Annotated in this window: 54 protein-coding genes and 2 pseudogenes (1 of these 56 running past the window's edge); 24 read left to right on the forward strand and 32 right to left on the reverse strand. The window is 71.6% G+C overall.

Annotated features, from left to right (window positions below; all coding sequences use genetic code 11):
• Window positions 1-138 precede the first annotated feature (138 nt).
• The 8 genes and pseudogenes from ABZ215_RS03650 to purD all read right to left on the reverse strand — a co-directional run.
• Window positions 139-354 (reverse strand): annotated as a pseudogene (locus tag ABZ215_RS03650) (transglycosylase SLT domain-containing protein); the annotation flags it as partial.
• 1680 nt (window positions 355-2034) lie between these two features.
• Window positions 2035-2334, reverse strand: a pseudogene (locus ABZ215_RS03655) (WXG100 family type VII secretion target); the annotation flags it as partial.
• A gap of 1 nt (window position 2335) precedes the next feature.
• Entirely contained in the window at window positions 2336-2680 is a 345-nt protein-coding gene (locus ABZ215_RS03660; protein ID WP_235716251.1) for a hypothetical protein, read from the reverse strand.
• A gap of 67 nt (window positions 2681-2747) precedes the next feature.
• Window positions 2748-3479, reverse strand: coding sequence for an ESX secretion-associated protein EspG (locus tag ABZ215_RS03665; RefSeq protein ID WP_354947541.1), 732 nt, complete (start codon window positions 3477-3479; stop codon window positions 2748-2750).
• A complete protein-coding gene (locus ABZ215_RS03670; RefSeq protein WP_354947543.1) occupies window positions 3476-5095 on the reverse strand; it encodes a PPE domain-containing protein in 1620 nt (539 codons plus the stop codon). Before ABZ215_RS03670 ends, ABZ215_RS03665 begins: the two co-directional genes overlap by 4 nt.
• A gap of 8 nt (window positions 5096-5103) precedes the next feature.
• Window positions 5104-5685: a DUF3558 domain-containing protein gene (locus ABZ215_RS03675; protein WP_354947545.1), complete on the reverse strand. Its 582-nt coding sequence runs from the start codon at window positions 5683-5685 to the stop codon at window positions 5104-5106.
• Window positions 5669-6079, reverse strand: a complete 411-nt coding sequence (locus ABZ215_RS03680; RefSeq protein WP_017985721.1) for a type VII secretion target — start codon at window positions 6077-6079, stop codon at window positions 5669-5671. Before ABZ215_RS03680 ends, ABZ215_RS03675 begins: the two co-directional genes overlap by 17 nt.
• Window positions 6080-6143: 64 nt before the next feature.
• Window positions 6144-7427 (reverse strand): phosphoribosylamine--glycine ligase, encoded by a 1284-nt coding sequence (gene purD, locus ABZ215_RS03685; RefSeq protein ID WP_020423318.1) that lies wholly within the window; start codon window positions 7425-7427, stop codon window positions 6144-6146.
• A gap of 140 nt (window positions 7428-7567) precedes the next feature.
• Here purD and ABZ215_RS03690 point away from each other — a divergent pair, with 140 nt between their 5' ends.
• The 3 genes from ABZ215_RS03690 (at window position 7568) to ABZ215_RS03700 (ending at window position 12892) form a co-directional block, all read left to right on the forward strand.
• Complete coding sequence (locus tag ABZ215_RS03690) at window positions 7568-8662, forward strand: glycerophosphodiester phosphodiesterase (RefSeq protein WP_354947548.1); 1095 nt, start codon at window positions 7568-7570, stop codon at window positions 8660-8662.
• 199 nt (window positions 8663-8861) lie between these two features.
• Window positions 8862-10394, forward strand: coding sequence for a DHA2 family efflux MFS transporter permease subunit (locus ABZ215_RS03695; RefSeq protein ID WP_020423316.1), 1533 nt, complete (start codon window positions 8862-8864; stop codon window positions 10392-10394).
• 845 nt (window positions 10395-11239) lie between these two features.
• The gene (locus tag ABZ215_RS03700) at window positions 11240-12892 is read left to right on the forward strand and encodes a Na+/H+ antiporter (RefSeq protein ID WP_237335528.1); all 1653 of its coding nucleotides are present in this window, start codon (window positions 11240-11242) and stop codon (window positions 12890-12892) included.
• Here ABZ215_RS03700 and ABZ215_RS03705 read toward each other — a convergent pair.
• Window positions 12873-13751: an LLM class flavin-dependent oxidoreductase gene (locus ABZ215_RS03705; RefSeq protein WP_354947550.1), complete on the reverse strand. Its 879-nt coding sequence runs from the start codon at window positions 13749-13751 to the stop codon at window positions 12873-12875. The genes ABZ215_RS03700 and ABZ215_RS03705 overlap by 20 nt on opposite strands.
• 73 nt (window positions 13752-13824) lie before the next feature.
• Between ABZ215_RS03705 and ABZ215_RS03710 the strand changes: the two genes are divergently transcribed.
• The gene (locus tag ABZ215_RS03710) at window positions 13825-14268 is read left to right on the forward strand and encodes a MarR family transcriptional regulator (RefSeq protein WP_354947553.1); all 444 of its coding nucleotides are present in this window, start codon (window positions 13825-13827) and stop codon (window positions 14266-14268) included.
• Window positions 14269-14281: 13 nt separating this feature from the next.
• On the opposite strand, the gene ABZ215_RS03715 is transcribed toward ABZ215_RS03710, so the two are convergent.
• Window positions 14282-15193, reverse strand: a complete 912-nt coding sequence (locus tag ABZ215_RS03715; RefSeq protein WP_354947555.1) for a TIGR03564 family F420-dependent LLM class oxidoreductase — start codon at window positions 15191-15193, stop codon at window positions 14282-14284.
• 95 nt (window positions 15194-15288) lie between these two features.
• Here ABZ215_RS03715 and ABZ215_RS03720 point away from each other — a divergent pair, with 95 nt between their 5' ends.
• Window positions 15289-15783 (forward strand): OsmC family protein, encoded by a 495-nt coding sequence (locus ABZ215_RS03720; protein ID WP_354947557.1) that lies wholly within the window; start codon window positions 15289-15291, stop codon window positions 15781-15783.
• A 78-nt stretch (window positions 15784-15861) separates the two neighbouring features.
• Here ABZ215_RS03720 and ABZ215_RS03725 read toward each other — a convergent pair whose 3' ends face one another.
• Window positions 15862-17148, reverse strand: a complete 1287-nt coding sequence (locus ABZ215_RS03725; protein WP_020423309.1) for an adenylosuccinate synthase — start codon at window positions 17146-17148, stop codon at window positions 15862-15864.
• A gap of 138 nt (window positions 17149-17286) precedes the next feature.
• On the opposite strand from ABZ215_RS03725, the gene ABZ215_RS03730 reads away from it, so the two are divergent.
• Window positions 17287-17871, forward strand: coding sequence for a hypothetical protein (locus ABZ215_RS03730; RefSeq protein ID WP_354947559.1), 585 nt, complete (start codon window positions 17287-17289; stop codon window positions 17869-17871).
• Between the two features lie 96 nt (window positions 17872-17967).
• Complete coding sequence (locus tag ABZ215_RS03735) at window positions 17968-18600, forward strand: HNH endonuclease family protein (protein ID WP_027936665.1); 633 nt, start codon at window positions 17968-17970, stop codon at window positions 18598-18600.
• 791 nt (window positions 18601-19391) lie between these two features.
• On the opposite strand, the gene ABZ215_RS03740 is transcribed toward ABZ215_RS03735, so the two are convergent.
• Together ABZ215_RS03740 and ABZ215_RS03745 are read right to left on the reverse strand one after the other, a co-directional pair.
• Entirely contained in the window at window positions 19392-21230 is a 1839-nt protein-coding gene (locus tag ABZ215_RS03740) for an FAD/NAD(P)-binding protein (protein ID WP_354947561.1), read from the reverse strand.
• A 58-nt stretch (window positions 21231-21288) separates the two neighbouring features.
• Window positions 21289-21870 (reverse strand): TetR/AcrR family transcriptional regulator, encoded by a 582-nt coding sequence (locus ABZ215_RS03745; protein ID WP_027935932.1) that lies wholly within the window; start codon window positions 21868-21870, stop codon window positions 21289-21291.
• A gap of 135 nt (window positions 21871-22005) precedes the next feature.
• Here ABZ215_RS03745 and ABZ215_RS03750 point away from each other — a divergent pair, with 135 nt between their 5' ends.
• Window positions 22006-23223 (forward strand): lipase family protein, encoded by a 1218-nt coding sequence (locus ABZ215_RS03750; RefSeq protein WP_354947563.1) that lies wholly within the window; start codon window positions 22006-22008, stop codon window positions 23221-23223.
• Between the two features lie 11 nt (window positions 23224-23234).
• On the opposite strand, the gene ABZ215_RS03755 is transcribed toward ABZ215_RS03750, so the two are convergent.
• Window positions 23235-23642: a DUF3151 domain-containing protein gene (locus ABZ215_RS03755; RefSeq protein WP_020418429.1), complete on the reverse strand. Its 408-nt coding sequence runs from the start codon at window positions 23640-23642 to the stop codon at window positions 23235-23237.
• A 222-nt stretch (window positions 23643-23864) separates the two neighbouring features.
• Between ABZ215_RS03755 and ABZ215_RS03760 the strand changes: the two genes are divergently transcribed.
• Window positions 23865-25043 (forward strand): hypothetical protein, encoded by a 1179-nt coding sequence (locus ABZ215_RS03760; protein WP_020418428.1) that lies wholly within the window; start codon window positions 23865-23867, stop codon window positions 25041-25043.
• On the opposite strand, the gene fbaA is transcribed toward ABZ215_RS03760, so the two are convergent.
• The gene (gene fbaA / locus ABZ215_RS03765; RefSeq protein WP_020418427.1) at window positions 25036-26067 is read right to left on the reverse strand and encodes a class II fructose-bisphosphate aldolase; all 1032 of its coding nucleotides are present in this window, start codon (window positions 26065-26067) and stop codon (window positions 25036-25038) included. The two genes, ABZ215_RS03760 and fbaA, sit on opposite strands and share 8 nt — an antisense overlap.
• Before the next feature lie 164 nt (window positions 26068-26231).
• The gene (locus ABZ215_RS03770) at window positions 26232-27059 is read right to left on the reverse strand and encodes an LLM class F420-dependent oxidoreductase (RefSeq protein WP_354947565.1); all 828 of its coding nucleotides are present in this window, start codon (window positions 27057-27059) and stop codon (window positions 26232-26234) included.
• Between the two features lie 50 nt (window positions 27060-27109).
• Between ABZ215_RS03770 and ABZ215_RS03775 the strand changes: the two genes are divergently transcribed.
• The 3 genes from ABZ215_RS03775 to ABZ215_RS03785 all read left to right on the forward strand — a co-directional run bounded on the left by ABZ215_RS03775 (window position 27110) and on the right by ABZ215_RS03785 (window position 30481).
• Complete coding sequence (locus ABZ215_RS03775; protein WP_354947567.1) at window positions 27110-28033, forward strand: aldo/keto reductase; 924 nt, start codon at window positions 27110-27112, stop codon at window positions 28031-28033.
• Between the two features lie 1106 nt (window positions 28034-29139).
• Window positions 29140-30018: an SDR family oxidoreductase gene (locus ABZ215_RS03780; protein WP_354947569.1), complete on the forward strand. Its 879-nt coding sequence runs from the start codon at window positions 29140-29142 to the stop codon at window positions 30016-30018.
• 10 nt (window positions 30019-30028) lie between these two features.
• Window positions 30029-30481: a TIGR03618 family F420-dependent PPOX class oxidoreductase gene (locus tag ABZ215_RS03785; RefSeq protein ID WP_020418423.1), complete on the forward strand. Its 453-nt coding sequence runs from the start codon at window positions 30029-30031 to the stop codon at window positions 30479-30481.
• On the opposite strand, the gene ABZ215_RS03790 is transcribed toward ABZ215_RS03785, so the two are convergent.
• A complete protein-coding gene (locus tag ABZ215_RS03790) occupies window positions 30475-30750 on the reverse strand; it encodes a YciI family protein (RefSeq protein WP_020418422.1) in 276 nt (91 codons plus the stop codon). The genes ABZ215_RS03785 and ABZ215_RS03790 overlap by 7 nt on opposite strands.
• A gap of 119 nt (window positions 30751-30869) precedes the next feature.
• On the opposite strand from ABZ215_RS03790, the gene ABZ215_RS03795 reads away from it, so the two are divergent.
• Together ABZ215_RS03795 and nagA are read left to right on the forward strand one after the other, a co-directional pair.
• Window positions 30870-31436, forward strand: coding sequence for a SigE family RNA polymerase sigma factor (locus ABZ215_RS03795; RefSeq protein WP_026153625.1), 567 nt, complete (start codon window positions 30870-30872; stop codon window positions 31434-31436).
• 40 nt (window positions 31437-31476) lie between these two features.
• Entirely contained in the window at window positions 31477-32601 is a 1125-nt protein-coding gene (gene nagA / locus ABZ215_RS03800) for an N-acetylglucosamine-6-phosphate deacetylase (protein WP_027935930.1), read from the forward strand.
• Here nagA and ABZ215_RS03805 read toward each other — a convergent pair whose 3' ends face one another.
• Window positions 32602-33279 carry an SAVMC3_10250 family protein gene (locus ABZ215_RS03805; protein WP_354947571.1) on the reverse strand — a complete coding sequence of 226 codons (678 nt, stop codon included), beginning with the start codon at window positions 33277-33279 and terminating at the stop codon, window positions 32602-32604.
• Between the two features lie 38 nt (window positions 33280-33317).
• Here ABZ215_RS03805 and ABZ215_RS03810 point away from each other — a divergent pair, with 38 nt between their 5' ends.
• Window positions 33318-33623, forward strand: coding sequence for a hypothetical protein (locus ABZ215_RS03810; RefSeq protein ID WP_020418418.1), 306 nt, complete (start codon window positions 33318-33320; stop codon window positions 33621-33623).
• Window positions 33624-33666: 43 nt separating this feature from the next.
• The gene (locus ABZ215_RS03815) at window positions 33667-34380 is read left to right on the forward strand and encodes a VTT domain-containing protein (RefSeq protein ID WP_354947573.1); all 714 of its coding nucleotides are present in this window, start codon (window positions 33667-33669) and stop codon (window positions 34378-34380) included.
• A 54-nt stretch (window positions 34381-34434) separates the two neighbouring features.
• Here the strand turns inward: ABZ215_RS03815 and ABZ215_RS03820 are convergent, their stop codons facing one another.
• From ABZ215_RS03820 to ABZ215_RS03830, 3 genes are read right to left on the reverse strand one after another with little or no spacing between them, the layout of a single operon-like run.
• On the reverse strand, window positions 34435-34623 hold the full coding sequence (locus ABZ215_RS03820; protein WP_354947575.1) for a hypothetical protein: 189 nt from the start codon (window positions 34621-34623) through the stop codon (window positions 34435-34437).
• A complete protein-coding gene (locus ABZ215_RS03825) occupies window positions 34623-34895 on the reverse strand; it encodes a type II toxin-antitoxin system prevent-host-death family antitoxin (protein ID WP_272882121.1) in 273 nt (90 codons plus the stop codon). Before ABZ215_RS03825 ends, ABZ215_RS03820 begins: the two co-directional genes overlap by 1 nt.
• A gap of 49 nt (window positions 34896-34944) precedes the next feature.
• Window positions 34945-36336, reverse strand: a complete 1392-nt coding sequence (locus tag ABZ215_RS03830) for an FAD-linked oxidase C-terminal domain-containing protein (RefSeq protein ID WP_354947578.1) — start codon at window positions 36334-36336, stop codon at window positions 34945-34947.
• 213 nt (window positions 36337-36549) lie between these two features.
• Here ABZ215_RS03830 and ABZ215_RS03835 point away from each other — a divergent pair, with 213 nt between their 5' ends.
• The 4 genes from ABZ215_RS03835 to ABZ215_RS03850 all read left to right on the forward strand — a co-directional run bounded on the left by ABZ215_RS03835 (window position 36550) and on the right by ABZ215_RS03850 (window position 41311).
• A complete protein-coding gene (locus tag ABZ215_RS03835) occupies window positions 36550-37074 on the forward strand; it encodes a MarR family transcriptional regulator (protein ID WP_020418414.1) in 525 nt (174 codons plus the stop codon).
• Window positions 37071-39701 carry an MFS transporter gene (locus tag ABZ215_RS03840; RefSeq protein ID WP_354947580.1) on the forward strand — a complete coding sequence of 877 codons (2631 nt, stop codon included), beginning with the start codon at window positions 37071-37073 and terminating at the stop codon, window positions 39699-39701. Before ABZ215_RS03835 ends, ABZ215_RS03840 begins: the two co-directional genes overlap by 4 nt.
• On the forward strand, window positions 39698-40519 hold the full coding sequence (locus ABZ215_RS03845; RefSeq protein WP_020418412.1) for a YceI family protein: 822 nt from the start codon (window positions 39698-39700) through the stop codon (window positions 40517-40519). The genes ABZ215_RS03840 and ABZ215_RS03845 overlap by 4 nt, the downstream gene beginning before the upstream one ends.
• Before the next feature lie 111 nt (window positions 40520-40630).
• Window positions 40631-41311 (forward strand): DedA family protein, encoded by a 681-nt coding sequence (locus tag ABZ215_RS03850; protein ID WP_020418411.1) that lies wholly within the window; start codon window positions 40631-40633, stop codon window positions 41309-41311.
• Between the two features lie 6 nt (window positions 41312-41317).
• On the opposite strand, the gene ABZ215_RS03855 is transcribed toward ABZ215_RS03850, so the two are convergent.
• Window positions 41318-42253: a YafY family protein gene (locus ABZ215_RS03855; RefSeq protein ID WP_354947582.1), complete on the reverse strand. Its 936-nt coding sequence runs from the start codon at window positions 42251-42253 to the stop codon at window positions 41318-41320.
• A gap of 81 nt (window positions 42254-42334) precedes the next feature.
• Between ABZ215_RS03855 and ABZ215_RS03860 the strand changes: the two genes are divergently transcribed.
• Together ABZ215_RS03860 and ABZ215_RS03865 are read left to right on the forward strand one after the other, a co-directional pair.
• Complete coding sequence (locus tag ABZ215_RS03860; RefSeq protein WP_354947584.1) at window positions 42335-42730, forward strand: VOC family protein; 396 nt, start codon at window positions 42335-42337, stop codon at window positions 42728-42730.
• Window positions 42727-43143, forward strand: coding sequence for a hypothetical protein (locus ABZ215_RS03865; RefSeq protein ID WP_237335543.1), 417 nt, complete (start codon window positions 42727-42729; stop codon window positions 43141-43143). Before ABZ215_RS03860 ends, ABZ215_RS03865 begins: the two co-directional genes overlap by 4 nt.
• Here the strand turns inward: ABZ215_RS03865 and ABZ215_RS03870 are convergent.
• The 8 genes from ABZ215_RS03870 to ABZ215_RS03905 all read right to left on the reverse strand — a co-directional run bounded on the left by ABZ215_RS03870 (window position 43100) and on the right by ABZ215_RS03905 (window position 50207).
• Window positions 43100-44581, reverse strand: coding sequence for an AMP-binding protein (locus ABZ215_RS03870; RefSeq protein WP_354947586.1), 1482 nt, complete (start codon window positions 44579-44581; stop codon window positions 43100-43102). The genes ABZ215_RS03865 and ABZ215_RS03870 overlap by 44 nt on opposite strands.
• Window positions 44582-44669: 88 nt before the next feature.
• A complete protein-coding gene (locus ABZ215_RS03875) occupies window positions 44670-45083 on the reverse strand; it encodes a VOC family protein (protein ID WP_020418406.1) in 414 nt (137 codons plus the stop codon).
• A 119-nt stretch (window positions 45084-45202) separates the two neighbouring features.
• Complete coding sequence (locus ABZ215_RS03880) at window positions 45203-45949, reverse strand: SDR family oxidoreductase (protein ID WP_354947588.1); 747 nt, start codon at window positions 45947-45949, stop codon at window positions 45203-45205.
• On the reverse strand, window positions 45946-46587 hold the full coding sequence (locus ABZ215_RS03885) for a nucleoside/nucleotide kinase family protein (RefSeq protein ID WP_020418404.1): 642 nt from the start codon (window positions 46585-46587) through the stop codon (window positions 45946-45948). The genes ABZ215_RS03880 and ABZ215_RS03885 overlap by 4 nt, the downstream gene beginning before the upstream one ends.
• Complete coding sequence (locus tag ABZ215_RS03890) at window positions 46584-47423, reverse strand: PfkB family carbohydrate kinase (protein WP_354947590.1); 840 nt, start codon at window positions 47421-47423, stop codon at window positions 46584-46586. The genes ABZ215_RS03885 and ABZ215_RS03890 overlap by 4 nt, the downstream gene beginning before the upstream one ends.
• Complete coding sequence (locus ABZ215_RS03895) at window positions 47420-48226, reverse strand: ATP-binding cassette domain-containing protein (protein WP_354947592.1); 807 nt, start codon at window positions 48224-48226, stop codon at window positions 47420-47422. The genes ABZ215_RS03890 and ABZ215_RS03895 overlap by 4 nt, the downstream gene beginning before the upstream one ends.
• Window positions 48223-49206: an ABC transporter permease gene (locus tag ABZ215_RS03900; protein WP_020418401.1), complete on the reverse strand. Its 984-nt coding sequence runs from the start codon at window positions 49204-49206 to the stop codon at window positions 48223-48225. The genes ABZ215_RS03895 and ABZ215_RS03900 overlap by 4 nt, the downstream gene beginning before the upstream one ends.
• A complete protein-coding gene (locus tag ABZ215_RS03905) occupies window positions 49203-50207 on the reverse strand; it encodes a substrate-binding domain-containing protein (protein WP_354947594.1) in 1005 nt (334 codons plus the stop codon). Before ABZ215_RS03905 ends, ABZ215_RS03900 begins: the two co-directional genes overlap by 4 nt.
• A gap of 118 nt (window positions 50208-50325) precedes the next feature.
• On the opposite strand from ABZ215_RS03905, the gene ABZ215_RS03910 reads away from it, so the two are divergent.
• Window positions 50326-51336 (forward strand): LacI family DNA-binding transcriptional regulator, encoded by a 1011-nt coding sequence (locus ABZ215_RS03910; RefSeq protein WP_354947596.1) that lies wholly within the window; start codon window positions 50326-50328, stop codon window positions 51334-51336.
• A 174-nt stretch (window positions 51337-51510) separates the two neighbouring features.
• Here the strand turns inward: ABZ215_RS03910 and ABZ215_RS03915 are convergent, their stop codons facing one another.
• On the reverse strand, window positions 51511-52500 hold the full coding sequence (locus ABZ215_RS03915; protein WP_354947598.1) for a glycoside hydrolase family 76 protein: 990 nt from the start codon (window positions 52498-52500) through the stop codon (window positions 51511-51513).
• Between the two features lie 56 nt (window positions 52501-52556).
• Here ABZ215_RS03915 and ABZ215_RS03920 point away from each other — a divergent pair, with 56 nt between their 5' ends.
• Window positions 52557-54737, forward strand: a complete 2181-nt coding sequence (locus ABZ215_RS03920) for a molybdopterin-dependent oxidoreductase (protein ID WP_354947600.1) — start codon at window positions 52557-52559, stop codon at window positions 54735-54737.
• Here ABZ215_RS03920 and ABZ215_RS03925 read toward each other — a convergent pair.
• Window positions 54703-55148: the 3' portion of a TrmH family RNA methyltransferase gene (locus ABZ215_RS03925; RefSeq protein ID WP_020418396.1), read on the reverse strand. It continues 205 nt past the right edge of the window; only the last 446 of its 651 coding nucleotides appear in the window; its start codon lies beyond the right edge, outside the window; the stop codon is at window positions 54703-54705. The genes ABZ215_RS03920 and ABZ215_RS03925 overlap by 35 nt on opposite strands.

Here is a 55148-nt window from a genome sequence, read left to right on the forward strand (position 1 = left end):
GTGCATATCACCTTGAGCCAGGGCCGCAAGGTTGGCATGTTCGGCCGCCGGAAAGCACGCAGGTTGCGGCCCTGGCTCAAGGTGATCGTCCAGTGTCAGGCGACGGGATGACCACCCAGCACGGGTTTTGTTCGCGGGCTAGTAGCCCTGGTAGCCGCCGCCTGCGGCCATTGCCTTCAGGCCCGGATGCCCCTCAAAGCCGCCGTACCGGCTGAACGTGTACCGCACTCCGGCGATGATGTTGTCGACCGGGTTGTAGATGTCGTCGTGGCCGGGCAGTTTGTGCGCGTTGAACGTCGAGTCGATGCACTGCATCAACCCCTTGGACGGGTGCCCCGCCGCGGCGTTCGAGTTGCCCGTGAGGAAGACGTGGTCGCCCTCGCGCGCTGTCCACGTGCCGAGGTCCGTCGTCACGCACCACACGTCACCGCGGCCGGCGTCCTCGGTCTTCAGGAACGCGCCGGTGATGATCGGGGTGTTGAGGTGCAGCGACGCTTCGGCCTGCCACGTCTCCGGTTTCGCCGCCCGCCGGGAGTGCAGGACGCGGGGCCGCTTCCCCGACAGGTAGGCGGCGAGCGTCGCGGCTTCCAGCACCGTGCCGGGTGCCTGGTACACCACCACGCGGCCGGCCGTCACCGTGCCTTCGGCGTCGACGAGAGCGTCGAGCCACGCGGTGCGCTGCTCCGCCGACATCGCCAGCACCTGCCGGACCGCGTCCGACTTCGGGTGGCCCGCCCGCGCGAGCAGGTCGCGGGCGTAGCCGGGGTCGAGCCGGAACTGGTGGCGCGGCCCGCAACCACCCCGGTCGTCGACGTACACGGCGTGCGGCACTCCGGCCAGCAGCTCACGCAGCTTGGCCACCATCGGCGGCTTCGACTGGGCGATCGACATGCTGGGCCGGTGCAGGCGGGTCTCCACGTGCCCGTCCCCGGCGATCCAGCCCAGGATGGCGGCCTCGCGTTCGGTGACGTCCAGGCAGGACGGGGTGTCGGCCGGTGCGGCGAGCAGCAGCCGGTCGCGGCTGGTGAGTTCGCCGCTCGTGACGAACCGGCCGTCGGTGGTGTGCACGTTCCGCTGGGCGCCCGTCGCGATGTCGTGCACCTTCCGGCGGTGCACCGCGACCCCGTTCGCCGGTTGCACCCGGCCGCGCGGCTCCCAGCCGCACTCCGGGCAGCGCACCGGCAGGTCCGGTCGCGTCACGTGCACGCGGGGGAAGCTCAGCCAGCGGTGGTTGGGCGTCGTGCGGGCGGACCAGCGCGAGTTGTGCAGCCGGACCAGGTGAGCGTCCGCGTGGTGCACCACGCGCGTGATGCGCGTCCACCGGCTGCGGCCCGTCTCCGGGTCGTATCCGATCGTCTCGTCACCGGTCCGGACCTCGTCGTGCTTCAGCCAGCCGCGCCGGGTCAGGATCATCGTGTCCAGCGGTACGCAGTCCCAAAGGTTTATCGCGTTGGGATTGCCGCTCGACTCCTTTTCGATGATCGTCCAGATCTTGTCGATGTCCGCTTCCGTGACCGGCACTCCGGCGGCCTGCAGGATGCGGATCGCCTCTTCGATCCACTGCCGCACGTTGCCAGGGGGCTGGCTGCTCGGCGGTCCGCCGCTCGGGCCCAGACCGCCGCCACCACCCGCGCCGCCACTGCCGCCACCGCCGCCGGAGCCGGAGCGCAGTCCGCCCGTGCTCTTCATCGTCTTCGGCTTGCCGCCCAGCGGGGGCACCGACGCGTACCCGCCCTGGACCTCCTTGCGCACCAGGCCCATCACCCGGTTGATCTGCTCGTTCGCGCTGCTCAACAACCCCTGGATCTGGTCCCGGGCACCGGCCGCGATGCCGCTCGTCTTCTGCGCGTTCGCGGCCATGATCTCGGCCGACGTGGGCGAGGGCATCGTGGCGCCCGGTTTGCCCTCGCGTACCTCGCGCTCCATCGCCTCGGCCGCGTTCGCGTTCGTCACCGCGTCGCTGTTGGCCTTCTCGATGTCCGTCTGGGCCTGCTGCCTGATCGTGTCGATCCGGCCCTTGACGTCGGCCAGCGACGTCTGCAGACCGGACAACTCCCGCGCGACCTCGTCGAGGTGGTCGTTGACCTTCTTGCCCGCGTCGCCGATCTGCTTGACGTAGGCGAAGAACGCGTCGGCCGCGGGGCCGGTCCACGTGCCGCCGCCCAGCGCCGCGGTCGCGTTCCGCAGCGCCACCGAGTGGTCCGCGGAGTCCTTCGACGCCTGCGTGAACTGGTCCGCGACGGCCTGGATCCCCGCCGGGTTCAGCTTCTCGACCTGCTGCGCGCGGGCCACCACGTCGTTCCATTCGGGCGGCATCCCCGGTGCGGCGACCATGTCAGACCTGCAGGCTTCCGTCCTTGACGGTCACGCTGTCGCGCGCCGCGTCGTCGGTCTCGCGCAACGCCCGCGCCGCGTCGCGCAGGGCGCTGCCGGTCGACCTCATCAGCTCGGCAGCCGCGTCGAACTGCTTGTGCACGCCGTCGCGCAACGACCCCAGCGCGTCCACCATGCCGTCCGACGGGTGCTCGCCCGGCTCCAGCTCGTCCGGGCGCTTGATGGCGCCGAACGGGTTCTCCCCGGTCACGCCCGTGACCTTGTCCTTGGCTTTCTTGAACTGCTCGTGGATGGCCTCGACCTGCCCGGCCACATGCTCCAGCGAATCCGGATCACTCTCAGGCACGTCGCTCACTGTAGGACGGTTGTCGCAGCCTGTACGCGGAATCCGCCAAGTTCCACCATCCGGTGGTTCACGCTTCGTCGAGCAGCTCCGCGACCCGGCTGACCAGCAGCTGGTTGTCCGCGGGCGCGACCGTCGCCCAGTCCTGCCCGCCCACCTGCAGCAGGTACCGGCCCGCGTCGGTGTCGTAGAACGCGACCACCCGGCCCGCGCGCCGCCCCTCCCGCTCGACGCCGAACTGCCCGCGGGTGGTCATCCCGACCAGCATCCCGGCCAGCTCCTGCGCCTCCCACAGCTCGACGCCCCGGTCCTCCAGCGCCGTGACCAGCGACTTCGGGTCGCCCTTCGCGTCCGCGTCGGCCGCCCGCAGCGTGCTGTGCGGCAGGCTCACCGAGTGCCCGACGCCGGCCGGCTGCTCACCGGCCACCGACACCGCCGACTCGGCCAGCGCGTTCGGCCGCGCCGGGATCAGCCACACCTCGCCCGAGTCCACCACCGCGAGCAGCGCCTGGCTGCCGTTGGACACCGCGAGGCCGCGGATCTCCCGGTCCGTCCACACCCACACGTCGATCGCGACCTGCGGGTTCGCCAGCAACGTCGCCATGTCGACGATCTCGCCGACCGCCCGTTGCCCGCGCGCGAGCCCGCGGTCGGCGAGCATCTCCCAGGCGCGGCCCGCGAGCTGCCGCCGCTCGGTGTGGGTGCGGCCCGGGCTCGGCACCCGCAGCGCCGGGTGGGCGCGGGGCAGCCGCAAGCTCTCCCACAGGACGTCGAACTCGAGCGTCGTCAGGACGAGGCTCATCGGTCGCCGATCGTGTCCGGTGAGACGTCCCGCCGGTCGGTGAACAGGTCGTTGTCGTCGACACCGAAGCGGCGGACGTGCTCGGCGTCCTCCTCGCCGTCCTGCGGTGCGGCGGGTTCCAGGATCGACCGGGTGGTCGCCGAGTCGGGGGTGTGGCCGCCGCGCCGGGCGAGGCGGGCTTCCTCCTCCTCGGGCAGGTCGTCGGAGGGGATCTGGTGGATGCGGTTGCCCGCGGTGTTCCGCCCGACGCGGCTCTGCCGTTCGCCCTCGCCCGCCAGCGCCCCGCTCGCCCCGGCCGCGCCGAGCGCGGGGGCGGCCTCGGCGAGCCCGCTGAGCCCGGAGGGCGTCCGCACGGCCGCGAACCCGGGGCCGACCGCATTGGGGGAGGTGGTGGAGGGTGGGATCGCGCCCGCGGAACGGCCCCTGCCGAGCGCTTCTTCGGCAGGTGTTGCCGCGCTTGCGCCGCCCGCGCCGCTTCCGCCCGCCGCGCCCGCGCCGCTTCCGGTGCCTGCGCCAAGCCCGGCACCCGGGCCGAGCCCGGTGCCGGGTGCGCCGGCCGCGGAGCGGCCACCGGCACCGTGGACCTGCCCGGCGCCCGGCTGCCCGGCGGAGCCGGGCCGGGCGCCTACGGCGGAACCACTGCTGGGAATCGCCCGGCCGCCGGTCGCAGCGCCGGACTGGCCACCAGTGTTCTTCGATTCAGGCGAAGCCGACGCCCGGCGTTCGCCTGCGAAGCCGGCTCCGCCGGGGGAACCAGAGCCGACGGCAACTGATCCGGTGGGCGCGGGCGCGGCGGGGCGTCCAGCGGTCGTCCCACCACCGGCGCCCGCCGGGGTGACCCCGGCCACCGAAGCACCCGCAGCCGGAGCGGCCGGCACGCCCATCGGCGGTGTCGGGGTGTCCACCCGCGCCGGCGTCACGTCCTTCGTGCCCTGGGCCTGGGTCGGCGCGGTGTCCGGCAGCGACGGCACCGGCGCCGACGCCCCGCCGATCCCCGCCACCACACCGGTTCCCGGCGCGGACAGCAGCGAGACCGGCGCCGGTGCGTCCACAGTGGACGTCGAGCCGAGGTAGTTGCCGCTGTCGTGGGCGTAGGCGTTGAGCGCGTCCACCGCCTGGGCCTTGGCCTCCTCGGCGATGCGCACGTCGGCCGCATGATCGGTCTCGAACCCGAACAGGCTGAACACCGTGTCGCCGAAGGTGTAGCCGCCCGCCTTGCGCAGGTCCTCCGGCGCGGGCAGCTTGTTCCTGGTCCGGGTGAAGGCCTCGGCCTGCTCGTACATCATCTGCGCGGCCTGCTCGACCTTCGCCGTGGCCTCACCGGAGAACCCGGCCTCCCGCGCGACCACCGACGACGCCTGCCCTGCGGCGCGGCTCTGCCACTCCACGCCGAGCGCTTTGAGCTGGGTCCGCAGCGCCTCTTCGGTGTCGGCGAGCGCGCCGGAGATCGACTTCAGCGCCTCGACGGCCCCGGTGATCCCCGACGGGCCCGCGCCGTCCCGGAACTTCTCCACTACCTGCGCGAGCTGCTCCGGCTGGTAGCCGTCGAACCGCTGGTCGCGCAGCTTCGCCACGAGCGTCGGGATGTCGTACTTGCTGCTGTCGAACGTGGCCACGCCACACCTCACTTCAGCGTTTCGAGCGTCTGGACGGCCAGCTTCGCGACGTTCGTCGCCATGTCGCACAGCTGCTGCTGGGTGAACGAGCGGTCGTCGGGCGCCATCTGGGCGCGCAGCGTCTGGCCCTGGGCGACGCCGACGAGCACCTCGCAGTCCTGGATCCCCTCGCTGGGCGCGTAGTTCACCAGCGCGGGGAACCCGGGCACCGCGACCGGCTGCTGGACCATGCTGGTCCGCCGGTGCGCGCCGGTGCGCCAGTCCTCGATGTCGGCGTTGCCGATGACCTCGAGGTAGTACGTGTACGTCGGCGGCCTGGCGTCGACGTCGAACGCGCAGGTCGGGCCGTCGCGCTGGGTGTCTTCGGGCAGCCTGCGTGGCGCGCCGTTCTCGCCGAGCCGGTCCAGCTGGGCGGACGTGAGCAGGGCGCACGGGTCGGCGTCCCGCAGCGGCAGCTCGCGTTGCCGGGCGGGCAGTTCGGGCGGCTGACTGCTCGGCCGCGTGGCGGGTCCGGCGACCCCGGACACGGTCGACGTGCAGCCGGACACCACGAGCGCGGCCGCGACGACCGTCCTAGGCAGGGCCGGCACCGCGGTCCCCCAGCGCGATGACCTTCTCCTCCTCACCGGCCTGGTAGGCCTGCGCGGCCTGCCGGAGCTGCGCGGCGAGGTCACGCAGGTTGCGGACGTAGGCCTGCACCCGCGCCGCGTACGAGTCTTCGCCGCGGGCCACCAGCCGGTTCCACGCGTCGGTGGCGGTGGTGCTGATGACGTCCTCGGCCGGCGCGGTGATGTTGAGGTCGATCAGCTTCTGCCGGATGCGGTCGTCGAGCGCGTCGGCCTGCTCGTTGACGACCTGCGCGACCAGCAGCACCTTGTCCGGGTCGACCCGCAGGTCGTGGGGCACCGACGGCACGGTCGCGCCGAGGGCGCCGAGCGTGGGTGCGAGACCCTGGCCGGCGCCGCGCAGGTCGTCCTCTGCCACAACTCACTCCCCGGGTACGGACGGTAACCGACCAGTTCCGGTAGGAAGGCTACCAATCCCGGGATCAGCTCGGGCCGGAATTCGCCGAAGCACCCGGCACGGTGATCTCGCCGCGAGCGGCCTTGAGCCCGATGTCGGTGCGGTGGTGCGAACCGGACAGGTGCACCTTCGCGACCCGCTCGTAGGCCTGGGCGCGGGCCGCGTCGAGGTCCTCGCCGACGCCGACCACGGACAGCACCCGGCCACCGTGCGAGACCACGGCGCCGTCGTCGCGGCGGCGGGTGCCCGCGTGCAGCACGCCCTCGGACTCGGCGCCGGTGATCACGTCGCCCGCGCGCGGCACACCCGGATAGCCGTCGGCGGCGATCACGACGGTGACCGCGGAGCCCGGGTGCCACTCCAGCGGCGGGTGCTCGGCGAGGGTGCCGGTCGCGGTCGCGTGCAGCAGCCCGGCCAGCGGGGTGGCCAGCAGCGCGAGCACGACCTGTGTCTCCGGGTCGCCGAACCGGCAGTTGAACTCGATGACCTGGGGGCCGTCGGAGGTGATCGCGAGGCCCGCGTAGAGCAGGCCGGAGAACTCGGCGCCGCGGGCGGCCATCTCGTCGACGACCGGCTGGACGATGTCGCGCACGATGTCGTCGACGAGGCCGGCGGGCGCCCACGGCAGCGGCGCGTACGCGCCCATGCCGCCGGTGTTGGGGCCGGTGTCGCCGTCGCCGACGCGCTTGAAGTCCTGCGCGGGCAGCAGCGGCACCACGGTGCGGCCGTCGACCAGGCAGAACAGCGACACCTCCGGCCCGTCGAGGAACGACTCGAGCAGCACCGGGTGGCCGCCGTCGAGCAGCTTCATGGCGTGCGCGCGCGCCGCGTCGCGGTCCGGGGTGACGACGACGCCCTTGCCGGCGGCCAGCCCGTCGTCCTTGACCACCCAGGTCGGGCCGAAGCGGGACAGCGCCTCGTCGAGCTTGGCCGGGTTGTCCACGATCTCGCTGCGCGCGGTCGGCACCTTCGCGGTGGCCATCACGTCCTTGGCGAACGCCTTCGAGCCCTCGATGCGGGCCGCGGCGGCGGACGGGCCGAAGACCGGGATGCCGGCCTTGCGGACGGCGTCGGCCGCGCCGGCGACCAGCGGCACCTCGGGGCCGATCACCACGAGGTCGGCTTGCCAGCGCTTCGCCAGCTCGGCGACCGCGGCCGGGTCGGCCACGTCGACGCCGAGCTGCTCGGCCAGCGCCGCGGTGCCGGCGTTGCCTGGCGCGCAGGCGAGCGCGGTGACGGCCGGGTCGTGGGACGCGGCGAGGAGCAGGGCATGTTCGCGGGCACCGGACCCGATGACTAGAACGCGCACAAGCCCTGAGCGTAGACGTTGACCTGCGCCACGCCCCGTTCACCCGCCCGCCAGCCCACCGTCCCCCGCCCGTGTGGCGGCCGTAGTCCGGGCCGGTGAGAGTGGCGCGGAGATCCCTTTCGTCCCCACAGGAGGTTCCCGTGCGGAGAAGACTCGCCGCCCTGGCGTTGTCCGGCCTGTTCCTGGTCGGCGCCGCCGGCGTCACCAGCGCGAGCCAAGCCGCCCCGGCTGACAAGGAGCGTGCCGAACCAGTGGTCGTCGGACACCGGGGCGCGCCCGGCTACCGGCCGGAGCACACGCTGGCCTCCTACGAGCTGGCCTACCGCCAGGGCGCCGACTGGGTCGACGTCGACCTGGTGCCCACCAAGGACGGCCAGCTCGTCGCCCGGCACGAGAACGAGATCGGCGGCACGACCGACGTCGCCGCCCACCCCGAGTTCGCCAACCGGAAGACCACCAAGGTCATCGACGGCGTCGCGCTGACCGGCTGGTTCACCGAGGACTTCACGCTCGCCGAGCTGAAGACCCTGCGTGCCACCGAGCGCATCCCGGACATCCGCCCGGACAACAAGATCTACAACGGCCGCTGGCAGATCGCGACCTACCAGGAGGTGCTGGACCTCACCAGGCGCCTCGGCCGCGAACTGCACCGCACGCTGGGCACCTACCCGGAGATCAAGCACTCCACCTACTTCGCCTCGATCGGCAACCCCACCGAGCCGAAGCTGGTCGACCTCCTCAACCGCAACGGCCTGAACAAGCGCAACGCGCCGGTGATCATCCAGTCGTTCGAGGTGGCCAACCTCAAGGCGCTGAGCAGGCAGGTGAAGGTGCCGCTGGTGCAGCTCACCTCGGCCAGCGGCGCGCCGGCCGACTTCGTCGCGAGCGGCGACAAGCGCACCTACGCCGACCTGGTCACCCCGGCCGGGCTCAAGGAGATCTCCACCTACGCCGACTACCTCGGCCCGGAGAAGGCGCAGATCATCCCGCGGACCACGGCGGGCGCGCTCGGCACGCCGACCTCGCTGGTGAAGGACGCGCACGACGCGGGCCTGAAGGTCGTGCCCTACACCTTCCGCAACGAGAACAGCTTCCTGCCGGTGAACCTGCGCTCGTCGGCCGACCCGTCGGCGTGGGGCAACGCCTTCGCCGAGCTGGACGCGTTCCTCGCCACCGGCATCGACGGCCTGTTCGCCGACCAGCCGGACACCGCGCTGGTCGCCGTCGGGTCCTGAGTGGACGACGCGGGCACGGCCACGGGCCGTGCCCGCGTTTTCGCTTTCCGCTGAAGTGATCCCGACCACTCGAAAAGTCTTCGCGTCATAGCCTGTCGCCCGGCTAGTCTCAGAGTGGACTGAGGGGGATTTGCGCTTTTCTTCGGGGTTTCCTCCTGCGGTCGGCCCTGCCCGCTCGTAGACCTGGACGGACCACTTCATGACCACTGCTTCGGAACCAAGACCCGCGGACGCCGACAAACTCGACAGCGCGGTGCTGAAGGTCGCTGCCGTCGTCGTGCTCGGCAGCGTGATGGCCATCCTCGACACCACCGTCGTCAACGTCGCGCTCCAGGCGCTGACGCTGGAGTTCGAGACCTCGTTCGACACGATCCAGTGGATCGCGACCGGGTACATGCTGGCGCTGGCCACGGTCATCCCGGTCACCGGCTGGGCGTGCGACCGGTTCGGCACCAAGCGCCTCTACATGCTGGCGATCACGTTCTTCCTGGTCGGCTCCGCGCTGGCCGGTGCGGCGTGGGACATCGAGTCGCTGATCGTGTTCCGGGTCCTGCAGGGCCTCGGCGGCGGCATGCTGATGCCGGCGGGCATGACGATCCTGACCAAGACCGCGGGCCCGCACCGCGTCGGCCGCGTGATGGCCGTGCTCGGCGTGCCGATGCTGCTCGGCCCGATCGGCGGCCCGATCCTGGGCGGCTGGCTGGTCGACTCGGTGAGCTGGCGGTGGATCTTCTACATCAACGTGCCGATCGGCATCGTCGCGATCCTGCTCGCGTGGCGGCTGCTGCCGAAGGACGAGCCGCGCCCGGCCGAGAAGTTCGACTTCGCCGGCATGGTGATGCTCTCGCCCGGTCTCGCGGCGCTGATCTACGGCGTGTCGAACATCCCGCACCACGGCGGCGTCGGCGCGACCAACGTGTGGCTGCCGGGGATCGTCGGGATCGTGCTGATCGTGGCGTTCATCGTGCGGGCGCTGAAGGTCGCCAACCCGCTGGTCGACCTGACCCTGTTCCGCAACCGCACGTTCAGCATCGCGATGGTGACCATGACCCTGTTCATGATCGCCTTCCTCGGGTCGATGCTGATCCTGCCGACCTACTTCGTGCTGGTGCGCGGCGAAAGCGCGCTGCAGGCCGGTCTGCTGCTGGCGCCGCAGGGCATCGGCGCGATGATCACCATGCCGATCGCGGGCAAGCTGGTCGACAAGATCGGCGCGGGCAAGGTCGTGCTGCCCGGCATCGTGCTGATCATCGCCAGCGTCGCGGTGTTCACGCAGGTGGGTGCGGACACGTCCTACCTGCTGCTGATGGGCGCGCTGTTCGTGATGGGGCTCGGCATGGGCATGAGCATGATGCCGATCAGCACCGCGGCGCTGCAGACGCTGACGCAGCGCACGGTGGCGCGCGCGTCGACGGCGATGAACATCGTGCAGCAGACCGCCGGTGCGGTGGGGTCGGCCATCGTGTCGATCATCCTGGCCAGCCTGCTCGCCGGGAAGTTCGGCGTGGCGACCAGCGAGGGCCAGCTCGCCGCGACGGCCGCGCTGATGAACCCGGCCACGCACGACGCCGCGGCGGTGGCCAGCGCGGACGCCTTCGCCTCGACGTTCACCTGGACGCTGGTGCTGGTGGCGCTGTGCCTGATCCCGGCGCTGTTCCTGCCGAAGAAGCCGGCGCTGCCGCCGGAGGAGGACGCCGCCGAGGGCGCCCCGCCCGCGGTGATGATGCACTGAGGTTGTTCTGAGGAAGGGCCCGGGCAGCGCTGGATTGCTGCCCGGGCCTTTTTCGTGTGCGCGGCCGCGGGTTGTGCACCCGGGTGGGCGGGTTGTGCGCTCGCGTTGGTGGGTTTCGCGCCTGGGTGGGTGGGTTGCGCGCTCGGGCTGGCGATTCCCGCACCCGGGGGCGGCGAGTCGTGCACCTGGGCTGGTGTGTCGCGTACCGGGGCTGGCGGTTCTGCATCGGGGGCGGTGGTTTCGCGTGGGGCGGCGCGTCGCGCACCCCGGCTGGCGAATCGCGCACCGGGGGCGGCGAGTTGTGCACCGGGGGCGGTGGTTTCGCCGGGGGGCGGCGAGTCGTGCACCCCGGCAGGCGAGTCGCGCACCGGCGCCGGCGATTGCGCACCGGGGCCGGTGGTTTCGCGCCGGGCGGCGGGTTGTGCACCCGGGCTGGTGAGTCGCGCACCGGGGGCGGTGGTTTCGCGTGGGGGCGCGTCGTGCACCTGGTTTGGTGTGTCGCGCACCGGGGCCGCCGGTTCCGCGCCGGGGCCGGTGGTTTCGCGTGGGGGCGCGTCGTGCACCCCGGCTGTTGAGTCGCGCACCGGCGCCTCCGATTCCGCGCCGGGGCCGGCGGTTCCGCACGGGGCGGCGAGTCGCGCACCCGGGGTCGCGCGTTCCACGTTCGTGCCCGCGAGTTCCCCGCCCGGCCCGGCGATTCAGCGCTCACTCGCGCGAGTCCCGCGCTCGCGGCAGCGAGTTCCCGCTCACCCCGCGAGTCCCCTCACCCTGGCGAGCCCTGCGCTCGCCGCCGCGGGCATGTCACTCACCGGGTGGAGCGCGGCTCGCTGGGTAAGCATCTACCCATGGAGCTCCTGACCTTGATGGGCGTGCTCGCCGGCGCGCTCGGTCTCACCGCGATCGCCCGGCGGTTCAACCTCTCGGCGCCCCTGCTGGTCGTCGTGGCGGCGCTGGCCGTGTCGTTCATCCCGGGCGTGCCGCGGGTGCAGATGGAGCCGGAGCTGATCCTCACCCTGGTCCTGCCGCCGCTGCTCTACTCCACCGCGCGGGAGAGCTCGTTCGCCCAGTTCAAGGCCGCCGCCCGGCCGATCATCGGGCTCGGCGTGGTCCTCGTCGTCGTCACGGCGCTCGTCGTCGGGTTCGTCGTGCACCTGCTGCTGCCGGACCTGCCACTCGCCTCGGCGTTCGTGCTGGGCGCGGTCGTCGCGCCGCCGGACGCCGTCACCGCCGCCGCGATCGGCCGCCGCCAGCGCCTCCCGCGCCGCCTGATGACCGTGCTCACCGGGGAGAGCCTGGTCAACGACGCCGCCGCGCTGACCCTGTACAAGATCGGTCTCGCCGCGGTGCTCGGCGCGGCCGGGTCGCTCGGCCACGGATTCCTGGTGTTCCTCGTCGCCGCGGTGCTCGGGATCGGCGTCGGGCTCGCGGCGGCGGTGCTCGTCTCCTACATCCGGCGCAAGCTCGACGACCCGCTGATGGAGTCGGTCTTCGGCATCATCGTGCCGTTCGCCGTGTACGTCGTCGCCGAGCACCTGCACCCGTTCTCCGAGGACTTCAGCGGTTCGGGCGTGCTCGCGGTGGTCGCCGCCGGGTTGTACCTCGGTGACAGGTCGTTGTACGCGGGCTCGGCCACGCGGGTGCAGGACTCGTCGATCTGGGCGTCGCTGGACGTGCTGCTTGAAGCGCTCGTGTTCGCGTTGATGGGCCTGCAACTGCCGTTCGTGCTGGAGAGCGCCAACGAGAACGCGCGCGGCAACTGGCAGCTCTTCGCTGCGGCGATCGCCATCCTCGCGGTCACCATCGCCATCCGGTTCCCGTACGTGTTCCTCAACGCCTACCTGCCGCACGCCCTCAGGCTGTTCGGCCGCGAACGAGAACGGCCGCCGACGCGGAACCTCCTCGTGTTGTCCTGGGCGGGCATGCGCGGCGTGGTGTCGCTCGCCGCGGCGGCCGGTGTGCCGCTGACGACCCACGCCGGGCAGCCGTTCCCCGGCCGGGACGAGATCCAGCTGTTCGCGTTCGTCGTCGCGATCGGGACCGTGCTGATCCAAGGGCTCACCCTGCCGGCGGTGATCCGCAAGCTCGGCGTGCACGACAAGGACGACGCCGAGCAGGACGCGGAGGAGGAGATGGCGGCCCGCGAGGCGGCGATGCACGCGGCCTTGGCCCGGCTCGACGAGCTGGCCCCGGAACTGTGCCACCGGCTCGACATCCCGCCGGAGAAGGCCGACCGGCTGGTGAACCGGTTGCGGGCCCTGGTCGAGACCCGCTACCGGGGAGCCGTCGCGGCGATCTCGCTCAGCGCCGAGGAACGCGAGTCCAGCCCGCACGCCGCGTTCGTGCAGGCGCGCCGCGAACTGCTGCTCGTGCAGCGCGAGACGATGCTGGAGCAGCGGGCCGAGGGCAAGCTCGACGACGAGGTGCTGCGCAAGGTCCTGCGCGAACTCGACCTCGAGGAGCTCGCCCTGTCGGACACCCTCACGGCACGGCTGTCGTGATCTCGTCGACCAGCCACCGCGCGGCGCCCGGCGGGTACGGCGCACGCAGGCTCAGCACGATGTGGTCCACCCCGGCGTCGGCGAGCCGCCGCACGAGATCGCGTGAGCTCGCCGGGTCGTCGTAGGACACGATCAGCTGCACGGACCGCTCGATCTCGCGTGGATCGCGGCCGATCTCCGCGCAGTGCCGGTCGAGGACCCGGTTCCGCTCGGCGACGAACTCGACGCTGTTGTGCGGCGGCCCCGGGATGTTCCACGCGTCCGCGTGCTCGGCGACCAGCCGCAGCATCCGGGTGCCCCAGCCACCGATCAGCAGCGGCGGTCCCGGGCGCTGCACCGGCTTCGGCTCGTTCCGCGTGCCGGTCAGCGTGTAGTAACGCCCGTCGTAGTCGAAGCGGTCCCGCGTCCACATCAGCTTGAGGATCTCGATGCTCTCCGCGAGCCGGCCAAGGCCCTCCGCGGGTGACACGAGGGTCAGTCCGTAGGCGGCGTACTCGGCGATGGCCGGGTTCTCGCCGGGGATCCCGCCCGCCCCGGCCGGCTGGTGCGTGCCGCCCGCGCCCAGCCCGACGACCAGCCTGCCGCGGGACACGACGTCCAGCGTGCTGGTGATCTTGCCGAGCATCGCCGGGTGGCGGAGCCGGGTGCTGGACACCAGCAGCCCCAGCCGCAGCCGCTCGGTCTGCGCGGCCAGGGCGGTGAGCAGCGTCCAGCCCTCGTGGACCGGACCGTCGGGGGGCCCCGCGAGTGGCAGAAGGTGGTCCCAGAGCCAGGCGTCCTCGATCTGCGGCAGGCCGTCGGCTTCCTGCCAGACCCGCAGGATCTCGTCGTAGGAGACGTGCATGGGAGTTGTTTTCATTCCGAAGCGCACATCGTCAATCTAACAGATGATCAGCGCTCCTGACGATCAGTTTTTCGATAGGCTGCGTGCCATGGCGGGTGATCCTCCCGAGGTGCTGACCGGGCGGCTCGGCTACCTCCTCAAGCACACGCAGCTGGCGTTGACCGCGGCGGTAGCCCGCGCGCTCGAACCGTTCGGGCTCGACGGTCGTGAGCTGGCGGTGCTGGCCGTGCTGGCGGCCGAGTACCCGCTTTCCCAGCTCGCCGCAGCCGAGCGGCTCGGCGTCGACCGCACCACGATGGTCGCGCTGGTGGACGTGCTGGAGGACAAGGGTTTCGTCGAGCGGCGCCGCAGCCAGGAGGACCGGCGGAAGAACATCGTCGAGCTGACCGGCCTCGGCCGCGAAACCCTCGACAAGGCCGAGCGCGCGCGAGGCGAGGTTGAACGGGAGTTCCTCGCCCCGCTCGGCAAGGCGGGCGCCGATCGCCTCGTCGGCGATCTACGCACCCTGCTCACCGCAGATCGGCGATCCTGAGCGGCAGGTCGCATCACTTCCCGGACAGCTCGCCCAGCAGCCGCCAGGTGCGCCGCTGGTCCTCCGCGCTGCCGAGGTCCGTCTGGGTGAAGACCACCTCGGTGGCCCCGGCGTCGAAGTAGCGCCGGATCTCGGCCGCGACGGTCTCCTCGTCGCCGATCACCGCCAGCTCACCGGCACGCGAGGCGCCCGCCAGGCCGATGACCCGCTGGTAGGACGGGATCCGCTCGTAGAACGCGAGCTGCTCGACGGCGTTCGCGCGCACCCGCTCGGCGTCGGAGGTGACCACACCGGCGACGAACGCGACGACCCGCGGCGCGGCGGCCGACGCGGCGGTGATGGCCGGGACGATCTCGCCTGCCAGCACCTTCGGCCCGGCCAGGTAGGGCAGCGTGCCGTCGGCGAGTTCCCCGGTCGCCCGCAGGGCCTGCGGCCCCATCGCGGCGACCAGCAGCGGCACCGGGCCCGCGCCGGGGACCGTGGCCGGCAGCGGCGGCACGGCGGTGAGGACCTCGCCGCGGAAGTCGGCGGTGCCGGTGGTGAACAGCTCGCGCAGCACGGTCAGGAACTCGCGCAGCCGGGCCACCGGACGCTCGTAGCTGAGGCCGAACGCGCCTTCCAGCAGGTTCTTCGCGCCCAGCGCCAGCCCGAGCTGGAACCGCCCGTGCGTGGCGGCCTGCGCCGTCTGGGCCTGGCTGGAGACCAGCAGCGGGTGCCGCCCGAAGATCGGGATCGCCGAGGTGCCGACGGACAATTCCGGCACCTCGCGCCCGACGACGGTCGCCAGCGCGGCGGCGTCGTAGTCGAACCGCTGCCCGAACCACACCGACTTCAGCCCGTCGGCGGCCACCTGCTTCGCCTGGGCCACGATCGCGTCGACGTAGTTGGTGTCGTCCGCGGTGGCCAGCGCCACTCCGATCCTCATGATCACCGGTAACGGCGACCGGGTGGCGTGGATTCCGCGTCCCAGCTTCTGGGAGCCCTCGCGCCGCGCGGGGCGCTCACGTCACCGTGATGACCATGTCGCTCACCGATGTCATCGAGGGAACCCGCCAGGCCGTCTCGGCCGATCCCGCCAACGCCGCCGTCTCGTTCACCGTCGACCACCAGCTGGTCGGCGGCACCGCAACCCAGGTCGACGTGAAGGTGCGGGACCACGCCTTCCGCGTCGACGAACCCGCGCCGCTGGGCGGCACGGACACCGCCGCCAACCCGGTCGAGTACGCGCTGGCCGCGCTCGGCTCGTGCCAGGTGATCACGTACCAGTTCTGGGCCGCGAAGCTGGGCGTGCCGCTGACCTCGGTGAAGGTCACCGTCGAGGGCGATCTCGACCTGCACGGCTTCTTCGGATTCAACGAGACCCGCCCCGGCTTCACCGACGTGCGGGTCACGGTCGACCTGGAGGGCCCGGCGAGCCGCGAGGCCTACGAGGACCTCAAGCGCCAGGTCGACGAGCACTGCCCGGTGCTGGACCTCTTCCGCAACCCGACGCCGACGAAGACCGCCCTGGCCTAGAGCGCCGCGCCGCCTTTTTCAGCGGCGAAGCCGCCTCAGGTTCCGCTACCCGCACCGCCCCGCAAGCCGTGGAACCACTTACAAGAATTCGTGGCGGACGATGGTCTGTTCGCGGCCCGGGCCGACGCCGATGGCGGACACCCGGGCCTGCGACAGCTCCTCGATCCGCTCCACGTACGCGCGCGCGTTCGCCGGCAGCTCCTCGAACGTCCGGCAGTGCGAGATGTCCTCCCACCAGCCGGGCAGCTCCTCGTAGATCGGCACGGCGTGGTGCACGTCGGTTTGCGTCATCGGCATGTCCTCGGTGCGGAAGCCGTCCACCTCGTACCCGACGCAGATCGGCACCCGCTCCAGGCCGGACAACACGTCGAGCTTGGTGAGGAAGTAGTCGGTGATCCCGTTGACGCGCGTGGCGTACCGGGCGATCACCGCGTCGAACCAGCCGGTGCGGCGCGACCGCCCGGTGGTGACGCCGAACTCGCCGCCCGCCTTGCGCAGGTGCTCGCCCATCGCGTCGTTCAGCTCGGTCGGGAACGGGCCCGACCCGACGCGCGTGGTGTAGGCCTTGAGGATGCCGAGCACGGTGCCGATGCGGCCCGGCCCGATGCCCGACCCGGCGCTCGCGCCGCCCGCGGTCGGGTTCGACGACGTCACGAACGGGTAGGTGCCGTGGTCGACGTCGAGCAGCGTGCCCTGCGACCCCTCCAGCAGCACCGTCTCGCCCTTCTCCAGGGCCTTGTTCAGCTGCAGCCGCGTGTCGGCGATGCGGTGCGCGAACTTCTCGCCCGCCGCCAGCACCTCGTCGGCCACCTGGTCGGCGTCGAGTGCCTTGCGGTTGTAGACCTTGACCAGCACCTGGTTCTTGAACTCCAGGGCCGCCTCGACCTTCTGGCGGAAGATCTTCTCGTCGAGCAGGTCCTGCACGCGGACGCCGACGCGGGCGATCTTGTCCTGGTAGCACGGGCCGATGCCGCGGCCGGTGGTGCCGATCTTGCGGCTGCCGAGGTAACGCTCGGTGACCTTATCGATCGCCACGTGGTACGGCATGATCAGGTGCGCGTCGGCGGAGAGCAGCAGGCGGCTGGTGTCCACGCCGCGCTTCTCCAGGCCGTCCAGCTCGTCGAGCAGCACGCCCGGGTCGACGACCACGCCGTTGCCGATCACGTTGGTCACGCCCGGCGTGAGGATCCCGGACGGGATGAGGTGCAGGGCGAAGTTCTCCCCGTTGGGGAGCACGACCGTGTGACCGGCGTTGTTGCCGCCCTGGTAGCGGACGACCCACTGGACACGGTCGCCGAGCAGGTCGGTGGCCTTGCCCTTGCCTTCATCGCCCCACTGGGCACCGATGAGCACGATGGCCGGCATGTGACACTCCAGGTATTCGGCAACAGGAAATTCAGCGCAGGCAAATGCCGGTGCATGAGCGTAACGGAGGACCCGGTGGCGCGGGGAACGGTGCTGGCTTGCGGGTCTGGTTCGTCACTCCTTCGCAACGAGCCGGGAGTGCGGGAAGTGCCCGCGCGCCCCGGCCGGAACGACGTGGATCCCCTGCTGGAGGGCACTTCCGGGGAGCCGTTGATCGTCGTCGGCACGGATGCGGACCTCGCCGCGGTCGTGGTGCGGATCATGCGGAAGAACCGGTTGGGGGACACGCCGGTGGCATACGTGCCGACCGATCCGGGCTCGCCGGCGGCGCGGCTGTGGGGGCTGCCGGCCGACCCGTCGGAGGCGCTCGCGCTCGCCCGGAAGGGTGAGCCGCGGCCGCGGGTGCTCGTGCGTGACGACAGCGGCGGAGTCCTGCTGGGTGAAGCGGTGGTCGGCCCGGTCACCGGCGAGGCTTACTGTGACGACACGGTCGCGTTCCGTGGCTCGGCGCGGTCGTTCGTGGTGCGGCCTGGCGCGGAGGGCGTCGACGTGCGGGTGACCCGGGGGTTGTTCCGGCGGGTAACCGAGGTGTCCGGGCGGGCTTGCCAGCTGGGCTGCCACCCGGCGGCAGTGGTGCAGAACGGGGTGCCGCACCCGCGGCCGGTGACGCGCTGGACCTGGTACCGGCACACCGAGGACCTGCTGGCGATCACTGATAGTTAACCTACTGTCGTCGGTAAATCACCCACAGGTATTGCTTTCGCCATCTTCATGTTCGACCTTCGGAGTGTCCTCACCGATCACCCGAAGGCGGCACCCATGCGCATCGCCCGAAACTCGCTGATCGTCCTCGGTCTCTCGGCCCTGCTCACCACCGGCATCGCGACCGGCACCGCGGTGGCGGAGCCGCCGAACATCCCGTCCGAGACCACGGCCCGCTCCGAGCTGGCGGCGCTGACCGTCCAGGCGGACGGCACGTCCACCGGCTACTCGCGCGACAAGTTCCCGCACTGGGACGACCAGGGCGGCAGCTGCAACACCCGCGAGGTCGTGCTGAAGCGGGACGGCACGAACGTCGTGACCGATTCCAGTTGCGCCGCCACGTCGGGCACGTGGAAGAGCCCCTACGACGGCGCGACCTGGACCGCCGCTTCCGACGTCGACATCGACCACGTCGTGCCGCTGGCCGCCGCGTGGCGGACCGGCGCGTCGGCCTGGACCACCGCCAAGCGCGAGGCGTTCGCCAACGACCTGACCAACCCGCAGCTGATCGCCGTGACGGACAACGTCAACCAGGCCAAGGGCGACAAGTCGCCCGACGAGTGGAAGCCTCCGCTCACCGGCTACTGGTGCACCTACGCGAAGATGTGGATCGACGTGAAGTACGAGTGGCAGCTGACCATCGACAGCGCGGAGAAGGCGGCGTTGACGGAGATGCTGGACCGCTGCTGAGCCAGGGATCGGCGGTGGGACGAGCGAAGATCGCGGCCCACCGCGCCGGGGTTGGGGCGGTGCGTCAGTAGCGCGGTGGGCAGCGTCCCGCGCGAGGGCCGGTCTGCCGGTGGTGAATGCTGGACGAGCCGGCCCCGGAACTGCAACCGGGACGTTCACGCCCGGGGCCGGTGGCAGGCCGCCGCCCGCTGGTACCCGAGCGGCGGCCTGCCCCATCCCGCGGCCCTCGAGCGCAGGACCCGAGAACTCAACCCCGCTGCGCCAGCCATTCCGGCCCGCGCCCGTAGCCGGCCGGCCCAGAACCCGGGCTGGCCCGGCACCCCGGCATCCCGGCAGGCCCGGCACCCCGGCCGGCGCAGCACCCCGGCTGGCCCGGCACCCTGGCCGGCCCAGAACCCCCGGCCGGCGCAGCACCCCGGCCGGCGCGGCACCCTGGCTGGCCCGGCGCCCTGGCTGGCCCGGCACCCTGGCTGGCCCGGCGCCCTGGCTGGCCCGGCGCGCTGGCCGGCGCGGCACCCTGGCCGGCGCGGCACCCTGGCTGGCCCGGCACCCCAGCAGGCCCAGAACCCCCGGCCGGCGCAGGCCGCAAGTGCGGCCGCCGCGATGGGCACACGCCGCGGCCCGCGCCGCCGTACTGTGGCTGGCACTTGCCTTACCCGCCACCTGCCGCGCCCGCCGCACCCCGCCCCGGCCGCGCCCGGCGCCCGCCGCGCCCCGCCCCGCCGCCTCTGCCGCTGCCTTGCGCAAGGCATCCGCCGCGCCCGGCACCCGCCCCCGCTGCGGCCTGTAAATCACGCCACCAGCCGCAGGATCTCCCGCGCCGCCGCGTCGTTCTGGCGGAATGACGGGCCGTTCGTGCGTGGGCGGGTGAACGCCGCCGCCGAGCGGGCGCTCGTGTGCGGGCCCAAGGCGAAACGCCGCGACTGGGGCCGGCCTGCCGCGTCCAGCAACCGTCCGTCCGACACCCGCGTCGAGATGCGGCCCGACGGCAGGTCCCGCACGTGCTCCTCCGCCAGCTCGCCCGCGCCCCGCAACTGCGCCAGCAAACCGTCCGACGCCCGCGAGACGCTGGGCGTCGGCAGGCGCGCCTCGATCAGCGTCCGGGCCGTCACCGAACCCGGGAAGCTACCCGACGACGCCACGAACCCCTCCGGCGACAGCGAAATCGAGACATCCGCCCCCAGGAACGACACCACCCCGGCCTGGTGCAACGCCAGCAACTCGTGCAACCGCCGCGGCGGCGGGCCGCTCGCGTAGTACGAGAAGAACCCGTGCCACCAGCCATCCACATCGGACACATCGAGCGCGCCGGACGTGGTCAGCGCCGGAATCTGCTGGTACGCCGACAACAAAGCCATGAACGCGCCCAGATCCGCCGAATACGCCGGATCCGCCCGCCGCGCCAGGTCGGCCTCCACATAGGACCTCAGGTGCTTCCCGAACTCCTCCGCCGTCTCGAACCGCAGCCCCGCCAGCGGCCGGTCCAGCCGCTCCAGGTCGAGCCGGTCCTCCTCGGCAGGCACCGCCCGCCGCACCAGCGCCCGCATCTCCGCGCTGTCCCAGGAAAACTCCGCGAAACAACGGGAAAAATCCTCGAACGACATCAACACCCGCGACGGATGACCGGTGAACAGCTCGCTGTAGTACCCCCACGCCAGCTCCTTCGCGACGTGCGGCCACACGTCCGCGCGGAAGTCGAGGTGCCGGTCCCGCCCCAGCAGCTCCGCAACCCGCTCCGGGCCGAAGAACCGCGGCAGGCGCAGCGCCGATCCCTGCAACCGGTAACCGGGCTTCGCGTGGTACGGCACCCCGCGCCGGGAACCGATGTGCAGCACCGGTTCCGCCCCGCTCGGGTGGTAGACCAGCCCGCCCGACCGCTCCTCGAACCGCCCGCCGCGGCCCTCGGTGAGCAACAGCATCAGGTCGACGAACGCCAGCCCGAACCCGCGCACCAGCACCGGCTCACCCGGCGCGACGTGCTGGTAGTCGACGTCGGCCGTGTACCCCGCCGGGTAGTACGCCAGCCCGTGCGCGGCCGCGAACTCCGCCAGTTCCCGCTCACCCGAACCCGGTTCGGCGTCCAGGTGCCCCACCGCCAGCACGATGACGTCCACGTCCAGCGGCTCGTCCACACCGTCCAGCCACACGCGTGTCTCGTCGATCCGCGTCGCGCGCGTGCGGTGCTCCACCACCTCGATGCCCGGCGCCAGCCCGGCCAGCACATGCCGGTACACCCAGTCCAGGTAGGCGCTCGCCAGCCGCCGCGTCGGAAAAGACGTTCCGCGCAACGCCGCGAGCTCGTCCCGCAGGTCCTCGGGCACGTCGTAGCGGATCCGCCCCGCGCGCACCTCCTGCGCCCACTGCCACAGCGACGGCCCCGTCCGCACGGGCCCGTCCATCGTCACCGTGTCGTCAGTGAACATCGTGACGTCCTCGGCCATCGAGTTCATCCGCAGCAGCGGCGATTGCTCGTACCGCCAGATCCGTCCCGCGCCCGGCGGAAAGGGGTCGATCAGGTGCACCACCAGCCCCGCGGGCCCGAGCAACTCGGCCGCGTTCGCCGACAGCCGCTCCAGCACGCCGACGCCACGCGGCCCCGCCCCCACGATCGCGAGCTGAGACGGCGCCATGCCTTCGACGCTACGGAAAGACCTCGCGCCGCTGCCCCGGTTCCCGCATCCTGGACACCTACCGGACGCGCGCGATGACCTCCGGCGCCTGGCTGTACAGCCGCAGCACGCCGCCGATCGTGAACTCGGTCAGCAGGTCGATCAACGCGTCCCGGTCCGGCGCGTCGCCGTTCCAGTTGAGCCGCACCAGCGACTCGACCATCGCGAAGTACATCGTGACCAGCGCGGTGTCCGCCCGGCCCGGTTCGACGCCGAACTCCGCCCACCGCTGCCCGCTCGCCTCGGTGTAGACCAGGGCCAGCCGCTTCCGCAGCCGGGACAACGCGGAATTGCCGGTGCGCTCGGCTTCCTGGAACAGCGGCAGCGCGTCCGGGTGCCCGGCGACGAAGTCGAACAGGTTCGCGTAGTTCTTGCGCGCCCAGCTCTTCAGGTCCAGATCGGCGTCGCTCGCGCCGGCCGCGGCGATCGCCGCGTAGGCCTGTTCCTCCGCCTGTTCGACGACGGCCGCGAACAACGCGTTCTTGTCGCCGTAGAGCTCGTAGACCGCCTGCCGGGTCAGGCCGGCGTCACGCGCGATCTGTTCGATGGTGGCGCCCTGCAGGCCGCTCGTGGCGAACACGTGCCCCGCCGCGGCGAGCACGAGCGCGCGCTGTTCGGCGACCGGCAGCTTCCGGGGCCTGCCGGGGCCACGCTTTCGGGGCATTGACATGCCTGCCACCTCACCACAATCCTTTTCCGACATAGCTGTCGGAAAATAGCTCACCGGGGAGCGTTCATGCGCCTTTCGAATCGCCGGCTCGTGGCGATCGTGACCGCGGCGGTCGCCGCGCTGTCGTTGACGACCACGCCCGCCGTCGCCGTGACCTCCTCCGCTGACTTCTACGACCCGCCGGCCACCCTGCCGAGTGACAACGGGGCCATCATCCGTCACGCGCCGAGCGAGTTCTTCCTCGACCCGGTGAAACTGCTCCGCGCTCCCGCCGACGTCGAGCGGATCATGTACCGCAGCACGGACACGCACGGTGACGCCATCGCGGTCACCGGAACCGTGCTGACACCGAAGACGCCGTGGCACGGCGCGGGCGACCGGCCGCTCATCGCCTACGCCCCCGGCACGCAGGGGCTCGGCGATCAGTGCGCGCCGTCGAAGGCACTCGCCGCGGGCGGGGAGTACGAGGGCCCGTTCATCGCCGGCCTGCTCGCGCGCGGCTACGCGGTCGTCGTCACCGACTACGAGGGCCTCGGCACCCCCGGCGTGCACACCTACGTCAACCGCAAGGCCGAGGGCCACGCCGTCCTCGACTCGATCCGCGCGGCGCAGCAGCTGCCGGGCGTGCCCGCCGACGGACCGGTCGCGATCGCCGGCTACTCGCAGGGCGGTGGCGCGTCCGCCGCGGCCGCCGAGCTGCAGCCGTCCTACGCGCCGGAGCTGGACCTCAAGGGCGCCTACGCGGGCGCGGTCCCGGCGGACCTCGCCGCGGTCGGCCGCAGCCTGGACGGCGCCTACGCCGTCGGCTTCCTGATGTTCGCGGTCGCGAGCGTCAACTACGCCTACCCCGAGCTGCGCATCACCGACGTCCTCAACGACCGGGGCAAGGCGCTCGAAGCGCAGGTCGAGAACGAGTGCACCGCCGAGTCGATCGTGAACCACGCGTTCACCCGCACCGCCGACCTGACCGTCGACGGCCGCTCGATCGGCGAGTACCTGGCCGAGGAGCCGTACGCGTCGGTCGTCGAGAAGCAGCGGATCGGGACGCTCGAACCGGAGGTGCCGATGTACGTCGTCCACAGCGCGCTGGACGACATCGTGCCCTACGAGCAGGGCCGCACCATGGCCCGGAACTGGTGCGGCGAGGGCGCCACCGTGCAGTTCGACACGCTCGCGGTGCCGACCCACGTCGGTGGCGCCGTCGCCGGCTACCCGGCCGCCTTCGCCTGGCTGGAAGGCCGGTTCGCGGGGAAGGCGGCACCAACCAACTGTGGAGCGTTCTAGATGGTCCGGATCTACTGGAGGCCGGTCGCCGCGGCGGCCGCCGGGTCGGAGTCGGCGATGAACTTCCGGCACCGCTCGTACTCCTCGGTCTCGCCGAGGCGCTGGGCGGCCTTCGCGAGGGCGGCGAGGGCACGCAGGAAGCCCTGGTTCGGGCGGTGGTCCCAGGGGACCGGGCCGAAGCCCTTCCACCCGGCGCGGCGCAGCTGATCCAGGCCGCGGTGGTAGCCAGTGCGGGCGAAGGCGTAGGCGGGGACGAACTCGCCCGCCTCCAGCGCCCGCTCGGCCAGCGCCGCCCAGGCCTCGCTGAAGTCGGGGTGCTCGGCGGCCACGTCGGACGGGTCGGTGCCTGCGTCCATCGCGGCCTGCGCGTCCACGCGCTCGGGCAGCCGGGTGGGGTCGGGTTCCAGCAGGTTCGTCATGCTGCCCAGTATCGGCGGTTCAGACGAACAGGCTTGCGAGGACCCCGCTGCCGAGCAGGACGAGAGCGGCGATCAGGATCGTGGCGACGAGACGTTTCGGCATCACGGGCGGACACAATGCCCGCCGCCGCCCCCGGACGCAAGCGTGTCACGCCTCAGGGTGAACCCTGAAATTCCGGCATCTCGCTCCGCCCCGCCGGGCCGACCGTGGATGATGTCCGCATGACGAAGGCGCTCGAGGGGGCCGCCGAGGGTGTCGCCGTGCCGCGCGGACCCATCGGCAAGACCAAGCTTTTCTTCGCCACCCACTGGGTGCGCGGAGTGCCGGGGCAGCCGACGCCCGAGTGGGTGCTGCGGTTCGCCTACGGCATGTGGCTGGTCGCGTTCACCTTCAAGGTGCTCGGCTCGTCCTGGGACATGTCGTGGCACTTCAAGTTCATCCGCGACGACTTCGCGCCGCCGCACCTGATCAACACGGTCGGCACCGGGATCGTCATCGTCCTCGTCGCGATCCACAGCTACACCGGGCTCGGCTGCGACCGCCGGTCGCTGCGGCTGATGCAGGCCGGCCTGGTGATGTTCCTGATCGCCGCGCCGCTGGACGTCATCAACCACCGGGTCAGCGGCCTCGACCTGACCGCGTGGAGCCCCACGCACATGCTGCTCTACATCGGCACCGGCGTGATGCTCGCCGGCGTCATCGACGGCTGGCTGAAGTCCGCGCCGCCGGGCCGGTTCCGCACGCTGGTGCTGACCGGGCTGTGGGTGTTCTTCCTGGAGAACACGTTCTTCCCGAACGGGCAGCAGGAGTACGGCATCATCAGCCTGCGGGCGTGGGAGCGCGGCGCGCCGGAGGCCGAGCCGTCGCTGCTGAGCTTCGCCGCCGAGCAGATCGGGCACCCGGTCGACCGGGTCGCGGTGCTGCACTTCGCGATGCCGATCGCCGACTGGGTCTACCCGCTGTGGGGCATCGGGGTCTCCGCGCTGGTGCTGGCGCTGGCGCGGCACACGATCGGCCGCGCGTGGGCGGCGACCGCGGTGGCCGCGGCTTATGTGGCCTACCGCGCGATCATCTGGCCGCTGCTGGTCGTGGGCACGTTCCCGGCCTCGGCGATCCCGTTCTACCTGCTCGCGGTCGGGCTCGCGGTGGACGTCGCGTTCCGGATCGGGCGGGCGCACCGGGTGCTGACGCCGCTGGTCGGCGGGCTGCTGGTGACCGCTTTCGGGTACGGCGCGCTGTGGCTGCAGGCGCAGCTGCGGCCGTGGCTGCTCGGCGACGCGCACACCGAGTCCGCGCCGCCGTTCGCCTACTGGCCTGCCCTGGTGGTGCTGGTCGGCCTGCCGGTCCTCTGGTGGGCCCTCACCCGCGTGAGGACCCACCGGGAGGTCGCGGTCAGCTGAGCTTCTGGCCGGCCGACTTGAGGTGCTCGGCGGCCTCGACGATGCGCTTGGCCATCGCGGCCTCGGCCACCTTGAGGTAGCTGCGCGGGTCGTAGGTCTTCTTGTTGCCGACCTCGCCGTCGATCTTCAGGACGCCGTCGTAGTTCTTGAAGAAGTGGTCGGCGATCGGGCGGGAGAAGGCGTACTGGGTGTCGGTGTCGATGTTCATCTTCACCACGCCGTAGGAGACCGCCTCGTGGATCTCCTCCAGGAGCGAGCCGGAGCCGCCGTGGAAGACGAGCTCGAACGGCTTGCTGCCCTCGGCGAGGCCCAGCTTCTCGGCGGCGACCTGCTGGCCGCGCTTGAGCACCTCCGGGCGCAGCTTGACCGCGCCCGGCTTGTACGCGCCGTGGACGTTGCCGAAGGTCGCGGCCAGCAGGTAGCGGCCCTTCTCGCCGGTGCCCAGCGCGTCGACGGTCTTCACGAAGTCGCCCTCGGCGGTGTACAGCTTCTCGTTGATGTCGTTCGAGACGCCGTCCTCCTCGCCGCCGACGACGCCGATCTCGACCTCGAGGATGATCTTCGCGGCGGCCGCCTTGGCGAGCAGCTCGGTGGCGATCTCCAGGTTCTCGTCCAGGTCGATGGCCGAGCCGTCCCACATGTGCGACTGGAACAGCGGGTTCTGGCCCTTGTTGACGCGCTCCTGGGACAGGGCGATCAGCGGGCGGACGAAGCCGTCCAGCTTGTCCTTGGGGCAGTGGTCGGTGTGCAGGGCGATGTTGACCGGGTACTTCTCGGCGACGACGTGCGCGAACTCGGCGAGCGCGGTCGCGCCGGTCACCATGTCCTTGACCCGGGTGCCGGAAGCGAACTCGGCGCCACCGGTCGAGATCTGGATGATCCCGTCGCTCTCCGCGTCGGCGAACCCGCGCAGGGCGGCGTTGAGGGTCTCCGACGAGGTCACGTTGATCGCCGGGTACGCGAACTCGCCCGCCTTGGCCCGGTCCAGCATCTCCGCGTAGACCTCGGGGGTGGCGATGGGCATCGTTGGTCCTCCTAGCTGTGGTTCGCCTTCCTTGCCCGAATCGTACGAGGTCGGCGGTGCGAGGACAGTGTGCTGGCTCTCTGCCGCGGAGGTCGGGAACGATCAAGTGAGAAAAGCCGCTCCACCCTGGTGCGGGCGGAGCGGCTTCGGCGGTCTGGAGCGGGTCAGGAGAGCAGGGCTTCGCTGATGGCGCGGTAGCCGGGCAGCGGGTCGTCGCCGAGGACCTGGACGCAGACGTGGTCGGCGCCGGCGTCGAGGTGGGCGGTGATGCCTGCGGCGATCGAGTCGATGTCGCCGTGCAGGGCGAGCGCGTCGATCAGCGCGTCGCTGCCGCCGTTGTCCAGGTCGGCCTCGGACCAGCCGTGGCGGAGCAGGTTGCTGCGGTAGTTGACGAGGTGGAGGTAGGGGTGCTCGATGGTCGGGCGGGCGATGGCGCGGGCCTTCGCCGGGTCGGTCTCCAGGACGACCTTCTGCTCGGGCGCCAGCAGCACGCCGTCACCGAGGACGCGGCGGGCTTCCTTGGTGTGCTCCGGCGTGGTGAGGTAAGGGTGCGCGCCCGCGGTGCGCTCGGCGGAGAGCTTGAGCACCTTCGGGCCGAGTGCGGCCAGCGCGCGTGCGGCGACCGGCACGCCTGCCTGGTCCAGGCCGTCGAGGTAGTCGACGATCTTGTCGTAGGGCTTCTGGTACTCCTGGTGGGCCTCCGGGTGGCCGATGCCGACGCCGAGGAGGAAGCGGCCGGGGTGCTCGGCCTCGATTCGGTTCCAGGACGCGCCGACCGTGGCCGCGTCGTCCTTCCACATGTTGACGATGCCCGTGGCGACCTTGATGTTCTCCGTCGCGTCCAGCAGCTCGTCGACGATGGTCAGCTGCCCGTCGGGGGAGCCGCCGATCCAGATCGCGCCGAAGCCGAGGCGTTCGGCTTCGCGTGCCAGGTCCGCGTTCAGCTGGTGCCAGCCCCGCCAGATACCGATCTTGCCGAGTTCGATAGCCATGACCGTCTCAACTCCGGCGGGTGGCCGGTGCATTCCTCTACGTTGGCAACATGGCGAAAATCGGTGATCTGGAGGTGTTCCCCCTGAACCTCGGGGGCAACGTGTTCGGCTGGACGGCGGACGAGGAGCAGTCTTTCGCCGTGCTGGACGCGTACGCGGCCGCCGGCGGCAACTTCATCGACACGGCGGACGTGTACATGGCCCGCATCCCGGGCAATTCGGGCGGCGAATCCGAGACGATCATCGGCAGGTGGCTGAAGCGCCGTGGTCGCCGGGATGACGTGGTGATCGCGACGAAGGTGGGCAGCTGGGCGGCGCGGCCGGGGGTGAGCGCGAAGAACATCCGCGAGGCGGCGGAGGATTCGCTGCGCCGGTTGCAGACTGATTATTTGGATCTGTACTACGCCCACCGCGATGTGGCGGACGTGCCGCTGGAGGAGACGCTGGGCGCGTTCGACGAGCTGGTGCGGGCCGGGAAGGTGCGGCACCTGGGGGCGTCGAACTACAGTGCTTCGCGCCTGGCCGAGGCGCTGTCCATTTCGGACCGCGAGGGGTTCGCCCGGTATGTCGCGGTGCAGCCGCACTACAACCTGGTGGAGCGCGGGTACGAGCAGGAGCTGGCCCCGCTCGTGGCGCGGGAGGGCCTGGCGACGCTGCCCTACTTCGGCCTGGCGCGCGGCTTCCTGACCGGCAAGTACCGCAGCCGCGAGGCGAGCGGCAGCCCACGCGCCGAGAAGGCGGTGGAGTACCTGGACCACCGGGGCGAGCGGGTGCTGGAGGCGCTGGACGAGATATCGGCCGCGCACGGAACCTCCCCGGCCGCGGTCGCGCTGGCATGGCTGGCCGCGCAGCCGACTGTCGTGGCGCCCATCGCCAGTGCCCGGAATGTGGAGCAGTTGACGGATTTGCTGGCCTCGGTGGAGTTGCGTCTTGGTGCGGAGGAGCTGGCTGTTTTGGATGACGCTTCGCAGTAGGTGGGTTGGTGGGCCTGGGGCGCCCGGGCTGGCCGGATTGGGTTGGCCCGGCCCGGCCCCGCCCGGGTTTGGCCCCGCCTGGGTTTGGCCTGGCCCGGCCTGGCTTGGCTCGGGCTGGCCTGGCTTGGCTCGGGCTGGCCTGGCCTGGCCTGGCTTGAGCTGGGCCGGGCTGGGCCGGGCTGGCTTGAGCTGGGTCGGTCGGGGTCGGCCCGACTGGGCCGCCGAGGGTCAGATCGCATCAGCAGGACCGGCCACCACCTCCAGCGCAGTGACTCAGTCGGGCGCGCTGGTGATTCCGCACGCCACGAGTGGGACCCCGTGTGGGGCGAGCGGCTCATTCGTGCGTTCATGAAGTGCCCACCGGTGCCCGCGTGTGCGAGGTGCCCAGTGGTGCGGCGATGAGATGCCCGCTCGTGTGGCTGTGAGGTACCCACTCGCGCCTCAGGCGCGAGGTGCCCACTCGTGCTGCCACGAGGTGTCCATTCACATGGCGGCGAGGCGTCCCTTGGTGCCTGGGCTGGGCGAGGCGCCCAGCGGTGCGCCGAGGAGGTGTCCAGTCGTGTGGCTATGAGGTGTCCGCTCGTGCGTTCGCGAAGTGTCTACCGGTGCTGCCACGAGGTGCCCGTTCGCGCCGTCCGGTTGAGGTGCCCGCTCGTGTGGCCGCGAGGTGTCCGCTCGCGCGTTCGCGAAGTGTCCACTGGTGGTGCTGCGAGGTGCCCACTCGCGCCGTCCGGTCGAGGTGCCCGCTCGTGTGGCCGCGAGGTGTCCGCTCGCGCGTTCGTGAAGTGTCCACCGGTGGCGCCACGACATTCCCACTCGCGGCCCCACGAGCGGTCACGCCGTGCCGCACGAAGCGCCCACCGGTGAGCCGCCGAGATGCCCACTCGTGCCCCCATGACGGAGGTGCCACTCGCGGCCCCCGTAACCGAGGTGCCACTCGCGCCCCCGCGAACGGCCTGCCCACCAACCCGGCAACGAAGCACCACGAGCGCGCCCCCGCGAACCACCCACTCAGCGACGCGGCCCCCGAGAACCGCCACCAACAAAGACCAATCCACCCTACTGAGAAGTAGCTTACTCCCGGTAGGTTGGTATATGGTCCGTCCATGGCGAACGTAAAAGGCAAGGTCGTGCTCATCACCGGAGCTGCGCGCGGCATTGGCGCCGGGCTCGCGGAGCGTCTCGCGGCTCGGGGGGCCAAGGTTGCCCTCGTCGGGCTCGAAGCCGACGAGCAGCGCAAGGTCGCGGAACGCATCGGGGACTCCGCGAAGTCCTGGGAAGCCGATGTGACCGACTGGGACGCCCTCGAAAAAGCCACCGCGGGCGTGGTCGAGCACTTCGGCGGCATCGACATCGTCATCGCCAACGCGGGGATCGCCACCACCGGCTTCGTCCGCTCCGTCGACCCCGCCGCCTTCGAAAAGGTCATCGAGGTCGACCTGCTCGGCGTGTGGCGCACCTTCCGCGTCACGCTGCCCCACGTCATCGAGCGCCGCGGGTACCTGCTGGCGATCTCCTCCCTCGCGGCGATCACCCACGCGCCCGGCATGGCCAACTACGCCGCCGCGAAGGCTGGCGTCGAGGCGTTTTCCAACAGCCTCCGCGCCGAGGTCGCCCACCTGGGCGTCAAGGTCGGCGTCGCCCACCCGACCTGGATCAAGACCGACCTGGTCGACAGCGCCGACGCCCACCCGGTCTTCGGCAAGCTCCGCGCCGGCATGCCCGGCCTGCTCGGCAAGACCTACCCGCTGAACGTCGCCCTCGACCAGATCGAGGCGGGCGTCCTCAAGCGCGCCCGCGTCATCCACGTGCCCAAGTGGGTCGGCGTGCTCAAGGCCTTCCGCTCGTTCCTCCCGCCGATCGTCGAGCTCGGGGCGCGCACCCGCGTCCCCGCCGCGGACAAGGCCGCGCTCGAGGACATCAAGGCACGCGGCGCGCGCGAAGCCGCCATCACCGGGCATGGTGGACGGGCAGCGATCCACTGAGGAGGCCCGCATGTCCCGCCGCGACCTGATCAAGATGACCCCCGACGAGGTCCTCGCGTTCCTCGCCGAACAAAAGGTCATCAACGTCGCCACGATCAACCCCAACGGCCGCCCGCACCTCGCGCCGCTCTGGTACGTGCCGCGCGGCGACGGGGTCGCGACCTGGACCTACCGCAAATCGCAGAAGGTCGCGAACCTGCAGCGGCTGCCGCAGGCCACCGTGCTCGTCGAGACCGGCGACACCTACGACAAGCTGCGCGGCGTCCAGTTCGAGGCCGACGTCGAGATCGTCGAGGACACCCCGTCCGTGGCGGAGATCGGCTCGGCCATGGCGGAGCGCTACGGCGGCGGGTCGCTCGCCGCCGAGGTGGTCGCCGCACAAGCGGCCAAGCGCGTCGGGCTGGTGTTCACGCCGACGAAGGTCGTCAGCTGGGACCACACCAAGCTCGGCGGCGTCTACTGAACCCAGGCGCCCAGCGTCGGCTTGAACTCCCGCACCGTGAAGCTCTCCAGGGCGCCCTCGACGACGTACGGATCGGCGTCGAGGACGGCCTGGAGTGAGTCGGCGTCCTCGGCTTGGATCAGGAACACGCCACCCGAGTCGTCGGCGAACGGGCCGGCCACCGCGACCGTGCCCTCGGCCGCGAGCTTCGCGAGGTACTCGCGGTGCCGGGGCCGGACCTCCGCGTACTTCCCCTGGTCGTAAACCGTCTGCACCAGGAACCAGGCCATGCGCACCTCCGTCTGAGTACCTGCTCCGCACGCTACCGGGTGAAGTGAATCAACCGATACGCTGGTTCCCGCGTGTACAGCACGTGGACAACGGTCAGGCCGAGGACAGGCGGGAGTACATGCCGGACGGCAGCGCGGAGCGCAGCGTCGAACGCACGCTCGGGCACTTGCGCACCATGGACGGGGTCGCGCCGGCCCAGCCGGCGGGCCCGCTGACGCTGGAGGATCTCTACAAGATCCACCGGATGCGGCTGGTCCGGCTCGCGATCCTGCTCGTCGACGAACCGGCCACGGCCGAGGACGTCGTGCAGGAGGCGTTCACCGGGCTCTACCGCAACTGGGGCAAGCTGCGCGACGCCGCGTCCGCGGTCGCCTACCTGCGCACAGCGGTCGTCAACGGCTCGCGCAGCGTGCTGCGCCGCCGCAAGACCGCCCGCGAGTACGTGCCGCCGCACGTGGTCAACGCCCGCTCCGCGGAGAGCCTGGCGATGCTGTCCAGCGAACACCAGTCGGTGGTGAACGCGCTGTCGAAGCTGCCGCCGCGGCAACGTGAGGTGCTCGTCCTGCGCTACTACGGCGGGCTCTCCGAAGCGGAGATCTCCGAGGTCGCGGGCATTTCGAAGGGCACCGTGAAGTCCACGGCGAGCCGGGCCCTGGAGGCTCTCCAGAAGGCCATGAGTGCCTAAGCTGGTTTAGACCAATATGCTGGAGCCTGTGACGGGTTTCGTGCTGACGGGTGGCAGGCTCGCCCTCCCCGAAGGACTGGTGGACGACGGCTGGCTCGCGGTCTCCGGCGGGGCGATCGCGGGCATCGGCACCGGGACGCCACCGCCGGGTGACCAGGTGGACGTCGGCGGGTGCTACGTGGTGCCCGGTTTCGTCGACGCGCACTGCCACGGCGGCGGGGGCGGGTCGTTCTCCAGCGGCGACGCGAAGGAGATCGTCACCGCGATCAAGGCCCACCGCAGGCACGGCACCACCACGATGCTCGCGAGCCTGGTGTCCGATCCGGTGCGCACGCTGGTGGACCAGATGGCCGTGCTGCGGGAACTAGTCGAGGACGGCGAGCTGGCCGGCATCCACCTGGAGGGCCCGTTCATCGCCTCCGCCCGCTGCGGCGCCCACGACCCCGCGGTGCTGCGCGAACCCGACGCGGCGACCGTCGACGCCCTGCTGCGGGCCGGTCACGGCGCGGTCCGCATGGTGACGCTGGCACCGGAGCTGAACGGCGGTGTCCGCGCGGTCCGCCAGCTGGCCGAGTCCGGCGTGATCGCCGCGATCGGGCACACCGACGGCACCGAGGAGCAGATCCGCCCGGCCATCGACGCGGGCGCGACCGTCGCGACGCACCTGTTCAACGGCATGCGCCCGCTGCACCACCGCGAGCCCGGCCCGATCGGCGTCCTGCTCGACGACGAGCGCGTCACCGTCGAGCTGATCTGCGACCTGGTCCACGTGCACCCCACCGTGCTGCGGATGGCCGCCCGGTACGCCGGCCGCGGCCGCACGATCCTCATCACGGACGCCATGTCGGCCACCGACGCCGCCGACGGCCGCTACCACCTTGGCCGGCTGGAGGTCGACGTCCGGGACGGTGTGGCGACGCTCGCCGACACCGGTTCGCTGGCCGGCAGCACGCTGACCATGGACGCCGCGTTCCGCAACCTGGTCAAGGGCGCCGGCCTGGCCATCCCCGACGCGGTCCGCGCGACCTCGGGCCGCCCGGCCGAACTGCTGGGCCTCGCCGACCGGCTCGGGTCGCTGCGCACCGGGCTCGCCGCCGACCTGGTGGTGCTGGACGCCGACCTCCGGCCGAAGCGGGTGCTGCGGCAGGGCGCCTGGATCGCCTGATCAGGCGGGCGGCTCGACGTGCTCCACGTAGAGCGGCGTCGCGGCCAGCACCGTGCCCGACGGCGTGGGGATCCGCGCGGTGACGCGCGCGTAGCCGGCGACCCAGGCGGCGGTGTAGCGCGGCTGGAACTCCTGGTCCAGCCACCGCAGGACCCGCTTCAGCCACCCGTGGAACAGCTGGTTGTCGTCGAGGTCGCTCCGGCCGTTCTCGACGTTCGCTTCGCGCAGCGCATGGGTGAAGTGCAGCCACAGCGAGAACGTCACGTCCCGCCCGGTCCGGTGCTCCGGGTGCCCGGCCCCGAGCAGGTGGGCGCTCGAGCCGTGCAGCAGCAGGCGCAGCTGCCCGCCGGAGGGGTAGCCGTCGACGGGCTCGCCGACGTCCAGGAAGGTCGCCGCGCCGACCACCACGCCGTAGCTCATCGGCGCCTCGAAGTGCACCCACTGCCCGGGCCGCACGTCCGGGTCGGCGAACCACTTCGGGGCCCGCTCCGAGGCCTCCAGCCGCGCGACCGCGCCCGCGAGCCCCGGCTCGGCCTCACGCGCCGCCTTGCCGACCTTGAATCCGCCGACCGGAGTGGTCACCTCGGCCTCCACGTCCCGCAGGCCGCGGGCGCGCTTCGGCAGGTCGGGAAGCAGCTGCCGGAGCTTCGCCTCCGAGACGTAGACGAGTTCACGCATGTGCCCATCGTGCCGTGCGGTTGATTACGCTGTGCAGGGTGAGCGAGCCGAAGGACCCGGAACGGCTGCTGGCCGAGGCGCTGCAGGCGCAGGCCCGCAGCGCGCCGCACCCCGGCCCGCCCTCGGGCGGGTGGCCGCAGTTCGGCCTGCTGTCCGGTGCGGACGCCAGCTCGCTGGAACGCGAGCGCGCCGCACTGGAAAACCCGGCCAAGCGGCCCGCCCCGCAGGCGCCGCGCCGGAACGTTCCCCCGGTCCGCCACCTGCCCGCCTACTGGGTCCTCGGCCTCGCCGCGCTCCTCGGTCTCGCGACCGGCGCGGTCATCGGTCTCATCACTCTCCTGTGAGCCCACATACTGCACACAGGGTCACCCTGTACCGTTTTGTGCTGTGATTCTCGCCGAGACCGCGACCACGCTCGCTCTCATGCCGAAGTGGTTCAACCCGGAGTACCTGCTGACCGAGTTCGGCGCGTACGTGATCCTCGGGCTGTGCCTGATCATCTTCATCGAGAGCAGCATCTTCCCCGTGCTCCCCGGTGACTCGCTGCTGTTCACCGCAGGCCTGTTCGTCGCGCAGGGCTCGATCCAGGCGCCCCTGTGGCTGGTCTGCACCCTGGTGACGGTCGCGGCGCTGCTCGGCAACGTCCTCGGTTACGCGATCGGCTGGAAGGCGGGCCCGGCGCTGTTCCGGCGCCCGGACTCGAGGTTCTTCAAGCAGGAGTACGTCGACAAGACGCACGCGTTCCTGGAGAAGCACGGCCCGAAGGCGGTCGTGCTGGCCCGGTTCGTGCCGTTCGTCCGGACGTTCATCACCTGGATCGCCGGCATCGGCCGCATGGACGCCAAGAAATACTTCACCTACACGGTGATCGGCGGCATCCTGTGGGCCGGTGGCATCACGGCGCTGGGGCACCTGCTCGGCAACATCTCGTTCATCAAGAACAACATCGAGGCCATCTTCATCCTGATCGTGCTGGTCTCGGTGGTGCCGATCGTCATCGAGTGGGCGAAGGCCCGCCGCGAGAAGAAGCTGGCGGCCGCCGCGAGCCCGGTCGAGTCCGACGCCGAGGTCACGCAGCAGATCCCGCGCATCGAGCGCTGACGCAGACACAAGAAGGCCGCCGCACCCGCTCCGGTGCGGCGGCCTTCTCACGTCTCAGGCGGGCGCGATCGCCGGTAGTCCCATCGACCGGGCGCATCCGGCCAAGCGCTTGTCGTAGGTGACGAACGCGGTCAGATGCCTGCCGAAGATCGCCTGCGCCGTCGCCAGCCAATCCGCCAGCGCATCGCTTTCCGGCGCCCGCCGGATCAACTTCACCAGGGCAGCCGTGCCGAGGTGGATCATCAGTACCGTTCGTCGTCCCGGAGACGACGGACCAGGTCGCCCGCTTCGTGGTCGGTCCTGACCGGCCCGGTGGGCCGGGGTACCGGGCCGGTCAAGGTGGCCGGCCGCAGCTTGCCGGTGGCGAGCAGCGCCGAGAGGGGACCCGGCTGCGCCGGGACCAAGCGAGCGACCACTGCGCCACGTTCGGTGATCTCGACTTCTTCGCCGTTCTTCACGCGAGCCAGGACCCCTGCGGTGTTCTGGTTGAGCTCGCGAACTGACACCCGGGTCATGGGGCTGGTGTACCACGAAGGCGCCGTACACCAGCCCGGATTGGCAGCGTCACGTCATCGAGAACATCGAGCCCGGGTTGAAGAGGTTCTCCGGGTCCAGCGCCTGCTTGATCTGCCGGTGCACGCGCATGCCCACCGGGCCGATCTCACGCTCCAGCCACTCCTTCTTGATCTTGCCAACGCCGTGCTCGCCGGTCACCGTGCCGCCCAGCTTCAGCCCCACGTCGAGGATCTCGTCGAACGCGCGCCGCGCCCTGGCGAACTCGTCCTCGTCGTCGGGCTGGTACACGATCGTCGGGTGCATGTTGCCGTCGCCGGCGTGCCCGACCACGGCGATGCGCAACCCGACCTCCTCGCTGATCCGCTGGCAGCCCGCGATCAGCTCGGCGATCCGCGTCCGCGGCACGGACACGTCGTCGGTCAGCCACACGCCGTACTGCTCCAGCGCGGTCAGCACCACCCGCCGCGCCTGCATCAGCATCCGGCCCTCTTCGAGGTCGTCCGTCGCGTACGTCATCGTCGCGCCGCAGTCGTTGCAGATCTGCTCCAGCGCGGCCAGCTCGCGCCGCGCCACCTCGCCGCCCGCGTCGGACTGGCACAGCAGCAGCGCCTGGCAGTCGGAACCGGCGCCGAGGTCGGTCTTCAGATACGTCTCGGCCGCCTTGATCGAGCTGGCGTCCATGATCTCCATCAGCGACGGCACCAGGCCCTCGCGCACGGTCCGCGCCACCGCCGTCCCGGCCGCCTCGGTCGTGTCGAACCCGGCGACGAGCGTGCCCGGCGCCTGCGGCAGCGGCTTCAGCGCGACCGTGGCCTGCGTGATCACCCCGAGCGTGCCCTCGCTGCCGACGAACAGCCGCGCCAGGTCGTAGCCCGCCACGCCCTTCACGGTGCGGCGGCCGGTCTTCAGCAGCGACCCGTCGGCGAGCACGACCTCCAGGCCCAGCACCGAGTCGGTGGTCACGCCGTACTTCACGCAGCACAGCCCGCCCGCGTTGGTGGACAGATTGCCGCCGATCGTGCACCAGTCGTAGCTGGACGGGTCCGGCGGGTAGAAGAGCCCGTGCTTCTCCACGGCGTTGCGGAAGTCGAGGTTGACCACGCCCGGCTGGACCACGGCGAGCCGGTTGCCCGCGTCGATCTCGACGATCTGGTCCAGCTTGGTCATCACGAGCACGACGCACCCGTCGATCGCGTTCGCGGCGCCCGACAACCCGCTGCCCGCGCCGCGCGGCACGATCGGCACCTTCGCCTCGCTGCACGCCCGGACGACCGCCTGCACGCCTTCGACGTCCGAGGGCAGCACCACCGCCAACGGCCGGCCCGAGGGGGCCAGCGGCATCATGTCGCGGGAGTAGCTCCCGGTGACGTCCGCATCGGTCAGAACAGCGTCCTTGCCCAGCTCGGCGCGCAGTTTCGTCAGCAAAGCGTCGGTGCTCATGCATCTATGGTAGTGCCCATCACGTCCGCAGTGCGGAAAAAATTTTCCGCAGTGATCGACCACGGAAAATCAGTTGCCTGCGGCAACTAAAGTGTTGTCGACCACAGACGGGTTATTTGAGTGGCGCAACCAACTATCCCGGGTGCATCCTTGACACGAGCAACTAGTTGCTTCGGTCAAATAAGACATCCCGTACGAAGAGAGTGATCGGCCATGCCATCTCCCGTAGAGGAAGCGGCCTTCACGGACACCGAGCTCGACATCGCCGACGAGCTCGGCGTGCAGCTCGTCCGGTTCATGCGGCTCCTCACCAAGGCGAAGTCGCAGGTCGCGAAGCTCGGACCGGACGGGATCGAACGCGCCGCCTACGCGATCCTGTTCCAGCTCGTCCACGACGGGCCGCAGCGCACGAGCAAGCTCGCCGAGGCGCTGCACGCCGAGATCTCGACGATCAGCAGGCAGAGCAGCTCGCTGGTGCAGCACGGCCTGGTCGAGCGCCTCGCCGACCCCGAGGACGGACGGGCCTGCCTGCTCGCGCCGACCAGCGAGGGGCTGCGCGTGTTCGAGGAGAACCGCAGGCAACGCAACCGGTGGCTGGCCGAGGTGCTCGCCGAGTGGCCGGAGGAGGAGCGCCGCGTCCTGAACAGGCTCCTCGACCGGCTCAACACGGGGATCGAAGCTCACGCTCCACAACTCGCCGACCAGATCTCGGCGCGCAGCAAGGGGGAAAGCGCATGACACGCTCCACAAGAGAACAACCGGCGCCCGTCGCGGGCGCCGTCGCGGACGAGGGTCCGCGCCTGACGCACAAACAGATCCTGACCATCCTCAGTGGACTCCTGCTGGGGATGTTCCTCGCGGCGCTGGACCAGAACATCGTCAGCGTCGCGATCGTCAAGATCGCCAACGACCTGCACGGCTTCGACGAGCAGGCGTGGGCGACCACGGCGTACCTGATCACCGCGACCATCGCGACCCCGCTGTACGGCAAGCTGTCCGACATCTACGGCCGCAAGCCGTTCTACCTGACCGCGATCGCGTTGTTCGTGATCGGCTCGGCCGCCTGCACGTTCGCCACCTCGATGTACGAGCTGGCCGCGTTCCGGGCGTTCCAGGGCCTCGGCGCCGGTGGCCTGATGTCGCTGGCCATGACGATCATCGGTGACGTGGTGCCTGCCCGCGAGCGGGTCAAGTACCAGGGCTACTTCATGATGGTCTTCGGCAGCGCGACCGTGCTCGGTCCGGTGCTGGGCGGCCTGTTCTCCGGCTTCGACAACCTGGCCGGCCTCGACGGGTGGCGCTGGATCTTCCTGATCAACGTCCCGATCGGCGTCGTGGCGCTGGCGGTCGTCGCCAGGGTGCTGAACGTGCCGCACCAGCGGCAGGACCACCGCATCGACTGGTTCGGCGCCGTCTCGCTGGCCATCGCCGTGGTGCCGCTGCTGCTGGTCGCCGAGCAGGGCCGCACCTGGGGCTGGGGCTCGACCACGTCGGTGATCTGCTACGCCGTCGCGGCGTTCGGCATCGTCCTCTTCCTCTTCGTCGAGTACGTGATGAAGGACGAGGCGCTGATCCCGCTGCGGCTGTTCCGCAACTCGACGTTCAGCGTCGCGATCGGCGGCGGCACGCTCGTCGGCCTCGGCATGTTCGGCGCGCTGAGCATGATCCCGCTGTACTTCCAGGTCGTGCGCGGCTACTCGCCGACCGAGGCGGGTCTGCTGATGCTGCCGCTGGTGCTGGGCATCATGACCGGTTCGCAGATCTCCGGCCGCATCACCGCGAAGACCGGGCGCTACAAGATCCTGCCGGTGGTCGGCACGGTCCTGATCGCCGCGGGCGCGGTGCTGTACGCGCAGGTGCACTACGACAGCCCGCTGTGGCAGCCGCTGGTCGTCGCGCTGCTGATCGGTCTCGGCCTCGGTGGCTGCATGCAGACGCTGATCATCGCCGCGCAGAACGCGGGCCCGCGCCGCGACATGGGCGTGTCGACCGCGTCGGCGACGTTCTTCCGGCAGATGGGCGGCACCCTGGGTGTCGCGGTCTTCCTGACCATCCTGTTCAACCTGCTGCCGGGCAAGATCGCCGATGCCTTCGGCGGCAACCTGCCCGCGGGCTTCGACCAGAACCAGCTGAGCGCGCTGCAGGCGGACACCAGCGGCCTGCACAACCTGCCGGACGCGGTGAAGGTCCCGATCCTGACCGGGTTCACCAACTCGATGCACGGCGTCTTCTACGTCGCCGCCGGGGTCGCCCTGCTCGCCGCGATCGTGCTGGCGTTCATGAGGGAGATCCCGCTGGCCGGTGGCCCGGCCACGCCCGCGCCGCCGGTCGAGGGCGGCGAGGCGCTGCTGCCGGACGACAAGGCGAAGGCGGAAGCGGAAGCGGACACCTGGGCGGACGCGGACGCCGCGTTCGACGAGGACCGCGAACCCGTGCTAGTCGGTGGGAGGCATGCGTTGAGCGACAACGGACACGGCGAGTACCAGCTCGCCGCCCAGACCGCGCCGATCACGAACGCGGTCGCGAGCGCCGGGGCGGACCAGGCCCTCGGCACCGGCGGGCAGCCGGTCACCGGCACCATCCGGCGCCAGGACGGCACCCCCGTCGGCGGCGCCGCGCTGACCCTGATCGACCAGCGGGGCCGCCAGGTCTCGCGGGCGACCGCGGGCGGTGACGGCGGGTACCGCATCGCCGCGCCGGGCGGCGGCACCTACGTGCTGATCGTGTCGGCGACCGGGCACCAGCCGCAGGCGGCCAGCGTGGTCGTCGCGGACGGTCCCGCGCGGCTCGACCTCACCCTCATCGGGTCGGGCGAGCTGAGCGGTGTGGTCCGGGTGGCGGGCAAGGGTTCCCCGCTGGCCGGCGCCACCGTGACGCTGACCGACTCGCGTGGTGAGGTCACCGGGGCCGCGATCAGCGACGCCCAGGGCGGCTACGTCTTCCGCGGCGTCGGCTCCGGCACCTACACGCTGGTCGCCAGCGCCGACCGGATGCGCCCGGTGGCGTCGCTGATCACCGTGCCGGAGAGCGGTGTGCTGCAGCAGGACGTGGAGATCGCGCCCGCCGTACTGCTGGCCGGGACCGCCCGCACCGACGGCGGCCGCCCGGTGCCGGACGCGCGGATCACGGTGCTGGACGCCGAGGGCAACGTCGCCGCGGTCGCGCGGACCGACGAGAACGGCGAGTACGTCGTCAGCGACCTGCCGGAGGGCGACTACACCGTGGTCGCCAGCGGGTACCCGCCCGCGACGAGCCAGGTCAGCCTGCCCGGCGGCGGCGACATCCAGCACGACGTCCGGCTGGGTTACGAGCAGGTCCTCGACCAGCTCGGCGACCCGGCGAACAACGGGGTGGAGCACTCATGAGCGGATTGCGCGCGCAGATCCGCACGGCCGAGGGCTGGGCGGTGGCGAACGCGGTGCTGACCGTGACGGACATGAGCGGCCAGCAGGTCGCCCGCGCCGTCGCCGACGAGACGGGAGCGGTGGTCACCCCACCGCTGCCCGCGGGCGTCTACACCGCGGTCCTCACCGCCGCCGGGTACGCCCCGGTGGCGCGGACCGCGCAGATCGGATCGGACGGGTCTGGCTCGCTCGGCGACCTGGTGGTGACGCCGGTGGCGGGTGCGGTCGAGCTGCCGCCGGCCGGGCCGTGGACGATCGACCCGGTGCACTCCAGCGCGGTCGCGACCGCGCGGCACCTTGGCATCGCCAGCATCAAGGCGCGGTTCTCCGACATCAGCGGCCGCATCGAGATCGGCCGCCCCGCCGAGCAGTCGCGGGTCGAGGCGGAGATCAAGGCCGCGAGCATCGACACCGGCATCAAGATGCGCGACGACCACCTGCGGTCGCCGGAGTTCCTGGACGTCGAGTCCTACCCGGTGATCGGGTTCGTCAGCACCGGGTTGCGGCAGCGCGGCGCCGACACCTGGACGCTGGCCGGGGAGCTGACGCTGCACGGCGAGCGCAAGCCGATCGAGCTGGACCTGACCTACGGCGGTTACGGGCCGGATCCGTGGGGCGGGGTGCGGGTCGCGTTCCACGCGGAAACGCAACTGCACCGGAACGATTTCGCGATCAATTACAACGCGATGGTGCGTGCCGGCGTCGCCGCGATCGGGTCGAACATCAAGATCGAACTCGACATCGAGGCTGTTCAGGGCGAGTCGCTGCCGCAAATGTGAGCGGATCCGCGGTCGCACACCCTGTTCGGTGTGCGACCGCGTTCCGTAACGATCACCTGTTTTCCGCGGATCCGTCGACCGTTGGTTGCGTGCGGCACGTACGCTTTCCGGGTGACTTTCGACTTCGCCGCGTCCGAAGCCGTCGGCGTCGGCTGGTTGAACACAGCCGGCCCGCTGCTGGTCTGGGTCATCGTGCTCAGCTTCGTGTTCATCGAGTGCGCGCTCATCATCGGGCTGTTCCTGCCCGGGGACTCGCTGCTGTTCGCGGCCGGGGTCGTGCTCGCCTCGCACGGGGCGCACGCGAGCGCCTGGCTGCTGTCCGGGGCCGCGCTCGTCGTCGCGGTGGTCGGCAACCAGGTCGGCTACTACATCGGGCAGCAGACCGGGGTGCGGTTCATCGCCAGACGCGGGGGCAAGGTGCTGAACCGGCACAACCTCGAACGGGCGCGCGAGTTCCTCGACCGCAAGGGCTTCTTCGCGATCGTGGCGGCCAGGTGGATCCCGTGGATCCGCACGCTGGCGCCGCTCATCGCGGGCGCCGCGCGGATGGACCCGCGGCGGTTCATGCTCGCCACCACGATCGGCGGCGTGTTCTGGGTGCCGACGCTGGTGCTGATCGGCTACTACGGCGCCGGCCTGCTGGACGCGATCCCGTGGGTCAAGACCGTGCTGGTGTGGCTGTCGGTCGCGTTCTTCGTGGTCGGCACGGGGTACGGCTTCGTGCGGTACCGGCAGGAGATGCGCCGCCCGGTCGAGGAAGACCCGGAGAACGAGTACCCCGCGGCGGCCTAGCTTCAGCTAGCCGTACCGCGCCGTCAGTTCGGCGCCGATCCGGGCCAGTTCCGCGCGGACCGGCTCGGGGTCCAGCACCTCGATCAGCGCGCCCCAGCCGGCCAGGTGGCGGGCGATGTCCAGCGGCGTCGGCGCGGCAAGTCGGACCCGGCTGCGGCCGTCCTCCTCCGCGACGACCTCGCTGTGGCGCCCGAACTGGTCCCGCAGCACATCCGCGAACCGCGACTCCACGAGCACCGTCGCCCAGGTGCGGGACCGGCGCCGCTCCACCTCGGCGACCACCTCGTCCCACGCCTGCGCCAGCGTGAAGTCGTCCGGCCGCCCGGCCGGTTCGTCCGTCGCCTCGGCGGCCATGATCCGGTCCACCCGGAAGGTCCGCCTGCCCCGCTCGGTGCCGGCCACCAGGTACCAGACGTCGTCCTTGTCGACCAGGCCCCACGGGTCGACCAGCCGCTCCGACCGCTCCCGCTTCGAGTTCGCGTACGCCAGCCGCACCTTCCGCCGCCCGATCACCGCCGCCTGCAGGCGGTCCACCAGCTCCGGGCGGGTCTTGTCGCGCTCGCCCCAGCGGGCCGGGTCGATCATCGTCGCGCTCGCCGCGGCCTCCGCGTCCGCCCGGAACGGTCCCGGCAACGCCCGCACCAGCTTGCGCAACGCCGCCTTCGCCTCGTCCGACTCCGCCACCGGCCCGGCGAGCAGGAACAACGCCCGCGCCTCGGCCGCCGACAACCCGCTCAGGTCCGTCCGCGCGCCCCCGACCAGCGACCACCCGCCGCCGCGGCCCGGTTGTGGATAAACCGGGATCCCGGCTGTGGACAACGCCTCCAGATCACGGCGCGCGGTCGCCACCGACACTTCCAGTTCGGCGGCCAGTTCGGCGGCCGTGACCCGGCCGCGGGCCTGCATCAGCAGCACCGCGGAAATCAACCGGTCGGCTCGCACGAAATCCTCTCCGGAAAGTGCTCAGTTGGTGAGCACTTTAGGCGCGAGCATGGGTCCTGTCACCGGAGAAAGGACCGAAAAATGTTGCGAGGACTCACCACCGTCACCTACTACGCCGACGACGTGGAGGCCGCCGCCCGCTGGTACAGCGAAGTGCTCGGCGCCGAGCCGTACTTCCGCCGCCCGCTGGACGGACCGCCCGCCTACCTCGAATTCCGCATCGGCGACTACCAGCACGAACTCGGCATCAAGGACAGCCGCTACGCGCCGGAGAAGCCGGGCGCGAACGGCGCGATCGTGTACTGGCACGTGGACGACGTCGAGGGCGCCTTCCGGCGGCTGCTCGACCTCGGCGCCACCGAGCACGAGAAGCCCATCGAACGCGGGCCGGGCTTCGTCACGGCGTCGGTGGTCGACCCGTTCGGCAACGTGCTCGGCGTGATGTTCAACCAGCACTACCTGGACATGCTGCGATGACCACGTACAGCGCGCGCACCGCGGCGGAGTGGCGGGACTGGCTGGCCGCGCACAGCGGCACCGAGCGGGAGATCTGGCTGGTCATCCAGCACAAGGACAGCCCGGTGCCGAGCGTCGGCTACGGCGAGGCGATCGAGCAGGCGTTGTGCTTCGGCTGGATCGACAGCCACGCCCGCAAGCACGACGCGACCAGCTTCCGGCTGCGCTTCACCCCGCGGCGGCCGGGCAGCAACTGGAGCCGGGTGAACCAGGAGCGAGCCGCGCGCATGATCGAGCAGGGCCTGATGACCGAGCGCGGCCAGGAGCAGATTGACCTGGCCAAGGCCCGCGGCGCATTCCCGGACCGGCCCGTGAGCCCCGAGGCAGGCGCTAGTCGCGCAGGCGGCTCTTCTGGATCTTCCCCGCGGGGGTGAGCGGCAGGCTGTCCCGCACGACGATCTCCTTCGGCACCTTGTAGTCGGCGATCTTCCCGGCGCAGAACGACTTCAGGTCGTCGGCGGTCGCGGTGGCCCCTGGCGCGAGCACCACGTAGTAGCGGCCGATCTCGCCGAGCACCGGGTCGGGCACCCCGATCCCGGCGGCCAGCACGACGTCCGGATGCGCGGTGAGCACGTTCTCGACCTCCACCGGGTACACGTTGAACCCGCCCTGCACGAACATCTCCTTGGCCCGCCCACGCAGCCGAACCGCGCCGGTGTCCGTCACGGTCGCGAGGTCGCCGGTGCGCAGCCAGCCGTCGGTGAAGGCCTCGGCCGTCTCCCGCGGGCGGCCGTGGTAGCCGGCCATCAGCGAAGGCGACCGCACGAGCAGCTCACCCGTCCCGTCCGCGGCGGCGTCCACCCTGATCTCGACGTCCGGCAGCGGGTGGCCGACCGTGGTCGCGGTCGTGTCGAAGTCGTCGTCCCACGCCGTCATCAACACGGCGCCCGCGGTCTCGCTCAGCCCGTAGAGGTTCATCACCCTGGCGCGCGGGAACCGGGCGTGCAGGCGCTCCAGCAGGGCGGGCTCGGCGTTCGCGCCGCCGGTGACGACCAGCCGCACCGCCGAGGTGTCCACCGCGTCCAGCTCCGGACGGTTGAGCAGCAGCGTGTGCATCGTGGGCACCCCGACCCACAGGGTGAGGCCCGCGGTGGCGAAGAGACCGGCGATCTCGCGGGGGTCGAAGGCGGGCAGCAGGACCGCGCGCGCCCGTGCGACGAGTGCGGCCAGCACGCAACAGGTGATCCCGCTGACGTGGTTGAGCGGCACGGCGACCGGCAGGACGTCGTGCTCGGTCATGCGCATGTGCCTGGCCTGCGAGCGAGCCGCCGCGAGCTGGCCGCGGTGGGTGAGGACGGCGCCCTTGGGCGTGCCGGTGGTGCCCGAGGTGTAGATGATCATCACCGGGTCGTCCGGGGTGACCGCTGCCGTTGCCTCCGCCGTCGGCCCGTCGACCAGGAGGTCGTCGAAGGTCAGGCCGTCGCCGCCGAAGGTCACCACGGTCTCGACGAGCCCGGCGAGCAGCGCGGGGAAGTCGATGCCGTCGTGCGACGGCACGGTGACCACCAGGCGCGCTCCAGAGTCACGCAGCATGTGGGCGAGTTCGTTCTCCCGGTAGCGCACGCTCAGGCCCACCACGACCGCGCCGATCTTGGCCGCGGCGAAGTAGACCACGAGCCATTCCGGCGCGGTGGGGCCGAGGACGGCGATCCGGTCGCCGTGCCGGATCCCGTGCCGCAGCAGGCCGGCCGCGAACCGGTCGGACAGCCGGTCCACCTCGGCGAACCCGATCTCGCGGCCACCGGACAGCCAGCCGATGGCGGCCGGGTCCGCGGCGGCGTCGGCGAGTGCGTCGAAGATCCGGTCCGTCATCGGTCCTCCGGGGGCTGGCGCTTCCACCGCGGTCGCGTGGTGGAACCAGGTTCTCGCGGTCGACCGCGCAGATCAACAGCGCCGGGCCTCAGGAGTCGATGCCGGCCCACACCTCCAGCTGGATGCCGTCCGGGTCGCGGAACACGATGACCGCGGAGCCGGGCAGCGTGCGCGACTGCTTGGCGGGGCTGTACTCGACCCCGTAGTCCGCGAGCCGCTGCTCCCACTGCTTGAGCTCGGCGAAGGTCGGCACCGTGAACGCGACGTGGTCCAGCCCGGTCCGGCGCTCGTCGAACGGGCCGCGCTCGGTGTCCGGGTGCTGCAGCAGGACCACCGAGAACGCGTCGCCGGGGGCCTGGAGCAGCACCTTGCGCAGGCCGGTCTCCGGATCCTCTCGCCGCCCGGTCTCCCGCAGGTCGAGCACGCGCTCGTACCAGGGCACACTCCGGTCGACGTCGGTCACCGTGAGCGCCAAGTGGTGCACTCCGGTCAGCTTCGACATGCAGTCCCTTCTCACCCGATCGAGCCCCCTCAGGAATGACAACGTCCCGTTCGGGTTCCCGGTTTCCACGGGTGTACCTGTGGACAACTCGAACTTTCATCCACAGGCTGTGGACAGCGTCAGCGGCCGCCGCCGACCGGCAGGATCGCGCCCACCGCGTAGGACGCGGCAGGCGAAAGCATCCACAGGACCGCCTCGGCGATCTCCTCCGGCCGGCCGGGGCGCGCGAGCGGGATCGTCGGCGCCAGCCGCTCCACCCGGTCCGGCAGCCCGGCCGCCGCGTGCAGGCCGGTGTCCACCAGGCCGGGCGCCACGGCGTTGACCCGCACCCCCTCGCCGGCCACCTCCTGCGCCAGCCCCCAGGTCAGTGTCTCGACCGCCGCCTTCGTCGCCGCGTAGTGCGTCCACTCGCCGGGCGAACCGGTGCGCGCGGCTGTGGACGAAATGTTGACCACTGCGCCACCGGACCCGCCGTACCGCGTCGACATCCGGCGCACCGCTTCCCGGCAGCACAGGAACACCCCGGTCACGTTGACGTCCAGCACTCGCTGCACCGTCGCCACGTCCTGGGAGTCCAGCCGCCCCGGCGTGTTGCCGGTGATCGCCGCGTTGTTCACCACCGCGGTGACCGGCCCCAGCCCGGCCGCCGCGTCGAACAACGCGATCACGTCCTCCTCGGACGCCACGTCGCCGCGGACGGCCAGCGCCTTCCGGTCCGCGGCGCGAACCCGGGCGGCGACCTCCTCGGCCGCCGCCGTGTCGCTCGCGTAGTTGATCACCACGTCATACCCGCGCGCGGCGCCCAGCGTCGCGACCGCCGCGCCGATGCCCCGGCTGCCCCCGGTGACGACGAGGACCCCGCTCATATCACGAAGTTCTGCAGCGGCAGGTTCTCCAGCACCAGGTCGGCCCGGCTCGCGGTGGTCTCGATCAGGTCCGCGTTGCGCTGGTCGCTGCCCAGCGCCCGGCCCTTCGCCTCGACCAGCGTCCGGCCGTAGCGGCGGTGCCGGTTGACCAGCCGCTCGATCCGCTCCTGCTCGTCGGGCTTGAGGAACCAGATCTCCTCCAGCAGCCCGGGCACGTCGCTCCACGGCTCCTCGTCGACCAGCAGGTAGTTGCCCTCGGTGATGACCAGCGGCACCTCCGGCGGCACGCACACCGCACCCGCGATCGGCTCCTCGATCTCGCGCCGGAACAGCGGCGCGTACACCGTCTCCTTGGTCTCCTTGATGCGGCGCAGCAGGCTCACGTACCCGAAGGCGTCGAAGGTGTCCGGCGCGCCCTTGCGGTCGGTCCGGCCCAGCCGCTGCAGCTCGACCTGCGCCAGGTGGAACCCGTCCATCCCGACCACGACCGCGCGGTTGCCGAGCGCGTCGGCCAGCCCGCGCGCCAGGGTGGTCTTGCCTGCCGCGGGCGCGCCCACGATCCCGAGGATGGACCGCCTCCCGCGCGTCACCAGGCCCTCCGCCCTGGTCAGCAGCTCGTCGAACGTCGGACTCGTCATCGCACTCCCAACTTCCCTACCTCCGGGACCCACGTCCGTGGCCCCGCGTGCCGCACCTTCTCCGCGGCCACTCCGTTGGCGAACCGGATCAGTTCCGGCAGCCCGAACCTCCCGACGCCGTACACCAGCGCGCCGTGCCAGACGTCCCCCGCGCCCAGTGTGTCCACCGCGGGCACGCGTGGCACCTCGATCTCACCAGCATCGTCGCTCGTCTCCCAGCGCACCGGGCCGGGGCCGTTCGTCACGACCACCGTCGGCACCCCGCGTTCACGCAGGCTCGGCCCCGGCGCGCGGAACCGCGCCGAGCAGGCCGCGATGTCGACCAGCGGCAGCAGGTCGTCCAGCACCGGTTTCCAGCTGCCCGCGTCCAGCACGACCGGAACGCCCCGGTCCCGTGCCCAGCGCGCCACGCCCAGCGCCAGCCGCGGCAGGTGCCCGTCGACCAGTACGGCTCGGACGCCGTCCGGCAGTTCGGACGGCATGGCGCCCGGGCTCGACCCGGCGTTGCGTGAGACGACGGTCCGTTCGCCGTCGCGGTCGCGCACAGCGACGGCGCTCACCGCTGGGGGTTCGTCCTGCTCGGCGGCGATGTCCACGATCCGCACGCCGTGCGCGGCCAGGTCGGCGCGAGCCAGCCCGGCGAGTGGGTGCCTGCCCAGCGCCGTGACCAGCACGGCCTCCTCGCCGAGGGCCGCGACCGTGACGGCGGCGTTGGTCGCCGGCCCGCCCGCGGCCACCTCGACGCCGAGCGACTGCACCTTCTCGCCGGGGGACGGCAGCTCCGCCACCCGCTGCACGAGATCCACCGTGCACAGGCCCGCGAGCAGGACGGTCACGCCGACAACCCCGTCTGAACCGCCGACTCGACCTCCTCGACCTGGCCGTCCGCCCCGACGCGCAGCGCGCCGGTGATCAGCCCGACGACCTGGTTCATGCTGGTCGTCTTCGGCGAGACCACGCCGACCCGCTTGCCCAGCCGGTGCACGTGGATGCGGTCCGCGATCTCGAACACGTGCGGCATGTTGTGGCTGATCAGCACGACCGGCAGGCCGCGCTGCCGGATCCGGTCGATCAGCTCCAGCACCTTCGCCGACTCGGCCACGCCGAGCGCCGCGGTCGGCTCGTCCATGATCACGGCCTTGGTGCCGAACGCCGCGGCCCGCGCGACCGCGACGCCCTGCCGCTGGCCGCCGGAGAGCGTCTCGACGGGCTGCGTGATCGACTTGATCTTGATGTCCAGCTCGTCGAGCACCCGCTGGGCCTCGGCGCGCATCTTCGCCGTGTCCAGCTTGCGGACCAGCCCGAACACGCCGCCGCGGCGGATCTCCCTGCCCAGGAACATGTTGGTCGCGATGTCCTGCGCAGGCGCCAGTGCCAGGTCCTGGTAGACGGTCTCGATGCCGCAGCGCCGGGCGTCCAGCGGCGTGCGGAAGTGCACCGGCTCGCCGTCGACGAAGATCTCGCCCGCGTCCGGCACCAGCGCCCCGGACAGCGCCTTGATCAGGCTCGACTTGCCCGCGCCGTTGTCGCCGACCACGGCGAGCACCTCGCCCGGTTCGAGGTCGAAGTCCGCGCCGTCGATCGCGGTCACCCTGCCGAAGCGCTTGACCAGGCCGCGCGCCGAGAGTGTCGGGGTCATTTCTGCCTCCTGGCCAGCCGGTCCACGGCCACCGCGGCGATCACCAGCGCACCGGTGGCGACGTCCTGGTAGAGCGAGTCGACGCCGAGCTGGGTCAGCCCGGAGCGCAGCACCGTCACGATCAACGCACCCATCATCGTCCCGAACACCGATCCGCGTCCGCCGAACAGGCTGGTGCCGCCGAGCACGACCGCGGTGATCGAGTCGAGGTTGCCGAGCTGGTAGGCGTTCGGGTCCGCGTTGGGCACCCGGCCCAGCGCCTGCCACGCGGCGATGCCGAAGATCAGCCCGGCCACCAGGTACACCGACACGATCGTCCGGTTGACCTTGATGCCGCTCAGCCGCGCGGCTTCCGGCGCGTTGCCGACGGCGTAGACGTGCTTGCCCCACGCCGTCCTGGTCAGCGCGTACCAGAGCACGAGGTACATGACCAGCGCGAGCGTCATGCCGTAGGTGACCGGGATGCCGCCGAACAGGTAGCGGCGGGTGCCGAGCCAGGCGAGCAGCGAGTCGGGCGCGATCGGCACCGCCTGCCCGTCGGCGACCAGCTTCGCCGCCGCGGTGAGCATGGTGAACAAGCCGAGCGTGACGATGAACGGCGGCAGCTTGACCCGGGTGACCAGCGAACCGGTGACCAGGCCCAGCACTGCCGTGACCAGCACGCCGAGGATGAGCGCCAGCCCGCCGGGCACCCCGCCGACCAGCAGTTTCGCCATCAGCAGCGTCGCCAGGACCATCGCCGCCGCGTTCGACAGGTCGATGCCCGCGGTGAGGATGATCAGCGTCTGGCCGAGCGCGAGCGTGCCGACCACCAGCGACTGCTCGACCACCAGCGACAGGTTGTCCAGCTCCAGGAACGTGCTGGTGGACAACGAGAACACCACGACCGCGACCACCAGCGCGAGCGCGGGCCCGATCGCCGGGGCGCGCAGGAAGAACTCACCGAGCGACTCGCGCCGCTCCACAGTGGACGCCGTCATTTCGTCCCCCAGCAGTTCTGCAGGCCCCACGTGGTGTCCTGGCTGGGCACGCCGGGCATCGGGCGGTCGGTGATCACGACCGAGCCGGTGTCGATGAACCCGCTCGGCTTCTGCCCGGTCTTCGCGTACCGGACGGCGGCGGCGACGCCTTCTTCGGCCATCTTGCGCGGGAACTGCATGACCGTCGCCGCGTACTGGCCGTCGCGCACGTTCTGCACGCCCTGGCAGCCGCCGTCGATCGAGCCCATCAGGATCCGCAGGCCGCGGGCCTGCAGCGCGGCGTACGCGCCGCGCGCGGTCGGCTCGTTCATCGTGTAGACCGCGTTGAGGTCGGTGCTGCGCTGGAGCAGGTTCTCCATCTTCTGCTGCGCGATGGACTGGTCGCCGTTGGCGTTGTCCCTGCCGACGATGGCCGGGTCGCCGTCCTTCAGTCCGATGCCCTCGAGGAAGCCGTTGTGCCGGTAGGTGTCCACTGTGCTGCCCGCGGTGCCGTCGATCATGATCACCTTCGGGGCGGCGCCGCCGAGCGCGGCCTTGACGTAGGCGCCCTGCTGCCGCCCGGCCGCGACGTTGTCCGTCGCGTAGGTGGCGTCGACCGCGTCGGCCGGGTCCGTCGCGGTGTCCAGCGCGATCACCATGACCCCGGCCTGCCGGGCGCGCGCGATGGCGGCGAGCACGCCCGTCGAGGAGTTCGGGGTGATCAGGATGGTGGTGACGCCCTGCTGGACCATGTTCTCGATGGCCCGGACCTGGCCGTCGTTGTCGCCGTCGAACTGCCCGGCCAGCGCCATGAACTCGGCGCCCTGGGCCTGCGCGGCGGCGCTCGCCGCGTTGCGCAGCTCCACGAAGTACGGATTCGTTTCGGTCTTCGTCACCAGGCCGACCTTGGCCTGGCCGCTGCCAGCCGGAGCGGAACTCCCGCCCCAGTGGCGTTCGACGGTGCACCCGCTGACGGCCAGCAAGCCGGCCGTGACGAGGCACAGGAGACTCCGCTGTCTCACGCTGCCCTCCCCATCGAGGCTGATCGTTTGCCGACGGGGACGGTAGGAGGGCTTACACTACTCCGGCAAGCGTTTGCGCAAACGCTTGCGGATCGCTCGTGCTCGATGGAGAACTCTGATGCCGTCCAGGCCCACCCAGAAGGACGTCGCCGATCTGGCCGGCGTCTCGATCACCACCGTCTCACACGTGGTGAACGGGACCCGCGCGGTGGCCCCGGAAACCAAGGCCGCGGTGCTGCGCGCCATCGAGGAGACCGGCTACACCGGCGACGCGATCGCCCGTTCGCTGGTCACCGGCGGCACGCGGCAGATCGGCGTGGCGATCTCGCTGCTCGCCAACCCGTACTTCGCGGCGCTGATGCAGGCGATCGAACGCGAAGCCGCCGCGGCCGGGTACACGGTGCTGCTCGCCGACACCCACGACACCGTGAAGACCGAGCAGGAGACGGTCCGGACGCTGCGGTCCCGGCGGGTCGAGGGGATGCTGCTGACCCCCGCGGCGGGCGATGGTCGCGTGATCAGCGAGCTGGTGTCGCTCGGGCTGCCGACGGTGCTGATCGACCGCTTGACCATGCGGACCGACGTGGACCAGGTCGGGTCGGAGAACATCCAGTCGACGTCGGCGCTGACCGAGCACCTGGCCTCGCTGGGGCACCGGCGGATCGGGTTCGTCAGCGGGATGCCCGGGCTGACCACGTCCGAGGAGCGGACGCTGGGCTACCGGCTCGGCCTCGGGCGCGGCGGGTTGTCGTGGAACCCGGAGCTGGTGGTGTCCGGGCACTCCTCGCGCGAGGGCGGCGCCGCGGCGACCGCGAAACTGCTCGCGTTGCCGGACCGGCCGACGGCGCTGGTGGTGGCCAACGATTCGATGATGGTCGGCGTGCTGCACGAGGTCCGCAGGCAGGGGTTGCGGGTCGGCGCGGACCTGGCGCTGGCCGGCTTCGACGACGTCGAGTGGTCGGACCTGGTGGAGCCGCCGCTGACCACGATGGCCCAGCCGATCGAGGAGATCGGCCGCCGCGCGGTGCGGTTGCTGCTGGCCCGGATCAAGGAGCCGGACCGCCCACACGAGACGGTCCGCCTGCCGCCGCGCCTGATGCACCGCGCCTCCTGCGGCTGCGGCCACTAGCGCGACCACACCGGCAGTTCCGCAGAACTCACGCACCCAAGCGCAGAACTCACCCGCCCGAGCGTGGGACTCGCGCAGCGGAGCGCGGGACTCGCGCGAGTTCTGCATTCGCGGCCGCGAGTCCCACGTTCCTGGGCGAGAGTTCTGCGTTCGCCGAAGCTCGGGCTGCGGTCGCTAGAGCGTCGCCGCGGCTTCCAGGAGCATCCAGGCGCCCAGCTGCACCGAGAGGTCCCGCGCCGGGTGGTTCTTCGGCAGGGGCGGGGTGGGCGCCGGCTCGTTCCACTCCGGACTGAACAGCGGGCCGCCGTAGGCGTCGGCCGCTCCGGTCCACGCCGCCTCCGCGGAGGCGAGCACCAGATCGCGCGCCGCGTCCGCCTCCGGGCCTGCCGGCAACCGGTGCACGGCCAGCGCCAGGTAGCGCGCCAGGATTCCGGCGAACAACCCGCCATCGCCGCCGCCCTGGCCGCGCAGCACCCCGCCCGGCGCGCAATTCGCGGCCACCGCCCGGATCGTGCGCGCTGTCCGGTCCAGTTCGGACATTTCCAGACACGCGCCGAGGAAAACCCCTTGGCAGTACGTGTAGATCTCCTGCACCAGGTCGCCGCTGTCCACCCGCAGCCCGTCCCACACCACCCCGGTGTCGGGGTCGACGAGCGTCTTCTCCATCCAGTCCAGCAGTTCCCGCGCCCGCTCCACGTCACCGGCCCTGGCGAACAGGATCGCCGCCGGCCCGTTCGACGGCGCGTTCTTGAACCGGTCGCCGCGCCGCCACCAGATGCCGCCGCCGCCCTCCGTCGTCCAGCCGGACCGCAGCTCGCCGAGGAAGAAGCCCACGTCCCGGCCGGTGCGCTGCAACGCGAGTCCCAGCCACGCCAGGTCGTCGTAGTAGTCGTTGCGCCAGCTGCCCCGGTTCCGCAGCCGCATCGACGACACGAACCGCTCGATCGCGGCCTCGCGCGCCGGCGTCGGGTCCCGCAGTTGCGCGTCGGTCAGGCAGTCCAGGAGGTGCGCCTGCCACCAGTAGTTCCAGTGCACGTGCAGCCGCTGATCGGGGGTCGCCGGCCAGCCGCTCCGGGCGAGCAGCGTGCCCGGCAGTCCCCAGAGCCGGCGGAGGTGCCGGGTGACGATCGCCCGTTCCGCGGCGGCGGCCCAGTCGCTGTGCATGAACCCATCATGGATTGGCCCTCGACATGCCGCTGGGTTCCGTCGACGATCAGGGGATGGCAACGGCGCATGTCACCTGTCCGCTCTGCGAGGCCACCTGCGGCCTGACGGTCACCTTCGACGGCAGCCAGGTCACCGAGGTGCGCGGGGACGCCGAGGATGTCTTCTCCCGCGGCTTCATCTGCCCCAAGGGCGCGTCGCTGGCCGCGCTGCACCACGACCCCGACCGCCTGCGCACCCCGCTCGTCAAGCGCGACGGCAAGCACGTCCCGGTCTCCTGGGACGAGGCGTTCGCCGAGATCAACGCGCGCCTGCTGCCGATCATGGAGGCGCACGGCCGCGACGCCGTCGCCGTGTACGCGGGCAACCCGAGCGTGCACAACCTGTCGACCGCGCTCTACGGCCGCGTCTTCTTCAAGGCCCTGGGCACCAAGAACTTCTACACCGCGGGCAGCGTCGACCAGCTGCCCAAGCACTACTCCAGCGGCTACCTGTTCGGCGACGGCATGACGATCCCGGTGCCGGACGTCGACCGCACCCAGCACCTGCTGGTGCTCGGCGCCAACCCGCTGGTCTCCAACGGAAGCCTGATGACCGCGCCGGACATGCGCGGGCGGCTCAAGGCGATCCGCGAGCGCGGCGGCAAGGTGGTCGTGGTCGACCCGCGCCGGACCCGCACCGCGCAGATCGCCGACGAGCACCACACGATCCGCCCGGGCACCGACGCGCTCCTGCTGTTCGCGCTGGTCAACGTGCTGTTCGCGGACGGGAGCGTGAGCCTTGGGCGCCTCGCCGAGCACGTGACGGGCGTCGAGGACGTCGGCGAACTGGCCCGCGACTTCACCCCCGAGGCGGTCGCGCCGGTCACCGGCATCGCGGCCGGCGAAATCCGCCGGATGGCCCGCGAGCTCGCGGCCGCCGAGTCCGCCGCGGTGTACGGCCGGATCGGCACCACCACGCAGGCGTTCGGCACCCTCGCCAGCTGGCTGGTCGACGTGCTCAACGTCCTCACCGGCAACCTGGACCGCCCCGGCGGTGTGATGTTCCCGCTCGCCGCCGCCGGGCAGGCGAACAGCGCGCCCGGCAAGCGCCGCCCGTTCCGGCACGGCCGCTGGCGCACCCGCGTGCGCGGTCTGCCGGAGGTGCTCGGCGAGGTGCCGGTCGCGACGCTGGCCGACGAGATCCTCACGCCCGGCGACGGCCAGGTCCGCGCGCTGATCACCGTCAGCGGCAACCCGTGCCTGAGCACCCCGAACGCCGGTCGGCTCGCGGAAGCCCTGGCGCGGCTGGACTTCATGGTGTCGCTGGACATCTACCGCAACGAGACGACCCGGCACGCCGACGTCATCCTGCCCGGCCCCACCCCGCTCGAACGGGAGCACTACGACGTCGCGCTGTACCAGCTGGCCGTGCGCAACGTCGCGAACTGGACCCCGGCCGCGCTGACCAGCGAGCTGCCGCCGGAGTGGGCGACCATGTTGCGGCTCACCAGCATCGTCACCGGGCAGGGCCCCGATCCGGACATCGAGGCGCTGGACGCGTTCCTCGCGGGCCAGATCGCGCAGCGCGCCGGGCTCGACCCGGCCGTCGCGGGGAACCGGCGCGGGCCGGCGCGGCTGATCGACCTGATGCTGCGCGCCGGGCCGTACGACCTGACCCTGGCGGACCTCGAAGCCGCCCCGCACGGCGTGGACCTCGGGCCGCTTCGCCCGCGCCTGCCGGAAATCCTGTCGACGGCGAGCGGGAAGGTCGAGCTGGCGCCGGAGGCGATCACCGCGGACGTGCCGCGCTTGGCCGCGGAACTCGCGCACGTGCCGGACGGCGAGCTGGTGCTCATCGGGCGGCGGCAGCTGTCGTCGAACAACTCGTGGATGCACAACCTGGAACCGTTGGTGCGCGGCAAGAACCGGTGCACCGTGCAGGTCCACCCGGACGACGCGGAGCGGCTCGGACTGGCCGACGGGGAGCCGGCGCTGGTCAGCTCCAAGGCGGGCAAGATCGAGGTGCCGGTCGAGGTGACCGAGGAGATCCGGCCGGGTGTGGTCAGCATCCCGCACGGCTGGGGCCACGGCGGGCCGGGCACGCAGACCGCGGTCGCGGCGGCGCACGCGGGCGTGAACAGCAACCTGGTGGCCGACGAAACCCTGCTGGACGCGCTGTCCGGAACCGCTGTGCTGAACGGGATCCCGGTCGAGGTGACGCCTACCAGGCCGCCGACAGGTCCGCGTGCTGCCTGATCCAGGCGTGCATCACGATGCCGGCGGCGACCCCGGCGTTGATCGAGCGCGTGGAGCCGAACTGCGCGATCGACACGACCACCGCCGCCGCGTCGTGCGCCTCGGCGGACAGGCCGGGGCCTTCCTGGCCGAACAGCAGCACGCACTCCCGTGGCAGCTCAGCGGTTTCCACGCGCTGCGAGCCGGGGGTGTTGTCCACGGCGACGATCGCCAGGCCGCGGTCGCGCGCGTAGGTCAGCAGTGACGGCACGTCCGGGTGGTGTTCGAGGTGCTGGTACCGATCGGTGACCATCGCGCCGCGCCGGTTCCAGCGCCGCCGCCCGACGATGTGCACGGCGGCCGCGGCGAAGGCGTTCGCGGTGCGCACCACGGTGCCGATGTTGTGGTCGTGCTGGAAGTTCTCGATGGCGA

It is taken from the genome of Amycolatopsis sp. NPDC006131 (genome assembly GCF_040614175.1).
Classification (GTDB): domain Bacteria; phylum Actinomycetota; class Actinomycetes; order Mycobacteriales; family Pseudonocardiaceae; genus Amycolatopsis_E; species Amycolatopsis_E tucumanensis.

Bases quoted from the DNA above. Each gene is read 5' to 3' on its own strand.
- ABZ215_RS03920 (WP_354947600.1), top strand. From the start codon at position 52,557: ATGGCAACGGCGCATGTCACCTGTCCGCTCTGCGAGGCCACCTGCGGC.
- ABZ215_RS03805 (WP_354947571.1), bottom strand. From the start codon at position 33,279: ATGCGTGAACTCGTCTACGTCTCGGAGGCGAAGCTCCGGCAGCTGCTT.
- ABZ215_RS03825 (WP_272882121.1), bottom strand. From the start codon at position 34,895: ATGACCCGGGTGTCAGTTCGCGAGCTCAACCAGAACACCGCAGGGGTC.
- ABZ215_RS03835 (WP_020418414.1), top strand. From the start codon at position 36,550: ATGCCATCTCCCGTAGAGGAAGCGGCCTTCACGGACACCGAGCTCGAC.
- ABZ215_RS03715 (WP_354947555.1), bottom strand. From the start codon at position 15,193: ATGAGGATCGGAGTGGCGCTGGCCACCGCGGACGACACCAACTACGTC.
- ABZ215_RS03705 (WP_354947550.1), bottom strand. From the start codon at position 13,751: ATGAAAACAACTCCCATGCACGTCTCCTACGACGAGATCCTGCGGGTC.
- ABZ215_RS03710 (WP_354947553.1), top strand. From the start codon at position 13,825: ATGGCGGGTGATCCTCCCGAGGTGCTGACCGGGCGGCTCGGCTACCTC.
- ABZ215_RS03700 (WP_237335528.1), top strand. From the start codon at position 11,240: ATGGAGCTCCTGACCTTGATGGGCGTGCTCGCCGGCGCGCTCGGTCTC.
- ABZ215_RS03820 (WP_354947575.1), bottom strand. From the start codon at position 34,623: ATGATCCACCTCGGCACGGCTGCCCTGGTGAAGTTGATCCGGCGGGCG.
- ABZ215_RS03725 (WP_020423309.1), bottom strand. From the start codon at position 17,148: ATGCCGGCCATCGTGCTCATCGGTGCCCAGTGGGGCGATGAAGGCAAG.
- ABZ215_RS03880 (WP_354947588.1), bottom strand. From the start codon at position 45,949: ATGAGCGGGGTCCTCGTCGTCACCGGGGGCAGCCGGGGCATCGGCGCG.
- ABZ215_RS03845 (WP_020418412.1), top strand. From the start codon at position 39,698: ATGAGCGGATTGCGCGCGCAGATCCGCACGGCCGAGGGCTGGGCGGTG.
- ABZ215_RS03870 (WP_354947586.1), bottom strand. From the start codon at position 44,581: ATGACGGACCGGATCTTCGACGCACTCGCCGACGCCGCCGCGGACCCG.
- ABZ215_RS03750 (WP_354947563.1), top strand. From the start codon at position 22,006: ATGCGCCTTTCGAATCGCCGGCTCGTGGCGATCGTGACCGCGGCGGTC.
- fbaA (WP_020418427.1), bottom strand. From the start codon at position 26,067: ATGCCCATCGCCACCCCCGAGGTCTACGCGGAGATGCTGGACCGGGCC.
- ABZ215_RS03695 (WP_020423316.1), top strand. From the start codon at position 8,862: ATGACCACTGCTTCGGAACCAAGACCCGCGGACGCCGACAAACTCGAC.
- ABZ215_RS03915 (WP_354947598.1), bottom strand. From the start codon at position 52,500: ATGCACAGCGACTGGGCCGCCGCCGCGGAACGGGCGATCGTCACCCGG.
- ABZ215_RS03775 (WP_354947567.1), top strand. From the start codon at position 27,110: ATGGCGAAAATCGGTGATCTGGAGGTGTTCCCCCTGAACCTCGGGGGC.
- ABZ215_RS03885 (WP_020418404.1), bottom strand. From the start codon at position 46,587: ATGACGAGTCCGACGTTCGACGAGCTGCTGACCAGGGCGGAGGGCCTG.
- ABZ215_RS03720 (WP_354947557.1), top strand. From the start codon at position 15,289: ATGTCGCTCACCGATGTCATCGAGGGAACCCGCCAGGCCGTCTCGGCC.
- ABZ215_RS03910 (WP_354947596.1), top strand. From the start codon at position 50,326: ATGCCGTCCAGGCCCACCCAGAAGGACGTCGCCGATCTGGCCGGCGTC.
- ABZ215_RS03755 (WP_020418429.1), bottom strand. From the start codon at position 23,642: ATGACGAACCTGCTGGAACCCGACCCCACCCGGCTGCCCGAGCGCGTG.
- ABZ215_RS03900 (WP_020418401.1), bottom strand. From the start codon at position 49,206: ATGACGGCGTCCACTGTGGAGCGGCGCGAGTCGCTCGGTGAGTTCTTC.
- ABZ215_RS03780 (WP_354947569.1), top strand. From the start codon at position 29,140: ATGGCGAACGTAAAAGGCAAGGTCGTGCTCATCACCGGAGCTGCGCGC.
- ABZ215_RS03840 (WP_354947580.1), top strand. From the start codon at position 37,071: ATGACACGCTCCACAAGAGAACAACCGGCGCCCGTCGCGGGCGCCGTC.
- ABZ215_RS03770 (WP_354947565.1), bottom strand. From the start codon at position 27,059: ATGGCTATCGAACTCGGCAAGATCGGTATCTGGCGGGGCTGGCACCAG.
- ABZ215_RS03790 (WP_020418422.1), bottom strand. From the start codon at position 30,750: ATGGCCTGGTTCCTGGTGCAGACGGTTTACGACCAGGGGAAGTACGCG.
- ABZ215_RS03665 (WP_354947541.1), bottom strand. From the start codon at position 3,479: ATGAGCCTCGTCCTGACGACGCTCGAGTTCGACGTCCTGTGGGAGAGC.
- ABZ215_RS03875 (WP_020418406.1), bottom strand. From the start codon at position 45,083: ATGTCGAAGCTGACCGGAGTGCACCACTTGGCGCTCACGGTGACCGAC.
- ABZ215_RS03830 (WP_354947578.1), bottom strand. From the start codon at position 36,336: ATGAGCACCGACGCTTTGCTGACGAAACTGCGCGCCGAGCTGGGCAAG.
- ABZ215_RS03795 (WP_026153625.1), top strand. From the start codon at position 30,870: ATGCCGGACGGCAGCGCGGAGCGCAGCGTCGAACGCACGCTCGGGCAC.
- ABZ215_RS03865 (WP_237335543.1), top strand. From the start codon at position 42,727: ATGACCACGTACAGCGCGCGCACCGCGGCGGAGTGGCGGGACTGGCTG.
- ABZ215_RS03860 (WP_354947584.1), top strand. From the start codon at position 42,335: ATGTTGCGAGGACTCACCACCGTCACCTACTACGCCGACGACGTGGAG.
- ABZ215_RS03895 (WP_354947592.1), bottom strand. From the start codon at position 48,226: ATGACCCCGACACTCTCGGCGCGCGGCCTGGTCAAGCGCTTCGGCAGG.
- ABZ215_RS03760 (WP_020418428.1), top strand. From the start codon at position 23,865: ATGACGAAGGCGCTCGAGGGGGCCGCCGAGGGTGTCGCCGTGCCGCGC.
- ABZ215_RS03785 (WP_020418423.1), top strand. From the start codon at position 30,029: ATGTCCCGCCGCGACCTGATCAAGATGACCCCCGACGAGGTCCTCGCG.
- ABZ215_RS03735 (WP_027936665.1), top strand. From the start codon at position 17,968: ATGCGCATCGCCCGAAACTCGCTGATCGTCCTCGGTCTCTCGGCCCTG.
- ABZ215_RS03740 (WP_354947561.1), bottom strand. From the start codon at position 21,230: ATGGCGCCGTCTCAGCTCGCGATCGTGGGGGCGGGGCCGCGTGGCGTC.